The following is a 57,671-nucleotide window of genomic DNA, read 5'->3' on the forward strand; positions in this document are numbered from 1 at the left end:
TCGAATGTGGGTCGTGCGATCTCGATGACGTGAGTGGCTGGATCGACTTCATCAATTTCTGCGACCGGCATCGTGATGCGACTGTCGTGGTGAACACCGCAGCGAGGAGCCAGACTGGCGTCGCGCATTATGGTGGGACGCTTGCTGGTACGCTAGATGAGCTGGCACGGCAGTTGGTTGTGCTGTGGGTGATCAATCGGCAACGCGACAGTCTGGAACTGCTGCTCAGGTTCGGTGCCACGTTCCCGAATGCAGTGACGCATGTGGTGCGTAACGGCTATTTTGGCTCGCCCGAGAAATTCACCCTGTACCGGGATTCGCAACTGAGGAGAGCGGTCGAGGAGCGGGGCCAGTCGCTGGATTTTCCAGATCTCGCGGATCGCGTCGCCGATGAACTGCGCAGCCAGCGCCTGTCGATACGCAAGGCAGCGGAAACGATGCATATCGGCGAACGGGCCGAACTGCTGCGCTGGCGCGCATTGTGCGGATCGATGTTTGCCAGGGTGACAGTCGATGGGTAAGAGTCGAGGCGGGCCGCGTGACACGCTCGCCCGCCTGTTTCTCGACGTCACGGGTGAATTACCGGACGATGCCAGTGTCCTGCGAATGCGGCGGGTGTCAGGTGCGCTGAACCTGCGCGATAACGATGCACTGTGGTCTGTGCTGGTTATGCTCGAATACTACGGGCGGCTCTACGAGGTCATGCCGGAACGCATCCGGCGGGCGGGGCGGGCAGTCTCGATGTCGTGCGGACAGAGGCGCGCGCAGCCACTGACGTGCTGATGGCACAGCATCGTGATGCGCTTGCGCGCTGCAAGGCGACGATTGAACTGGCCGAGCGGATGACCGGTGAGCACGAGGCGCGTTACAGGGCCGCACTCGCGGAACTCGACAGGCAGGCATTGTCTGTTCTGGTTGAACGGGCAAGCGGCCGGCTTGCGCGTATGGTGGGAAACCGGCTCGTGGCTGTGACGGCGATGGCGGCGCGTGAACAGCGGCAACGGCTTGATGCGGCGGCGGCCTCATGTGAGCGAGGCGTGATGCGGCGGGTAGTCAGGGCGTGCTACGGGCTGATGGTCTGCGCGCTGGTTGTGTTGCTGCTGGCGGCGGGGGCTGGCTGGTGAGCTGAAAGTCATCTGATGCGGTAGGCTGTGTGACGTCTACTTGTGCGAGTCGCAGTTCGTCGGTGTCGCCGGCCATGAACGCGGCGGCATCGCGAAGCATGCGCGAAGGCGGGTCGTTCTGGTCGACCCTGATCACCGGTACCCTGTAACCATTATCCTCTGCGGGGGCGAGTGCCACGTCGTAGTACTTGCCTCTGTTTTACTGCAGGTCATTGACCGTTTCGACAGTTTGGGCTTGCGTGATTGACTCCAGAGTGGGAAACAAGGTGGCGGCCCAGCACTGTGTGACCGCGCCGGGACGTGACCCGGAGGGCGTCGTAGCGAAAAGACTGAGAACGGGGCGGCGTGGGTGCGCCGCCACCGGATCGTTATGCCTTCAGCTGGCGCATGGCATCCGCGAGCATCCAGAGCGCTCGGTTGAGCTTCACGTTCTGATCGATGCCCGTGACGGGGCGCGTGGACATTGCGCGGCCCGATCGCGAGCGGCCGTGCAGTCCACCCTTCGTCAGGTTTTCCTGCACACGGTTAAACACGGTCCAGAGGTCATCGCGGCGATCCTCGAAACGGCGGGGCACCAGTAGCTGGCTTTCAGTGACGGGGGGCGGTGCCTCGGCGTCGGTGGGGTCGTAGCGCAGGGCAAGGGCGGAGCGGGCGAATGCATGCTGCTCATCGCGGTTCAGCTCGACGTTGCGCATGCCGTCCTTCTGCTCGCGGATCAGGTCGATGCCGTCGAGCACGTCGAATGCGCCATTGATGACGTTCTGGATGACGTTGCCTTTGTGTGGCACGCGGATATCGGCGATGTTCTCGCCCGCGATCATGCCGTTCTGGCAGACAAACCGGAATGTGCCCGCCAGCATCTGGTAACTGCTGGTGCCGTCGTGCGAGTTCAGCAGCACGATTTCGTTGGCTTCCTCGCCGGTGATCTGGTCGGCATGGCGAAGCCGCAGCATGTGTTTGGTGAATTCGCGCTTGCCCTGATCGCGCACGCGGGTCTGGCAGATCATGAACGGCTGAAACCCTTCGTTGCGCAGACCGCGCAGGACGTCGATGGTGGGAATGTAGGTGTAGCGTTCGGAACGGCTTTCGTGCTTGCCGTCCGCGAAGATGGAGGGAGCAACCCGGCGAATCTGGTCGTCTGAGAGCGGCGAGTCAGCGCGCAGCATCGGGGAGCCGTAATGGAAAGAGGAAGCGAGTTGCATGGCAATCTCCACAGTCAAGGTTGAGGACCTGAACCGGGCGAGGGGAGGTGCCTTGCCATTGCGGCTGGACACTTCCCGGTGGAACTCGGGGTTGGCGTTGCTGCCGCCAGGCTCCCGGGTTCCCGCCCGTGCGACTTGAGGAGCCGATCGCGGGCGGGCGTCAAGGAAAAAGGCGAGGGAGGGGAGCGGGCAACACGGTCCCTCGCCCCTTGATGCGCGCCCGTTATCGGCTACGGTCGCGGGTCAAGGGCGGGAACCCGGGAGCCGGGTGTAATGCCATGCTTCGGGTTGACCGGGCATGCAGGCGTGGACCTACAGGCGCCACCGCGTAGGGCACTCCTCGATAGAATGCGACGGGATTGACTGATGTGGCTGGAGTTGATGACCGACGATCGGCGCCATCAGGTGATTTACAACCGTGCGCGGCGGCAGGCCAGGATGCGCCTCGAGTAGCTGTATTGATGGCAGTCGTGCGGCCCGCGACTCCACGGCTGCGTGGCCACGGTCTCTCATAGCGGCGGGATCGGGACCTTGCCGACACCGCGACACGGGGCAGATTTCGGCCAAAGCCGACAGTGGCCGATCAGGAACGTGTGACCGTTCTAGATCGCTTCACCGACATTCGCGACCCGGTGCCGGCGTATGTCAGCTTTCCTTATTGGCGAACGAATCCTCTCGACCCACTCCGGTCAGATGACCTTCTCGGAACCGGTCAGTCAGCTGAACCCAGTTTTTGCGAACCGGAGTGCGCATAAGCGGCCGTTGGCGACTTCACCCAATCGACCCTCAAGAGCCCTTCAATCCCCCGCACCCTGTATGGCTACTTTCGAAGTCGAACCGTCATTCGTAGGATATCGGTCGGAAGTGTCGGGGGTTGGAACGGATCGGAATAGCCGCACGCGCCCAATATTCAAGAACACGCTTCGATCGACGAAGCTCCGGTCTTTCGAGACCGATCGGTCCACCGCAAATGCTGAAATGTGGATTGCATCAGGGCGGCGGGCTAACACCTGTGCAGTTTCACGCAGCGTCATGACGCCGCCCAAGGCAGGCTCGGGGCTAACCGGCACAAAGTGGTGCAGGAATAGCAATTTCTTGTAGACGCGGACCACCAGGTTCTCAGGCACTTCGAGCATCTTTGCCTCATTCGCGAGGTCCCTGATGCACGTCGTCCGATGTCAACGGGCACGTCGATGCCGTCCGCCTGTGAGCATCCGTTGCGGACATCTCGCCCGATCGACGAAATTCACGCGTCTGGCCGGTCGCCGCGCTGAGGCAGCGCCTATTACGAAAGGTATATGGGCGACGGTGCGTCCACACACCATACTCGGTTCATCAAAATTTGCCACGCAGGAGCCGGGCACAAAGCGGACGACCAGAAAGCACCGCGTACGGCACCAATCAAGAAGCACAGTCCACGGTAGTCGAATCGAATCGTCATGCAACTTTATGATGCGTTCCTGTCGAGCGTGGCGAGACTCTCGCCCGGTCCGACGCAACCGAGACTGCGCCGATACTTTCCCAAGGAGATTCACATGAAGACAGCACTGCTACTTATCGGTGGAGTGATCTGTATGTCCGCCTGGCAGGCGAACGCTGCAGATACCATCTCGAATCCGTCGCCGGCAACGTCGGAGACTGTGATTACTTCGCAAGGTCCGGACTTTTCTGGTCACTCCGAGTCGGGCGGCGTTGCCGTTCCCCATGAAAAAAGCCGGGGCGCAGTTTATCAAGACCTCGTGGACTCGAAGAATGACGGTCAAGCCGCGCGCATCCAGCAACTTTACAGAGGAAGGAAATGAACTGCACCGCTACCCTCGGCTGGGCGACTCAACTTGAGGGCCGAAGGCCGACCGCTAACTGGCCTTGCGCAGCGTGATATTCAGCGCCCGATTCGCTAGTAAGGAGATGACCATGAAGATCAAGCATTTAAGCATGGCGTCGGCAACAGCCATCGCACTTCTCACGCTCAGTGGTGCCGCCCAGGCTGACGGCCACGGCGGCCACGGCGGCCTTTGCTCGAACGCAACGCTAAAGGGACCGTTTGGGTTCATCGGTCACGGAGAGATTCTTGGATTAATAGGTGCCGATGCTAAGGTGCATCCGTACGCCGCCCCGTCGATCCTCGATGACGTCGCCCTTGTGACGTTCGACGGCGCAGGCAATTTTTCACGCACCGACTTCGGCGTTATTGGCGGGTTACCGAAAGGTGGGCAGATTACCTTCAACCCGAACCAGACCGGCACATATACGGTGAACTCCGATTGCACCGGCACCATGAAAATCTTTTATACGGCCGGCGGAGCCGTGCCGGCCGGCGTCGAGACTGATCTAAACATCGTCGTCGCTGCCGACGGGACGCTCGTCCAATCCGTTGTCTACAGGGCGGTCACCGCGTCAGGCCAGACCCCGGACGGCATAACGTGTCCACCGCAGTGCGAGCAAGGTGTGCAAGAAAGCTTTGAGGGGAAAAAGGTTCTGGTCTACGGCTTCCGTTAGTCGAGTCCCGGATGAACTCACGCTCGCAAATGGGCTAACCATGAGTCGGGCGGTGCCCCACCCTGGCCGCGGGTTTCGGAGCCTTTAATGCGGGCGCCTTTTGCCCGACGACCGGGGCACTTCACCGAACTTTCGCAACATGGAGGGCGCCGGTGCCCGTGATGCTGGCAGACACCGATGCCACCAACATGATCGTGGCGACCCACGGAGGCGGGCGTATTTCGACATGATGGCGAGCGTAACTCAGTTGTTGGGGGGGCGGACGTTCCAACGTCCCACGTGAAGGTTGAACGTCTACGGCCGACCGATCAGTGCCTCACGCCACCGCCTGTGATCTACCCCTCAAGAGCCCTTCAATCCCCGGCAACCCGTACGGCTGCTTTCGAAGGATGGTGTTTGAAAAACTCGCAGAGCGGCGGTCGCGACCTGCCCGGAGAAAAATCGACATCCCAGATCGGCCGGCGAGCCGCTCGCGAACCTCGGTCAAGGGTAAGACCACCCACCAAAACCTGCTACCTGGCCTTGCGCGCCAAGTCGCTAGCTCCCAGTCGGCGGGCGAGAAGATGAATCAGGTACATTGCGAACTCCGGGTCTTGGTAGTAGAGTCGTATTGCGTCGGCCGCAGAGGCCGAAAGGAGGTCGCAGTCGCTCTGGCAGCGAGCCGTGCAGGTGCGCCGATGGTCGGGAGAAAACAGGCCGATCTCCCCCAGCATCGTGCCGGGCCCTACCTCAACTCCGAACTCCAGCAGTCTGACCGTCCCGCGCACGACATAGTAGAGCGCATCGCTACTGGCATTCTTGTGGAACAGGGTTTCTCCGGCTTTAGTGCGAGCTGGCGTCATATGGGCGAGCAGTCGTGGCACTGAAAGCTGGTCTTCCAGCGCCTGATGAATCTGTACGTCGCTCACTTCCTGCAATCGCGCCGCCGTCATACTCGCCTGGCCGCGGCTGGACACCTTCAGCGCCTTGTAGACCGAGTGCAAGTGCACCTTTACCGTCCCTTCCGTGATGTTGAGTCGCCGTGCGATTAATTTGTTGGGCTCTCCTCGTGCCGCCAGCGCCAACACCTCAACCTGACGTTTTGTCAGTGCGCCGGGGGTGGCGTGGGGCGTCGCATCGGGCGGGCGCCGTGCCTGATCGGGTGGTGAAGCAGCGTCCGGTATGAAAGTGCGCAAGGCTGGTGGCAGATGAGCATGGCCTGCGAGCACGTGACGCAGTGCATCCAGCAGCACATCGGCACATTCCGCTTTGCCGACGCAGCCGCCCACGCCAGCTGCAAGGAAACTGTCGACACTGCGCGAATCGATCGCCGTCAGTAGCACGGCGACCGGCAAATCTGGCTGGATACGTCGCACCACATTGACTGCATTAAGCGCTTCGCGAATGTTGTCGCCATCCAGCACGAGCAGATCAGGGATAGATCCGCGCTCAAGAAGAGCAGTCGCGGCGTAGTCGGTACATCGCACCTCGACGCGGGTGGCCAGTTCAGCGAGAAGGCGCGCGACGCCATCCCGAAACAATCCAGTCGGAGCGACGAAAAGGACAAGCATAAGCCAAGGTCTCTTCCGTTGCGACATCGACGCGCGGCTAGGTCACCCGTCTATCGTTCTACCGCGAAGAGCCGGCAATCACCCGCCCGCCCTTCAGCGAATGAATTCTGCGGCCCCGGAACGACCATGCTGATCTGGGGTCTATCGCTAGATCCAACGACGTCCACAATTAGAACCGCAGCTTGTGCAGAAATTCTAAGCCCCGGAATTAGCGATGCCAAGGCAAATTGGCCGGTCGCAGGTCAAAAACCCTCTGCCCACTGGAGCGGCGCAGCCGGCTAAGTCCGATGGTCACGCACTCTCTCACCTGAGCCTTCGGACACAAGCTGTTAAATGCTCGGTGGAAAGCGAGTTCAACACGCTGGGATGCTTCCCCTGGCCGCGTTCCGATATCAAACCCAAAGATAGGAACCAGAACCGCCTGGTATCGACTCTCGAATCGGCGCAATATCTGGAAGAGATATCGCGGCTGCAATCAAGACGCCGTATGTTCCGCACCAACGATCAACGGAGATCAGGTTTTCCATCGCAAGGCGCGACCGATACGAAAAGTAGTGCTACGCAGGCGTGCGTTGTTCGATGACTCATGCCGATGGAAAGGCGGTTCAAGCACGAGGAAAGGCCAGTGTCAGAGTTCTCACACGAGACAAAAGCATCGCGCGGCCGGCGATCGCAACTGCCCCGTAGGAGATCGAAGATGTCATTGCAGGTACGTGCCTCCTTCGCGCTGGGCATGATTGCGGTAGCGCTTTCGTTTGCAGGTATCGCAGTAGCGGCACACGCCGACACGGTCCGAATCACCGTCTCGCACTATAGTGACGCGACTGGCCCATACTTCAACAAGATGGCTCAGGAGTTCGAGAAAGCTAACCCTGGTACGACAATCAAGATCGAAGAAGTAAACTGGGACTCGCTGCAGCAGAAGCTCCGCACGGACATCATGGGTGGCGCGAACTCGGATCTCGCGATTGTCGGTACCCGCTGGTTGCTGGACTTCGTTGAGGACGACGTCGCTGAGCCGCTTGATAACTACATGGACGCGGGCTTCAGGGACCGCTTCATTGGCCAGATTCTTGCGCCGGGTGAAATCAAAGGCAAGGTGTATGGCTTGCCGATCGCTGCTTCAACACGCGCGCTGTACTACAACAAGGACCTGCTTGCGAAAGCGGGTTATCCGAACGGACCGAAGACCTGGAACGATGTAATCGATGCGTCGAAAAAGCTGAAAACGATGGGAATCGCCGGCTTTGGTCTCCAAGGTAAAGAGATCGAGACGGATGTCTATTTCTATTATGGACTCTGGAGTTACGGCGGAGACGTGATCGGCAAGGACGGCAAGGCTGCGTTCAATTCGCAGGCTGGCGTGAAGGCGGCAACGCTGTACAAATCGATGATAGACGAAGGTCTGACCGAACCGGGGGTCACCGGGTATAACCGTGAAGGCGTACAGAACCTGTTCAAGCAGGGGCGTGTGGCGATGATTATCTCCTTGCCTTTGCTGTCGAAGCAGATCGCGAAGGAGGCGCCGAATCTGAAGTACGGTATCGATCCCATTCCGTCTGGAACGACGCAGGCCACCTATGCGGTGACCGATTCAATCTTGATGTTCAAGAACTCCAAGGTCAAGAAGAGTGCCTGGAAGTTTCTCGACTTCCTCTTTACAAAGGGCCCGCGCATCGAATTCTCGAAGACCGAAGGCTTCCTGCCCACGACGAAGGCCGAAGCCAGCGATCCGGCGCTCAATAGTCCGGACACCAAGGCGTTCATCGCATTGTTGCCGAACGCCCGCTTCGCACCGACTGTCACAGGGTGGGAAGACACCGGGAAGGCCGTGTCGGATGCCTTGCAATCCGTCTACCTGGGAACGGCTCAACCCGCCGCGGCACTGAACGCGGCAGCCAAAAAGGCAAACCGGTCGCTAGGCAAGTAATGCGACTGCGGTAATCGGGATTTGATGCAGCCCAGCGCGCGAACGGTGCGAGGTGAAATGACTTTCTACCTGGCGATGGTTTTTATGCCCATCGCCCGGCAAAGCGAGGTGGCGTCTGCTGCATGTTGCTCGGCCAATGCTTCATTTCCTACCATCTTTTGCAGCCGAGAAAGTCCATTCAGGCACTGTGCTTGCACCGGACGCATTCCAAGCTCGTGGGCGATCATCAACGCCGCGCGATAGTGACTGTGAGCTTCCTCAATCTTTGCTGCGGTAGCGCTGCCATCCCAGACAAGATCCCCCAACAGCTGCCAGGCATAGGCTTCATTGCCTCGTTCGCCGGAGGCTTGAGCAAGGTCGATGGCGTCATGGGCATGAGTGAGGGCTTCATCTCGTTGACCAGCTAGCTGCCATACTCGACCGAAAAGTGCGAGCACTAGCGACTGTCCGAACATTAAATTACTCGCCGCTGCTTGGCGAACTGCCTCTTTCAGAAGAACCAATGCCTCATCGGTCCGGCCTAGTGATGCATACGCCGCCCCCAGACAGGAGGCTATCCGGGGAATGAAGATCGGAAACTCAGCGCTCTTGCACATGGCCAGTGCCGGCTCAAGTGCCTCGACAGCAACGTCGAAATTGCCTTGAATAAGGTGCATCCGTCCGACACCGTGGCGAGCAAAGATCAGTTCCTCGGGCTCATTCATTCCTCGGGCCATGTCGGTCGCCTCCTGTCCACGGACGGCCGCTTCGTCGAATCGGCCTAGTTCGGCAAGACAAAGCACCAACCAGATACGACCGTTGACACGCGTGAATTTTACGTAAGACTCGTGGGGACCAATGCCGTGGCCAATGCCTTCATGGAGGAGATCTAGTGCCTGTCGAGCATGTACCATCGCGCGTTCATACTCTCCGCGGCCATACCGCGACCTTGCTAGCATCATTGAAGCCCACGCTTTCGCATCGCTGTCGCCTCGCCGCTCCGCCAACGCCAGGGCGCGTTCGCCTGCCTCGACGGCGCCGACCAAATCGCCTAACGAACAGAGCGTGAAAGCCAACCTTGATAGAACGCGCGATAGGCGTACCTCGTCGCCAAGGCCTTCGGCAAGATGTTTCGCGTTCTCCAGATTCGCTCGGTCCCGTATTAATTCTCCCAGCGGATATAGCGAGTGGTTAAGTTCCCATCGGGTGTCGATGATTTCACCAAGTATCTCGGCTGAGGACGGCATTGCCGCATAGGCAGTCAGGGCTTTCTCGAACAAAGCCGACGCCTCGCGATGAGCGGCGCGTTCTGCCGTATTGTGACCGGCACGCCGCCACAGCCGGGCCGCCTTTTCCGTCAATCCGGCCTGGGCGCAGTGTTCGGCCAGGATTTCCGGTTGTTGCTCCACTAGGTCAGAAAAATGATGCTCGAGCTCCATTGCGATGCGGGCATGCAGTTGCTGTCGCCTGTCCCGCAGCAGGGAGCTGTACGCGGCGTCTTGCACCAGGGCGTGCTTGAAGGTGTATTCAGCATCCGGCGGTGCGCCGTGCCGGAACAACAGCTCGGCACCGACGAGATGGTCCAATGCGTCGTCGAGGCGCTCCGCGGGCATCGACGCGACCGCGCTGATGAGCTCATAGGAAAATCGCCGGCCAATTGCAGCGCCGATTTGTGCTACATCCCGCACCGGGGCCAGGCGATCGAGCCGCGCCATCAGCGAAGCGTGCAGCGTCATCGGGATCGCCAGTGGTGGCAGCGGACGATCGAGGACGTAGCGTCCGTTCTGCTCGCGCAGTACGCCGCTCTCGAGCACTGACTTGGTCAGTTCTTCGACAAATAGCGGTATTCCATCCGTATGCTCGATGATCCGGTCTGTAATCTCTTTCGGCAGTGCCTTGCCAAGGGATATCCGCTCGATCATCTCGGCTTGCTGGCGAGGGTGCAGACGATTGAGAGTAAGGAGCATCACCTCTGAGCGGCCGATCCACCGCGGTACGAACTCAGGCCGGAAGGTGACAATCACCAGCACAGGCAAGGTTGCGATACGATCGACAAGCCGGTCTAGCGCTTCGAGCGAGCTGGGGTCGGCCCAATGCACATCTTCGAACGAAATCAGCAGCGGCTGGCGCATTGCCAGCCCCGTGATTTGCGCAATTATCGTGCTAAGCGTCTTATCCTTGTACTGTTGCGGCGTCAGGTTAAGTGCTGGGTATCGACCTTCCGTCGAGATTGATAGCAACGTCGCCACCAGCGAAGCAGCTGCGCCCAGATCGTCGGCGGCGAACGCGAGCACCGCTTCCAGTTTGTCGAGACGTTGTTCAGCGGTATCGCCCCGCCGCAAACCGGCCGCACGCTCGAGCTGGGAAATGAACGGATAGAAGGCACTGTCCTGATAGTGGCGCGAGCAGAAATACCGTACTCGGACGTGCGGCTCGAACTCGAGCCGCTCTTCAAGGGCGGCGGTCAGCCGCGATTTTCCGATGCCCGGCTCGCCCAAAAGGAGCACAACCTGCCCCTCACAGTTCTTCGCCCGCTGCCATCGGCCGAGCAACAGCTCGATTTCTTCGTCGCGCCCGACAATCGGCGTCAACGTGGGCGTGCGCAGCGCCTCGAAGCGGCTTTCGATCCCGCTGGGGCCGAGCACTTGCCAAACCCGCACTGCTTTGTCAAAACCCTTCACTGTCGCCAGACCCATGTCGCGGTAGTCAAACAGCCCGGCCGTAAGCCGCTGCGTGCTCGCAGAAATCACCACTGTTCCGGCCTCTGCCAATGTCTGCAGCCGGGCAGCGAGATTGGGTGTCTCGCCGACGACGCGGCGCTCCTGCACTTCGCCCTCACCGGTCAAATCACCGACTATCACTACGCCGGTAGCAATCCCGATCCGCACCCGCAAACTTGGATTGGTCCCGGCATCGCGCTTGCCGATGGCTTCGACCAGCGTCAGCCCAGCTCGCACAGCCCGCTCGGCATCGTCCTCGTGCGCCCGGGGATATCCGAAATAGGCCAGTACACCATCGCCCATGTACTGGGCAACGAAACCGCCGGCCGCGGTAATTACATCTGCAGAAAGCCGGTGATAGGCTCGAATAATCTTCCGCAGGTCCTCCGGATCGAGCCGCGCCGAGAGGGCAGTCGAGCCGACGAGATCGCAAAACATGACAGTGATCTGGCGCCGGTCCGCGTCATCACGTGGCACGGGCGCGGCCGCAACAGATATTGCAATGGCGCTGTCGCCAAGCTGCGCAATCGCACGCAGCATTTTGCGGCGATGTCCAAGCAAGACGCCAAGATCCTTGAGATCCCGGTCCGTGAGATCGCGAAGGACCGATAGATCGATACCATTCTCGGCAAAAAGCCGAACATACTCGGACAAGCCGAGTGATTCCAACCACTCTGCAATGCTTCCCACCGCCTGTCTCCTGAAGGAGGCTGCCTCAATGGTAGGAAAAATATTTCGTCCGCGCCTGTCGACAATCAGGCCGGGGCCGGCTGCAACCAAAAGCGATTGAGCCACCTCGTTGTGCGGTGCGGTTAACGTATGTTGTATTTCACCTCCTTTGTTGCTTGCCAGTGGGTCCGGGTCAAAACGTGCGTGTCAGGATCTCTCGCAGAGGCTGAGGTGCGGGCCGTCCTGCCTGGGTCGCAAGTCCGCGTCCGCTTGTGGACGCTCGACCGTCTCCCAGCGCGAGGGTCCGTTATTAGCGTAAGTCCGACAGGAGATTCACGCGTTGCATCGCGGATGTTCAATGCCAGGTCACGGCGTCGGTTCGCGTCTCAACGCGAACCGACGCCATGTGTTTCTGCCATCACGCGTCGACAATCACTTCGAAACCGCCATAGATTAGCCGCTGGCCGTCAAAAGGCATCGGGTCTTTATCCGGTTGCAGCCGGGGATCGGCCATTACCGCTTTCATTCCTTCGTCTCGCGACTGACGCGACCGCCAGACAACCCAGGAGAACACCACCGTCTCATCATCCTTGCGCTTGATCGCCATTGGAAACGACGTCACCTTGCCCTCCGGCACGTCATCTCCCCAGCATTCGACCACCTTCAACGCGCCGTGCTCCTTGAAGACGGCCGCCGCTCTTTCGGCGAACTGCCTGTAAACTTCGCGGTTGGCGGTAGGCACGGGGACAACAAATCCATCGACGTAAGTCATTCGCAATCTCCTTTTTCCCGTACGGACTATAGGTGCGGTCGGCAGCGCATCGCGACGCGACCGCCCATCCGCACGCCAAGCGGGGAGTCAAGAAATCGACAATAGTCGATTCCCTTGTACCGATAGCCCGCTTTGACCCTACCAACGTACCGCGCCACTGACGGTCGCTGTCGGAAGCGAAGGCCATGATAGCGGGATCTGTCCGCCTTTATAGAGCCACGTCACGATGTTGCGAACTGAAATTGACAATGCGAATTGGCGCGATCGGTCACTGTCGAGGCTAGTGGTGGCTTAGGCGGTTGCTTGTCGAATGCAACGTCGAAGCGGATCTCGTCGAACCGACCACCGTGCCCTGACTGTCCACTCAGGACTGGCCTGCGCCATGACGGTGTGTCATGTAGTCACCGCAAACAGCTACTATCTTTTTCACATTGGCATTGCGATAGTCAAGACGTGTCAGGGCCAAAATCATTTGAATTAGGCTGGCTTCATCATCGAACGGCGGTAATCCGAGAAACCGTTCAGCCATGTCGACCGAAAGCCGCGACAAGTCAGAGCGTTCCCGGGCACCGCAATTGCCACCGTTAGCGCAGAGCCAAAGCAGTACAGATTCGCAGATATGCGCTGGTTCAAGCCATTGCCCTGTTCTTGCACGCGCGATGAGTTGAACGACCACCAGATACGCTAGCAGTTCAGCTCGAGCTTCATCGTCCAGATTGTAGTGCAGGTCCTGCATTTCCATCGCTCCGTTTCCTGTCGCGCCCCTTCGATGAAGCCGTCCGATAGACGGGCGGAGTTATCGAGCCGATAATTTAGCGCGCTTTTGCCCTACACGGCGCAACACTGTGTTGCTGATCTGTCCGACAGCGAGCTGGCGAAGGAACAACGAAGCCGTGCGTTCACCTGGACGTAGCTTCGTTTATTTAACTGACTACGCGACTCGCGCTCTTAGGGCTCAAACGCAACAAAAAATTCATCTACGTGCCTCGCGGAGAATCCACGGGTCACGCAGCAGGTTGGCTGGCTGAAGGACCTGAAGTTTGACGTTTGCACTCCTTGACTTGCCTGTTGACCGGACTATCACTAATTACCGCGGAAGACAGGAGATGGAGATGTCCCAATGGGCTGGTACATCGCCCTCCCTCGCCGGCAGGTTCGCAGCACAGTATGTGCGCATGTCCACCGATTTCCAGCAGTACTCGACCGAGAACCAGAAACGGGTCATCGCAGAGTTCGCGCTCGCGCAGGGACTCACTGTCGTCGCAACTTACGAAGACGCCGGCAAAAGCGGGGTGTCGTTGAAGGGGCGGCAGGCTCTCGCCCAGTTGCTTCAGGATGTACAGTCGCCCAACTGTGCGTTCAGCGTTGTACTCGTGTACGACGTTAGCCGATGGGGACGCTTTCAGGATGTCGACGAGAGTGCGCACTACGAGTACGTCTGCCGAAAGGCAGGGGTGCAGGTCGTTTACTGCGCAGAACTGTTCGGCTGGGACGGCAGTCCGACAGCGGCGTTAATGAAAGCGCTCAAGCGAGCGATGGCGGGCGAATACAGCCGTGAACTTTCCCGAAAGGTTTTCATCGGTCAATGCCGGCTCGCCGAGCTTGGCTTCTGGCAGGGAGCACCGCCCGGATATGGACTGCAACGGCTATTGGTCGCGTCCAACGGAACCGTTAAGGGTATTCTGCGTCCGAAAGAACACAAGAACATCAAGACGGACAGAGTCATCGTAACGCCCGGTGAGGCTCATGAAGTGGCGCTCGTCCGGCGCATCTACGACTGGTACGTACATCAAGGACTCGGATGCACAAGAATCTCGGAGAGACTGAATTCGTTCGGGATCTGCAACGCGCACGGACGCCCATGGAATCCCCAGCTCATTACCAACATTCTGAGCGGAGAAAAATATATCGGAAATAATGTCTATGCCCGGACGTCACATAAACTCGATACCAACTGGCAGAGGAATCCCGCGTCGGAATGGACCCGTTCGGAGGGCGCCTTTCCCCCTCTCGTCGACCGCGGTACGTTCGAAGCAGCCGAACAAATCCGGACGCAAAGAACAAAGAATCTCAGCGATGAGGAGGTGCTGAACAAGCTGCGCGAATTTGTGCGGTCCGCCGAAGTCGTCAATTCGAGAGAAATCGACCGGACGCCGTCGATGCCAGCGGAAAACACCTATCGAAGGCGATTCGGCAGCTTGAATGTTGCCTATGAGCAGGTCGGCTACGAGCCACGTTACTATCGCCGGGGCCCTGAGGACTTTCATGCATCTCGAACCGCCCTGAAGCGCTGCATTGCAAGGACGACTGACGCGTTGGCCGCGCAAGGCCATCGTGTCGAAAAATCGATGGACGGAACCATGATCCGGGTCGATGACGAACTGGTTATCAGATTCTCCGTTCGCCTGCTACTTCAGTGCGACGGTCGCATCCCGCGCTGGCGGGCGCGGTGGCCGACCTACCGCTCCCCGGACCTTCTAGTCGTACTGCGGCTGGACTCCGTACTTGAAACCCCGCTCGACTTCTATGTTTTCCCGCGGGGCAGTCTGCCGCCCGGCTACGACTTTGCAATGTCAATCCGAAGCGGACGGAGCGGGCCGTTCGAGATGTTCCGGTATCCGGACGAAAGCATCCTGCTTGAACTGGCAGCGCGGACTCGCATGGAGGCATACGATGGAAGGCTATTCCCTTGTTTCAATCTCGGATATTCCGGTCAAGCAGATCCGGGTGCTGAATCCGCGGACCCGCAGCAAGCGCCAAAAGCAGGCGATGATGGAGAGCATCGCGGCGGTGGGATTGAAAAAGCCGATTACCGTGTGCCGTAGGGTGTGCTCCGAAGGTGCCGCCCAGTTCGATCTGGTTTGCGGTCAGGGACGACTCGAGGCGGTACAGGCCCTCGGCCATGACACCATCCCCGCACATGTTGTGGACCGGGCTCAGGATGAGTGTCTCGTCATGTCGCTGGTTGAAAACGTTGCGAGACGAAACCATAGTACTCTGGAGCTACTCAGAGACATTCAGAGCCTACAGAAGGCAGGATACTCGAACAGCATTGTCGCGGACAAAGTGGGCCTGTCCGTTGCCTATCTGGAAAACCTGATGTTTCTCCTGGACCACAGCGAAGAACGACTCATAAACGCTGTTGAAGCCGGGACCATGCCTATTGCTATCGCCATGCACATTGCACGGTCCAACGACACCGAGGTCCAGTCTGCGTTGCTGGAGGCGTACGAGAACGGAACATTAAAGGGCCCCCAGCTCGCAGTTGTCCGCAGGCTGTTGAGTCGACGCATGAAGTCGGGTGGAAAGATTTCGCCTGGGCTCCCAGGCCCGGCCGCTCCCCGTCCGCGCGAACTGGCTCCGGACCAACTGCGTCGTCTGTACATGCGCGAAAGTGACCGTCAGAGGGTCCTCGCAAAAAAGGTGGAGTTGACGCATGCACGGCTGCTATTCATTGTTCACGCGATGCGACAGTTGATGCGCGACGAAGGGTTCATCCGGCTGCTTGAGGAAGAGCGCCTCACGAGTCTTCCCCGAGTTCTGGACCAACGAATCCGCGCCGAGGGTCAGTCATGAACAAGCTGTCAGCGAATTCACTGAAGGTCGCCTTTGAAAGCCAGCCTGTCGTACTGGACCTGAACGCGCTCGAGTCACCACGGCCGCTCCCGACCACCGCTACGTCGAGCACAAAATTCCTGCAGATTCTCGCGTCCGTCGCGACTATTGGTCTCGTGGAACCCGTGATTGTGGTGCGCGTCGAAGGGAACGGCGACAGATTTCGCGTCCTCGATGGGAGACTGCGGATCGAGGCTCTGCGTCGCCTGGGGGTGAACGAAGCCTTGTGCCTGATTGCGACAGACGATGAGGCGTACACATACAACAAACACATCAGCCGGCTGACATCGGCGCAGGACGCACGCATGATTGCAAAGGCAATCGAGCACGGTGTACCCCGCGAACGGATAGCTTCAGTGCTAGGCATTGAGGTCACGACCGTAAAGCGCAGGGCGAGCCTTCTTGATGGAATTTCAGACGAGGCCGCTGCGCTACTTGCGGACAAGGCCTGTCCGGCAACAACTTTTAAAGCGCTGAAGTTGATGAAACCGCCCAGGCAGATTGAGGCTGTCGAACTCATGTGCGGGCAGGGAAACTTCACATCGGCTTTTGCGCGGGCGATTGTCGCGGCCACTCCGCCGGAGCAGCTTGTGGGTGGTGCTGGCGTTCGCGGGAAACGGGGCAAAGAAGTCTCAGAGCAGCTCTCCCATCTTGAGCGTGAACTGGCGATGCTTCAGACAACGGTCGCCCAGACAGACGAACGATATGGCATCGAGCATCTGCATCTCACGGTTTCCGCTGCTTACATTGCAGCGCTCCTTAGGAATGAGCGTGTTGCCCGTTGGTTAAACGACCATTATCCTGACTTTGCGACGCAATTCCAGACCCTTAGCCAGGAAGCGAGGGATGCACGGTCCGCATCTGATTCCAGCGGGCCAAGGTCAAAAAATTTTCGTCGGATCGGAGAAAAGCCGCCCAGCACTGCCGCACCTGGATAGCTTGCATCGCGGAGCAACGTTGTCGTCGGCATTTGCTTGTCGATGTCGATGTCGATGCCGATGTCGTCGTCGGCGGCATTTGCGGGGCGATGCGTCCACTGAATGCTGCATCGCAAAGCCCCGCCATCGTCAACCGCAAATCGCGGGCTCAATGTACCCGCCAGGCGCCGGTCGCGAAGTCGAGCATCCAACGGCATCTAACAGACCGGTCGTCTCCTCTGAGCCGCCTTTTTGGGGGAAGAATTCGGCCAAAGCGGTCATTAGTCCCCCAAGTGTCAGCGGCCGGTGTAGGGTCCGCCACCGGACAGAACATTCATCTGCCGTGATGCACGTTGAATATTGGCGAACGCGCATTCGGACGGTACTGGTGCTTCCTCATGTGCCTCGTCGCCCTGCTGGTCTTGTGTGCCCGAGCCTACATGAAAGGCCGAGAAAGACGAACCGGTCGCTTTGTCGAGTGGGTTCGCACGATGCTGACGCGTCGGCGTTCGAACGTAGTTGCGTGTGCGCTGGTCAACAAGCTGGCCCGAACCGCGTGGGCGATTGTTGTGCGCCACACCACGTTCAATCCCGAGCTCGCAGGCCTTCCGGTCTGAGTGAACACAGCATCTCCTATTTACGAAACACCTCATTGGTTTTGCGACGACTGAGAATGGATGACGTGAACGGCACACCGGCCTGTGGAACACCCTGGCAAGCAAAGAGGCTTTCTGAAGCCGCACGACTTTGTAGGAGCCACAGGCGCGAACTTCATCGTGGCGCGGGGAGCAGTTCCCACAACGACGCCGGATAGATTTAGGCAAGCCAATACGACATCAAGATCAGGGGTTGCAAAACTGGGGTGGACATAGATTGCTTTCATGAGCGCGAGATGCTTTCGCCGACTTGAAGGCAATCGTTGCTGGCCGCGATGAGCGACGTCGCACCCGATGAATCGGGCCTGGCCTCCGCGCTGGCCGAGGCACTCGTGCGGACGCGCACGCATGCGCAAGGTCCCGTGCAAGAGGAAGCTTTCGGCATTCTCGGCTCTTGATCCGGCTGGACTCTGGTTTCACGAGAAATTATTGTATGATTTCGTATGACAACGGATCGTTTTCAAAGAGATAGTTCCAGACGAAGTCGATCCATATCGAATAATATTTTGTGAGAAAGTCGAGATCAGGGACCTCTGGAATCCGCTGGCTAGCGTGACTGTCGCGCATCGTGCGCCGCTCGGATCTCTGGCCACTGGCTTGACCACGCGCCGAGGAATAAATGAATGGCCAAGACAAATTCGTCCGCAGTGAAAGCCGCCAAGGCCGCTCCTTTGCCTGTGGAGGTGCCGGTAGAGCGATCGTCGGATGTGTTTGATGATCGAGGCAGGACCGTTCCATGGATGGCGCGAACGATTCACCGGCTCTACGACGCGAAGTCGCAAAAGGTTCTCGATAGGGAAGGGCTCCCAATCGCCTACTGGTACTATCTTCGCGTGTTGGCCGAGCGCGGTGAGGTGAATCAGCTTGAGCTCAGCAAGCGCGTGGGTATTGCATCAACGACCGCGGTTCCGGCGCTCGACAATCTGGAAAAGCGCGGTCTCGTGCAAAGAGTGCGCGATCCACATGACAGGCGAAAGCATCTCATCAAGCTGCAGCCCGAAGGCAAGCGCCTGGTCGACGAATTGCTTCCTGAACTCACGGAAATGATCGCGGCGTCACTCGACGGCATTTCGCAAAGAGACATGACGGTGTTCTGGAAGGTCATGCATCAGATCGAAGCGAATCTGTTCCAGATGGCCCAGGGCGACACGGTCGTCGACTGATTCGCTCGCTCGCCGAAGCGGTCGGCATCACGGCGGAATGCAACTTCGGCGAGGTTGGGTCCGCCGGGGTCATTCCGATTCCGGAAGAGTTGGCCTACTGCCTGAAGACACACAGGTTCGATCCTCGAAATTTCTCAATAACCTGATCGAACAGGATCATCGCAACGTCAAGTCGAGGACAAATGTTATCCTCGGCTTCAAACGTTTCAGGAGCGCAACGATTACGTTGGCTGGCATCGAGTTGATGCGATGCATTCGCAAAGGGCGGTTCACCTCGCGAGACTCGACCTCAAGAATTCCTCTTCGCCTGCAATCTGGAATGCGGTCCTGTCAATTAAATAAGACATCCTTACCTATGCAAAATGATCGACCTGTACCGCCTATTTGCACCACATCCGATGATGGCAAGCACGCTGTTAAAGATGGCTTATTTCGGCGGCGCATACAGTCTGGACGGCGTTTGGCATGGGGAAGACTTGGATTGGCGAGTGCGAGCTAGCGACGGCCGGGCGAATTGGCCGAACCGGACACGCGGCAACGCGTGCCCAGTTGCGAATTGGTCTTCTTCGATCATGCGAACCCGATATCCTGGACGGACGACGAAGCGGACACCGAAGTAGAGGCGGCGGTCTGTCGAGGATCTGGCCGCGCCAGCGCCATCGCTGCCAGATATCCGAACGTGATGGCCGGCCCCAGCGTAATTCCCGCGCCGATGTAGTGGCCGCCGACCGGCGAGTTCATATCGTTGCCACACGCGAAGAGTCCGCGGATCGGGCGGTCGTCCTGGTCCAGCACTTCGCCCCGAGGCCCCGTGACGAGGCCCCGGCTGGTGCCGAAATCCCCCGGGACCAGCGTGACGGCATAAAACGGGCCCTGGGCGATGGAGCCGAGGCAAGGGTTCGGCTGGTGCGACGGATCGCCCTTGTAGGTGTTATAGGCCGATGTGCCCTTGCCGAAGTCCTCGTCGACGCCGGTTTGCGCGAAACGATTGTTGCGTTCGACGCTGCGCGCAAGCGCATTTGCATCGATGCCGAGCCTCGCGGCGAGTTCGGCGAGCGTCCGGCCGCTATGGAGATACCCGGCCTTCTCGTAGCGACGCAGCGACATGCCCGGAAGGATCACGCCGATTCCATATTTTTTCACTGCCGCCGCGTCGGCGACGAGAAACGCGGGGATCGCACCCGCGTCGAACATGCCTTGCGTGAACGCGTGGTACGACGTGGCTTCATTGGTGAACCGGTTGCCGTCTTTGCCCACGGCGATGAAGCCGGGCTTCGGGCGGTCGAGCATGAAGTGCCCCCACACCTGGCTGTTGCCTTTTTCATTGCGGTACACCGAAACGGGAACGTAGTAGCCGGTGTCGCGCGCGTTGTGGTCCAGCCGGCCGCCGGCCGAGACGCCGAGCCGGATGCCGTCGCCGACGTTGGTCGGCAGGCCGAGTCCGACTTCGACGGTCGGTTGACGCGAATGCTCGCGCCGCATCTCGAGGTTGCCGCTGTAGCCGCCGGTTGCAATGACCACGCCCTGGCGTGCGCATACGCGCATCGAACGGCCATCCCGAATTACTTCGGCGCCGACGACGACGCCGTCTTCGACGATCACGCGCGTGGCATGTGCGCGCAGCCAGAGCGGGATCTTTTTGTCGAGGATGGTCTTGTACAGACGGGCGATGAGTGCATTGCCACCGACGAGCCGGGTACCGCGGTGATGGCTCAGGCGGTCGACGCCATAGCGCAGAAAGCGCTTCATCACGTGGCGGAACGACTTCGCCGAACGCGTGAATGACAGGAAGTGATTCAGGTCGACGAGGTCGAGCATCATGCCGCCAAATGGCGCAAAGGCCGGCAGCGGTGCACGCAGATCCTTGAAATGCGAGCCGAGCTTGCGGCCGTCGAAATCCAGCGGCGCGTGCGCGCGTCCGAACATACCCCCGTCCGCTTCCGGATAGTAGTCCGGATAGTCCACCGCGACCACCTCCAGCTCGGAATGGCGCAACAGATAGTCGAGCGCGACGCGGCCTTGCGAGATATAGCTTTCCTGGAGCGAGCCGCCAACGGTGTCGCCGACCGTGGCGGCAAAATACCGTCGGGCTTTCTCGAACGAGTCCTTAAAGCCAGCGGCCTGCATCGGAGCGCTATCGACGAACCACATCATGCCGACCGACCACGCCGAAGTCCCGCCGACCTGGTCCGTTTTCTCGAGAACGAGCGGTGTAAGTCCTTCGTGATGCGAAACGATCGCGGCCGACATGCCGGCCGCACCCGATCCCATGATGATCACATCGACCTCGATATCCCATCTTTGCGTGCTGGCCGTACTCATGGCGTTTTTCCTTCCAGGAGTTGCAGGGAAACTGCTTGAAATTGCTATGCCAGATAGTATGATCTCAAATACGATCGATCTATATCGAATGATGCGATGGAGAATTGAAGATGTCAAGGAGCAGGGTGTTTCCGAGGTTTTCCCTGCCACGCCGTATTGTTCCGATGTATCCCGCTGCTTCCCGCCTTGAACTACCGCAGTAATCAGGAGAAAACATGAGCAAGCTTCAACTATCCGTGGCCGTGGGCAACTATGACCGCATCCGCCCTCTCGTCGACGGCGAGGTTCAGATCGAGGGCGTGGACCCTGTGTTCATGCTGCAGGATCCCGAAGAAATTTTCTTTCGCGCTTTCCGGCACGCCGACTATGACGTCTGCGAGCTGTCGCTCAGCAGCTATTCGGTGAAGACCGCTGCGGGCACGTCGCCGTATATCGCCGTGCCGGTCTTTCCGTCGAGGGCCTTTCGGCATACGTCGATCTACGTGCGCGCCGATCGGGGAATCGAGCGACCGGAAGATCTCAAGGGAAAGCGCATCGGCGTCCCCGAGTACCAGCTCACCGCCAATGTCTGGGTGCGTCTGTTCCTTGAGGAAGAGTACGGCGTCAAGGCTTCTGACGTAACCTGGGTGCGCGGCGGCTACGAAGACGCGTCTCGGGTCGAGAAGATCAGGCTGAACCTGCCGCTGGATGTCAGGCTCGAAAACGCGCCGGAAGGCAAGACGATTTCGGGCCTGCTGGCCGATGGGGATATCGATGCCGTGATTGGTCCGCGTGCGCCGTCCTGCTTCGACCGGGGACATCCGCAGGTCAAGTACCTGTTCGACGACCCGCACAAAACCGCCGCCGAGTGGTACTCGCGGACCAGACTGTTTCCGATCATGCACACGCTCGGTGTGCGCAGGACGCTCGCGGAGCAGCATCCGTGGTTGCCCGGCGCGTTGCTGAAGGCGTTCGAAAAGTCCAAGGCTCTCGCATTGTCCCGGCTTGGCGACACGTCGGCGACGAAAGTGACGTTGCCGTTCGTCGAGGACCAGCTTCGCGCCGCGCGCAATCTGATGGGAGCGGATTTCTGGCCTTACGGCTTCGCCAGCAACGAACACGTCGTCAACCGGTTTCTCGAACGGCACCATGCAGAGGGCTTGTCGAGTCGCCGGCTCGAAGCGCGCGATCTGTTCCATCCGGCCACGCTCGAAAGTTTCGCGATTTGACGCCCGCGCCTGCCCGCGTGCCTGCCCGTGCGCGGGCCGGCTCGTTCTCTCCAGAACGTTCCGGTCCGCGCGTGTGCATCAATACGTCAGCGTGCCGAGGTTAATGCTGCCTGTGCGTTGCCGCGTCGCGACGAGTTTCTCGCTACCGTCCTTGCGGACTCGCAGCTCGATTAGCGAGGTGGGCGCGGTGAGGCCGGAGAATCGGAAGTCACCGAAGTGGTCGGTCGTCGTCGCGCGAGTTTCGTCACTCGCGGAATCACGCAGCAGGACCTCGACATCCGCCAGATTGCGCATCCGTCCGTCGCTCAGGATTTCGCAGACGTTGCCGGCCACCAGATGGCTCAACGCGTCGTCGAGATGCCGGTAGAAGACGCGCGGCTGAGTGCCGAACTCGGGGTGCAAGACCGAAAGCTGCTCGTCCTTCACGAGTTGCGCGAGTTCACCGGCCGGCACGTTCAGCGCGCGAATCGCTCTCGTCGGGCAGGCCTGCGCGCAGCGCGGCTCTTTCCATCCGGCGTCGAGCAGGTGCGCATCGAAATTCCAGTTCTGCGGCACCTGTTCCTGCTCGTTCCATTCGATCATCCCGTACGGGCAGCTTTTCACCAGATCACGCCTGCCGCGCGATTTCTCCGGGTCGATCACGACGATACCGTCCGCACGCTTGTAGATCGCGCCGTCCGAAGCTTTCACGCACGGCGCGTTATCGCAATGATTGCATGCCTTCGGAATATATGTGACGTCGACGAGCGCGCCTTCACCCCGCACCTGACGCTCGACGCGGATCGTGTCGAGTCCATCCGGGGGATGGGGGGCCGAATAGCCCGGGAAGGTATTGCCCGAGTACTCGTCCTTGGTTGCGATGACGCAGTTTCGACAGTTGATACAGAGTGAAACGTCGATCAATAGTGCCCAGTTGTTCATGCTGCGTTCTCCCATGCCGAGTCCCATTTCTCCACCTCCACCCAGCAGCTGTTGGGCATGATTCCGTCCGCGGTCGCCGACATCTTGCGGCCGGGCGTCAGCAGATTCAGACATCCACCACGATCGACGAGGCCGATGGAGGTTTTGATGAGGTCGAGCTCGGCGCACGATTCGTTGCCGCGCGCAACACCATCCCTGATCAGTTGCGACACATCGAGCGCGCAGATGACCGACGCCTGCGCGTTGTGGACACGCACCAGATCGCCCGAGCGCAGCCCGCGTGCCGCCGCATCGGTCACGCTCATGCGCAGGACCCAGTATCGATATCCGCCGACCTCGAGCCGGTGCTCGTTGATCGTGCTGATATGGCTGTTCTTGCCGTCCGCCTGCGTATGGAAGCTATACACAGGATGGTTGGTGACGAGCTGCAGCGGATAGCGCCGTTTGATCGCACTGTCGCGGTTCATATACCGGTTGATGGCCGGACGCGCGGGGTCTGTCATCTCGATGCGGCGCAGACTCGACGGAACGAACTCGAACTTGCCGGACTGCGTCGGCAGACCCTCGCCGAATTTTGTCGCGTACACACCCGGTAGCGGATTCGCCTCGGGCAGATCCTTCGCGCGGCCTTCAGCAAACCAGCGCATGTCGACGGGCGGACGGTCGTCGTCCGCGGGCGGCGGCACGACGTGATAACCCTTCTTCAGGAATTTCTTCCACGTGGTCTGCTTCGGCAGGTCGGTGGAGTTGAACATCCGCTCGCACCACGTCAGTTCCGAGCCGCCGCCTTCCGAGTACATCCCGCCGTAGCCAAGCCGCGTCGCGATGTCCAGAAAGATCTGGTAGTCCGAACGTGATTCGCCAAGCGGCTCGATGCATTTGTGCTGCATGATCATCATCCGGTGATTGAGCTGAGTCTGCGCGTGCTGGATGTAGCCGCCGCAGTTGGCCCATTCGGAGATGTCGTCGCGTTCGAGCGCCGTGCAGGCCGGCAGGATGATGTCGGCGAACTGCGCTTCGTTCTCCATCCAGACCGACTGGTTGACGACGAACTCCAGCGAGGCATGGCGATACGCATCGACGAGCCGGTTCGATCCCGGGACCGTGCCGAACGACGAGGAGCCGTAGCGGTACAGCATGTGCACCGGCGAATAGCCCGGACGCGGATACGAGTAGTAACCGAACTGGCCTTCCGTCGAGAAACCCTCCCACAGGTAGCCGTCCGCATGGCCCTCGGTGATGGCTTCGGCGAACCGCTGGCGCGGAATCGACTGCTTGACCGGATTGATCGTGATGATGTGGGGCATCCGGCAATAGTTGTGCGCCGCGCTCGCGGTGTAATTCAGGTCGCCCGAGATGCCGCCCTCGGCGTAACCGGGGAAATAGAAGTTCAAATCCTGAGGCGCGCCGATCTGCAGGTTGCCGAAGTTGATGCCGGGCTTTCCCCAGCCCTGCATCGCCATCATCATGACGACGTTGCGCGCCCACTGGGCGCCGGTCTCCGTTCGGCATGCACCGCCGAAGCCCGCGCCGAGGCCGCCTGCCGCGAGGTAGGTCTTCTTCGATGCCCACAACTGGGCAAGGCTGCGCACGTCCTTCGCCGGAATACCGGTTTCGGCTTCCTGCCATTCGGGCGTTTTCGGCGTGCCGTCTTCTTCGCCGAGCACATAAGCGCGCCACTCGTCGAAGCCGGTCGTTTTCGAGGCCACGTATTGCTTGTCGTACGTTTCGTTCACCATCCATTCGTGCATGATGGCGATCGAGAAAGCAGAGTCGGTGCCGGGGCGGATCGGCAGCCACTTGCCGCCCAGCAACTGGGCCGATTGCGTCAGGTACGGGTCGATGTGGACGAAATCGATACCGAGCTGCTTCGCCCACAGCCGCCGCTGCGTGCCTTCGAAACCGGCATAGACGCCGTTGGTGGATTCGGGGTCGCTCGACCAGAAGACGATCGCCTCCGCATGTTCGAGGCAATCCTCGGTCGTTCCGTAAAAGCTCGGTGTGCCGAGACGAAGACTGTTGCCATAGTGATGCATGGCGCCCCAGTACCAGCCTTCCCAGCTGATCGGACTCATCTCGACGCGCGTGTAGCCGATCAGGTTGCCGAAGCGCTGCATCGCGCTCAGGTAGTAGTTAATGTTGCCCCACTGATGATGAGCGCCCGTGGCCATTGCGATCGCGCCGGGCCCATGCTGCTGCTTCATGCGGCTGATCTCGCCCGCGACGATATCGAGCGCTTCATCCCAGCTGATACGCTCGTAGCCAGAGATGCCGCGGTTCTGGATATTGCGCGCGCCGTTCGGATCGAAATCGACCCGCTTCATCGGGTAGAGGATGCGCTTGTCGGAGTACACCAGCGATTTCAGCGAAAGCGCATGCGGACTCACGGTTGCGCGGCGCGCCGGCGAAAACTGGCGCCCGCGCGCGCTGATGGTCCAGCTGGGCCCGTCTTCGTCGACGAGGTCGATCGGCGTGGTGCGGACGATCTTGTCGTCCTTCACGAAGACGAACACGGGGCCGCCGTTGGTAAGGGTCACGTAGCGGGTCGTGCCGTCCTTCATCACGGTGCCCTTGCGCCAGGAAGCCGTCTTCATCGTATTGACCAGCTGGCCAAACCAGACGAGCGCCTCATCGCTGCCACCCTGCGTGATCTTGAAGTTCTTCAGTGCATCGATAAGGAACGCGTGATCCGTCGTCGGCGCGAGCATCCGGCGCGCGGTGGGCACGTCCATGAAGACCAGCTCCGCGTCTGGCGCGGCATACGGTCCCCAGCTTCCGGACACGCTGCCGTCCTTGAAATGAAGTTGACGCGCGAGGCTGTTGTCGCGCAGCCGCAGCTGGATCACCCAATGCCCCGAGGCGAGGTGCTTGCGCATCTGCGCGGACCTGCGTGCCGCCATCCGGAGAACGAATGGCATCAGCCAGAGTATCAGTAGAAGGAGTTGTCGTTGCATGCCAGTCTCGAATCTGAAATTGCTTGTGACGAGCGATATCGCCGCTAGCGGGAGGGAAGGGGAGGCGTCGCCAGCCTGAATTCGCACCTCGTTTCCATGCCGCGCATGTTGTATGATCTCCATCAAGGCGGATCATCTCCGAAAAGATAATTCCGTTTAAGATCGATTCATATCGAATGATGTGATTCGGGATTAACAAAGTCAAGGACGCCAGGGAATGCCCTGGTGCGTTGGCTCGACGATCGTTCCACCCGAGCAACGCGTTGCTCGGGCGACCGGCCGGCCCCCTCTTGAAGTCGAGGAATGAGCGAATGTCAAAGAGTCATTCGAATGCAGTCAAGGCGGAGCTGGAGGGCGGCGGCGCGTCGGCCGTGCAGGCGGTAGCGCAGCCATCCGGCGTCTTCGACGACCGCGGCAGAACCGTTCCGTGGATGACGAGGACGCTGTACCGGCTCTACGATGCCGAGGCGCAAAAGGTGCTGGACAAGGAAAACGTCTCGCTGTCGCATTGGTTTTACCTGCGGGTACTCGCCGAGCGCGGCGAGATCAACCAGCTGGAGTTGAGCAAGCGGGTCGGCATGGCCTCCACCACGGCAGTGCCCGCGCTCGACAATATGGAAAAGCGCGGTCTCGTGCGACGCACGCGCGATCCCAAAGACCGGCGCAAGTACTACGTCAGTCTGCAGGATAAAGGCCGGCGCCTCGTTGAAGCGTTGCTGCCCGAACTGACCGACATGATTGCCGCGTCGCGCGAAGGCATTTCGCAGAAAGACATGCGTACCGTCTGGAAAGTGATGCACCAGATCGAGAGGAACCTGAACCGAGCGTCCGAAGACGATTCCGTCGTCGACTGATCGTGCGGCCAACGCCACACCTGCGCGAGTACGCGGCGAAGCGCTGCATGAGCCTGCCGGACGCACCGCTCCGGCAGGCCACCACTTGCCTCACTCACCTCACCCGCACCCGCTGACCCGTTTCGCTCGATCGCCCGATCGCGTGGAGCACTTCGTGAAGTGCGCGGGCATGATCGAAGCTGGGTGCGCTACGGGTGCCATTGCGCAAGTCGTCGCCCATCAACCGGTAAATGCCTGCGACGTTTCGCGCGGCAACCGCCTCCGCTGAAACGGAAGACGCGGGCATCGGGATCTCCAGTTCCTCATACCCGTCCTGGCCCTTGCGGCCCAGCTCGACGCGCAATGGCGAGATGTTCACGACCGGAACGAAGTCGTTCGTTGCGGTGACCCGCAGGTCTGCCTCGGTGCCGTAGATTTCCCAGAGGAACTTCGTGCCGCGCGGCACACCGCCGCGCAGCTCGAACGACAGCGGGGCGCCGGACTGCAACACGGCGTTGGCCATCACGTGGTCGGGCGTTTTCATCTGCACGGGCTCGCCCGATTCGATGGTGCGCACTGTCTGGCGGCGTTGTGAAAGCACGGCGTCGATGCGCTCGACGGGGCCGAGTACCGCCTGAATCGCGGCAAGCGCATGGCCGCCGATCACCGACAGCAGCGTTGCGCCGTTGCGGTCGTCCATCGCGTAGGTGTCGCCTTTCAGGATCTCGTCACCCCAGCTGACCCCAGCGCTGATGTATGTCGACGACAGGACGTCGCCGATCTGACCGTCGGCGACGAGCTTGCGGATGAACTGCACTTCGGGCGACGCGAGCGCCTGTGTGCCCACAACAGCCAACGCGTTCTCTTCGTTCGCGAGCCAGGCTAGCGCGGCGGTCTCTTCGAGCCCATTGCCGAGCGGCCATTCGCAATACACGCTTTTGCCGGCCTGCAGGGCCGCCGTGACCACCTCCCGGTGATACGGAACCTTGACAGTGACGACGACGACGTCGATGTCCGGCGACGCGACCAGCGCCGCAACGCTTTCGAACGCGCGCGGTACGCCGTATGCGGCAGCGGCGCCCTTCGCGCTGTCGAGCGTCGTATTGGCCACGCCGACGAGCTCGAACACATCGCCTAACGCCCGCAGCGCGGGAAGATGGGCAATCGCGGCCCAACCGCGTTCGGCGCTCAGACCGATGATGCCCAGACGAAACGGCTTTTTCATTGAATCCTCTGACCTATGGGTACAACTCAGTGACTGATGAATTCTCTTTGCCTTCGATCGCGATTTCGGCTCGCGTTGCATCAGACGATCCGATATCCGTAGGAAGGGTCTTCCTTGCCACGGCGGCCCACATTGGAATTCTCGAGTGGCGCCTGACCATCTGGAACCGGGTCCGAGCGCTGCGAATCGAGCACGACCATCCGGTCGGCGATGCGCCATTCGCCGTGTCTTCGCTCCATACGGTCGACGTAGCGAATGAACACGACCCAGTCCATCGCGGGCCGCTCGCCATCGGGCCTGGTTCTGTGTCTTGCTTGCGCATAGTGTTCGGCGAACCCAACGTCACCTTGCACCTCGACATACTGGTTGCCGGTGAAGTGCTGGGTGGATTCGAACTGCGGCAGCAACTCGGCCGCCCATTCGATGAAGCCTTCGACGCCACCGTTATAGGCGCCATGCCGGTCAATCGCATCCGGGTGGTAGCACGAGCGCACGAGATCCCAGTCCATGCGGTCGATGCCGCGGCAGTAGCGGATGTGGACGCGGCGGATGTCCGCTTCGTCGAGCAATGCCTGAAGTTTCGCTTCCAATGTCGTTCTCCTCGTTCAGGGCGTCGGTGGGGAAACGCAAGCAGCTGTTCCTAGAATGCCGTGACTCATTCGTTTGCCGTATAAATCAGAATTCATTGGCCCGCGCCCGGATGCGGCTCGTAGTTGCCGGTTTCCATCAGTTGCGAGACGGCAAGCGCCTTCGGCGTCCAGCGCAGCGTCGCGCGCGTCTCCAGCAGCCATGCCTCGTAGCCTTGCGGAACGTCCTCGGAAGGACCGTGGTGAATCACGCCCTTTGGCACCCAGGTCAAGGTTCCCGGCTCTTTGCATCCACCCCAGGCGCCGGGTCCGCGCACGTAGCAAACGACCTCGTCGAAATCGGCGTTGATGTGAATCGGCGGCCGATTCCCGAGGCGAGCGCTGAGGTTGAACATCAACAACTCGCCCGTGTTCGACGACAGAAAGTGACTCGGCGGCCCCCCCTCCGGCAAATAAGAGTGCGTTTGGATCTTCGTCAGATTCAGTTTCCAGACCGGCACGCTGTCGGAAAGGCGAACGCCGAGAGACAGCGGATCGTGTGGCATGACGAAGACTGTGTTCTCGCCGTCGAGCGTTCTCAGGATCAAACGGGTCTGGCCGCCAGCCGGGATATCCGGGTCGATCTGCGCATACTTCACGTCCCTTGCGGTGTTGATCATGCCGGACGGGGCAGGGGGCGTGAGTTTGACCGCCGCGGGACTCTCCACGATTACGCTGCGCATCGCATCGCCCTGCGGCGCGTATCGATAGGCGATCGCGCGCGGTATGCAGACGAAGTCGCCTTCTTCGGCGATCAGGCTGCCAACGTCGGTCTCGAACTTGACCGTGCCTGACTGTATGAAATGAATCTCATCCGCCTCGACGTTGCGGACCACGAACGGCATCGGTTGCCGACGGCCCGAGACGTGCAGCTTCACGCCGAGACGCGAGGTCGCCACGGTGGTCGGGAGGGCTTGCGGGTCGCTCGCGTCGTCGGGCGTCAGCCGTTCGAGGACCGCTCTGCGCGGCGCGTGCGGCCCCTCGACGGAAAGGTAGTCGGGCGCATATGTCGACCGCGTCACGACCGACAGTGCTCCGAGAAATCCGTCCCGTGTCCACAACTGCACGGGGGGCGCCGCGGCCCCAGTCTCATCGTTCATTTGTCACTCTCCTTTTGCTCTGGAATGCTCATCTTCGATGCGAACCATGAACCTGATGGACCTGGCCAGTCGCATCCTGGCCAGGTGCCCGAGCCGCTGCATCGTCCGTTGTCGCGGGCAATCCGCGAGTTGGTGAGCCGCGCGGATCGTTCAGTTGCGCGCCGGCTTGCCGACCAGCTGCCGGTAGTCGTTGGCCGAGGCCGGCTTGCGCCCGAGAAGCCCCGCGATATCGCGTGCCATGTTGAACATCTCCAGGTTGTCTTTCAGGCGCTCGTCACTGTTCGGGTACTTCCACGGCGTATCTTCGGTGCCGATCCGGATATGCAGGCCCATCATCGTGGCCAGCGTCGTCATATAGAGCGATGCGCGGCCCGCTGCGCAAACGCTGATGACTGAGGTCGGATCGATCTTGCGAATCTGGTCGACCATCAGGAACATGTGTTGCGTCATGTCCTGGGCGTCGCTAACCCAGGTGCCCGATACCAGCGTACGACCGACGTTGAACGGCAGGCCATAGAGAATCAGCCAGTTATACGGCTTTTTCAGAATGCCAGTATCGATCAGTTTGCGCTTCGCGAGCTCGATTTCGCCAGAGCTGTGCACGGCCAGTTCAGGCTTGACGCCGGTTGCCTCGAGTTCCGTGACGGCGGGCACCATGAATGCTTGCGGGTGGCCGGGCGCGCACGGTGCGACCTCGCACTGACCTGCGCGGGCGGGGCTCACGCACATGTCGAACGACGAGCCGTTGAGGACGTTCAGATTCGGCACGAAGTCGTTGCCGAAGCGCGCTCGCAGCGGTTCGAGGACCGCGCCATACGCTTCGACCGGCGGGATGTCGCGGTCGAGTCGCCGCCCTTTTTCGTCCGTCATGAACGAGAAGTCGATGTGCACGCCGCAGGCGCCCGCTTCGATCACGCTCGACGCCGCGTCCACGTACTCGGCAAGCGACGTGGTGCTCTCGAAGCGCCCGGAAACGGCCGCGTTGATGGCGATCTTTTCCGGCACGTCCCATTTTGGCTGCAACTCGGCCCCGGCAATGAACTGGTACTCCTCCATTTCACGCTTGGCGGCTTCCCACAGTGACAGTTTTTCGCTCATGACAATCCTCGACTCAGGGTAGTAAAGGTTGGAAGTCCATATATTTCGAAGTCCTTCTGACTTGCGAGCCCCGTCTTGCTCATGCTTGCGCCGGGGCAAACTCGAATGCAAGGGCTCGTCGTCGCTTTCGCAATCAAATCAACTTGATTAAAATGGTTTTTCATCAAATCGATTTATATCGAATGATGTGTCTTGGGATTAATTAAGTCAAGCGATGCAGGGTATTCCCCAAGGCTGGGCCGGATATGCCGCGTTTTGCGACCGCCTGCCAGCATCCATTCGTCGAGGAGTGAGCGATGGCCAAGCTGTGCCCAGCTGTAAACGACGCTTATGAGGACGTCCGGGAACCCGCTGGCGGTTCGGGGCGGGGTGATCCGTCGAAGGTTCTCGACGAGCGGGGCAGAACGGTGCCGTGGATGATGCGCACGCTCAACCGTTTCTACGACGTCGAGGTGCAGAAAATTCTCGGCAAGGAAAAGGTCTCGATTGCGCATTGGTACTACCTGAGGGTGCTGGTCCAGCGCGGCGAGCTCAACCAGCTGGAACTCAGCAAGCGTGTCGGGATTGCGTCGACCACCGCTGTCCCCGCGCTCGATAGTCTGGAAAAGCGCGGTTTGCTGAAGCGCCGGCGCGACCCGAAAGATCGGCGCAAGTACTACGTCGGTCTGACGGAAGAAGGCAGAGGACTGGTCGACGAACTGATGCCCGCGATCATCGCGATGATCGCAAGGTCGCTCGACGGCGTCGCCGAGGATGAGCTGGATGTCTTCTGGGAGGCGTTGCATCGGATCGCGCAAAACCTGGCTGCGCGAACCAATGACGATGCAATCGTCGATTAGCCTTCGCGCGCGCGTTCGCCGAAGCGGCATTCGTGGACGCCGGCGGGGGGGGGATGGGGACTTTTCGCCCCGATAAATCAGGGCTAGGGACATTCCCCAGGAGCCTTGACTTTGCAAATTCCGAAACACATCATTCGATGTAAATCGATTTGCTATCGCATGATTTTAACTCAAATCATGCGATAAAACGGTTGAGACGGGTCCGGTGCCGGCCGTGGCAATCGTCACCGCCAGTATGCCGGATTGACAGGATTGCACTACGTCACGATTCGCGGACCTCATTGCAATCCTGCATGTAGTTAGTAGAGCGATGTATCTGGAAGTCCGCCATCGGTGCACGGTCATACCGTACACGGCAGGCATGGGTCCGATGGGACTTCGGGCTGCAATTCAACCACGACATTGAGGATCATCATGTTCGACCTGCTGCTGAAATGGACCACCACGGGCCTCGCGCGAGGCTTTCGCGCCGGGGAAAGGCCCCGCTCGCCGCGAGAGTCTCGCCGCATGCTGAAAAAACTCGGCGCATTGTTCGTCACCTGCCTGGTCTGCATGGGCGCCCACGCCAATGACTCCGTGACGAACCATCAGGGCGACATCGCACCGCTGTGCGGGACCAAGCCGATGACCATCGGCGTGTCGGACGGCTACGGCGGTAATACCTGGCGCAAGACCGGCTTCGCCGAAGTCAAGGACGAACTGAGCCGCTGCAAGAACGTCAAGCGGATCATCTACAGCAACGCGAACGGCGACCCGCAGAAAGCGAACTCGGATATCAACAGCATGGTTGCTCAGGGCGTCAACGTGCTGATCCTGCTGCCGGATTTCGGCGCCGTGCAACTTCCCGCGATGCGCGCGGCAATGAAGGCGGGTGTCGCTGTCGTGCCGTATTCCGCGCAGATCGCGGGAGTGCCTGGGCGCGACTATGTCGTCAACGTGGTGGGAGATACGAAGCAGATCGGGATCCTCTGGGCCGACTGGCTCGGCGCGAACGTGAAAAAGGGCAACGTGGTATTCCTCGGCGGCGGTCCGGGCGCGGCCCCTTCGCAGAACTTCATGGATGGGCTGAGGGACGGCCTCAAGCGGTATCCGGACCTCAAGCTGTTGAATGAGCAGTTCGTCGTCACGAACTGGAACCCCGTCGACGCGCAAAAGGCGACGGCCGGCCTCATCGCGAAGTACCCGAAGATCGATGCAATCGTCACGGACTACGGCGTGACCGCGCTCGCGGCGACCAAGGCGTTCGAGCAGGCGCATCTGCCGGTGCCAGCCGTCGCGACGATTGCGAGCGACAACGACCTCAATTGCCACTACCTGTCCGCGAAAAAAGGCGGCACGGCATTTCCCTACTACACGCTGGACGGCACGACCTCCTACGTGCGCTTTGCAGTGCGGCAAGGCGTAGCGGCCTACCAGGGCACGGCCGACAAGGAGTCGCCGTCGATTCTCCCGTTCGCCTACGCGGACAGCGCACGGGGTCTCGATCCGAAGTGCGACCCCAGCGCGCCGCCTGACGCGGACCTGTCCTCGTCCCTTCCGGGCGAGAAGCTGAAGGAAGTCTTCGCGCAGTAATCGTTCAGGAAGAGTCATGAAAGACCACACAATGCTGCTGCAAATCGACGGCGTCACCAAGATCTTCCCCGGCGTGAGGGCCCTCGACAACGTGACCTTCTCGGTGCTCGCAGGCGAGGTGCACGGCCTCGTCGGTGAGAACGGGGCAGGCAAGTCTACCCTGATGGCTGTGGCATCGGGCGCGCTGGTTCCAGAAATGGGGCGCGTCGTGATCGACGGCGTAGAGACGCGAGGCGATACCGACGAGGCCCGCCGCCTCGGATTGGCAATCGTTCGCCAGGAGCCCGCGCTGATGCCCGATCTGAGCGTCGCGGAGAATCTCTATCTCGGCGTGCCGGCCGGGCAGCGGCCTTCGTTGATGAACGTCGGGATATGGGCGCAAGGACTCCTGGAGCGCTGGAGCAAGGATGTCGCAATCGATGCGAGCGAGCGCGTCGTGAGCCTGAATCCGGAGCAACGCTTCATCGTCGAAATCGTGAAGGCGCTCGCGGCCGAGCCGAAGGTGCTGGTGCTCGACGAGCCGACCGAGCATCTGCTCGCGGAAGATGTCGAGCGTCTGTTCGAGCGCATCCGCCAGGTGACGGCGTCGGGTTGCGCTGTCGTCTACATTTCGCACCGGATCCGCGAGGTGCAGAAGATCGCCGACCGCCTGACGGTTCTTCGCGATGGGCAAGGGCAGGGCACCTATGACGCCGCAGGACTCAGCGAGCAGCAGATCGTCGAGCTGATCGTCGGCGGCGCGCTCGACCACGACTTTCCCGCGAAGGCCGGCAATGACCATGCGGGCGTGATCCTCGACGTTCAAGCGCTGCGCGGCGCTGGTTTCTCCGACATCATGATCCAGCTCAGGCAAGGCGAAATCGTCGGGCTTGCTGGCATCGACGGCAACGGGCAGCGCGAGTTCATGCGCGCTCTGGCGGGGCAGACACGAAGCCGGGGCAACGTCACGGTGGGCGGCGTTGTCGCCAGACTGCACCATTCGCAGGCAGCTGCCGCATCGGGCATTCGCTACATTCCGGGCGACCGCCATCGCGAAGGCATCTTCGGCGATTTGTCGGTGCGCGAAAACTTCTCGATCCGCAGCCTCCAGTTCGATTCGCTCAACGGCTGGGTGCGACAGCGCAGCGAAGCGAAGCGCGCGAGGGACGCCGTGGCCCGTTTTGCGGTCAAGACGCCGTCCATCGACACGCCGGTGCGTTCCCTCTCGGGCGGCAATCAGCAAAAGCTGGTGCTGGCCAGCGTTCTCGCGAGCCGCCCGAAGGTGCTGCTGGTCGACGAGCCGACACAAGGGGTCGATATCGGCGCGCGCATGGAGATCTACAAGGTGCTTCGCGAGGCGGCGGCCGCCGGAACGGCGGTGCTCGTCGTCTCGTCGGACGCGCACGAAGTGGCGGGACTGTGCGACCGCGTGCTGATTTTCTCGCGCGGCCATGTCGTCAAGGAACTGAATGACGGCGATGTCAGCGAGAACAACATCACTGCTGCGGTGTTGACCGTGACCACTGAACGGGAGAGGGGAGCGGCGCGCATCGCCGGATTCTGGAAGTGGGCCGCGGGAGACTGGGCGCCGCTCGTGATGCTCGCCGTCGCGGTGTGCGCGCTCGGGCTCTACGCGGCGCATGTCAACGATGCCTATTTTTCCGCGCGTAATCTCAGCGGGATGCTCGCGCTCGTCGCGACTCTCGCGATCGTGGCCTACGGGCAGCAGGTGCTGATGCTGGTGGGCGGGATCGACCTGTCCGTCGGGCCGCTGATGGGACTCGTCGTGGTCATCCAGTCGTTCTTCCTGAATGATGGCGCGCCGTCGAGTCACCAGATCGCGGGATGGGCGATCGTCCTCGTCGTCGCGTTCGCGGTCGGACTCGTGAACTGGGTGCTGGTCGGGCCGTTCCGCTTGCATCCGATGGTCGCGACACTCGCGACCTACATGGCGCTGCAAGCGGTGTCGCTGCTGCTTCGGCCGGTTCCCGGCGGTCTCATCGCGGACTCCGTGACGGAGACGATCAGCGCGCAGATCGGCGCGGTGCCGGTCGTGGCGATCGCGGCCGTCGCGATTGCGCTCGTGCTCGAATATGCGTTGTTCAAGACGCGCTCCGGTCTCACGTTTCGTGGCGTGGGATCACGCGCCGAGGCGGCGCGTATGGCAGGCGTGCGTCCGCAACTGACGTCGCTCGCGGCCTACCTCGGCTGTTCGTTGCTCGCGGCCGTGGCGGCCGTGCCGATGATGACGCAAGTCGGGTCGGGCGATCCGAGCGCGGGCATTTCCTACACGCTCGGCAGCATTGCCGCGGTGGTCATCGGCGGCGCGAGCCTGTTCGGCGGCCGGGGCTCGTTCGTCGGTGCGCTGCTCGGCGCGCTCCTCATTATCCAGGTCAACGTGGTGAACTCGTTTCTGGACATCGGTGACTCATGGCAATCGTACCTGCTGGGAGGAATGATCCTCGCATCGGTTGCGCTCTATTCGAGGAGCCGTGAAATGGTGGTGGCGAAATGAAAAAGGCAACCCTCAATCAGGCACATGTCATGTCGGATCTTCTCGAACCCTCACCGCCGAAGCCGAAATTGAAGCAGCTGCGACTTCCCGCAATGGACGAATTCTCATGGATCTGGGTGGGGCTCGTCCTGCTCTTCGGGATCAGCGCCGTGGTTGCGCCAGGCACGATGACGCGCGGCTCGATCCTGGCTATGCTGCCGTTCGCGGGTATCCTCGCGATCGTCGCGACCGGCCAGACCCTCGTCATCCAGCAACGCGGGCTCGACATGTCGGCAATCGGCATGGTTTCGCTGGCGGGCGTGATCATGGCCCGCAGCGGGTTAGCGTTCAACTCGATCTTGCTGGCCGTCGTCTTCACCGTTTTTGTGGGCGGTATCGTCGGCATCATCAACGGAGCGCTGATCTCGCGGGTCGCCATTACGCCACTCGTCGCGACCATGGCCGTCAACGCACTGCTGATCGGCTGCGTGCGCTCGTTGACCGGGAGTGTGCCGGTCGATGTCCCAACCGTCATGCAAACCATCTCGCACGCTCAATTGCTGGGTCTTCCGGCCAACGTCTGGTTCGCTTTCGTATTCGTAGCGTCCGCGTGGGTCATCACGCGCAAGACCACGGTGGGACGCAGGTTCGTCGCGGTGGGTGTCAATCCTCGGGCGGCCGAAGCGGCAGGCATCCACGTGCTGAAGTACCGGATCGGCGCTTACCTTGCTTCGGCCGTGTGTTTTTCCGCGGCGGGGATGTTGCTTGCGGGGTTCATCGGCAGCGCGTCCGGGACGTCGGGCAATGACTATCTGCTGCCCGCGATCGCGGCCGTGGTCGTCGGCGGCACACCCTTTACCGGAGGCAAAGGCAGTGTCATTGCGAGCGCCATGGCTGCGCTGTTCATGGCCCAACTGGGCCAGCTCGTGATGGCGCTCGGCGCGGGTGAAGCGGTTCAGTTGCTGGTCCAGGCCGGGGCGATCCTGCTGGCGACGACGACCCGCTATTCGCCGACCCTCCTGCGCACACTCAAAAGCACGCGCAGATAAGCAATGGCGGCGCCGCGCCGGAGGTCACGCTGGTGATGGTGCCGAGCGCGTAGAGGGCCACGGCCGTTGACTGACGGCGAGTGGCGTGCCGATAAAAAGACACGTCCTATAGTTAGGACTGCAGATTCAAATAAGACGCATCAAATGTTGATGAAAATCGATGTAGATGATTGACCGGCCCCACGGCCTTTCCGTTGCAGCGAGCGGAATGACCTTGGGTGTGGGCCTCGAAAACTGCATGAAGTGGCCCGGCGGAGGCATTCAAACACCTCTGCAGATATCTTTGTTGAGGGATAACAAAATGAAAAGGTTAGCTTGTTTGGCTGCATTGACGACGCTTGGCATCGGAAGTGCGTACGCGCAAAGCACGGTGACGCTGTACGGACGAATCGCGGGCGGACTCGACTACGTCACCAACGTCGCGACGCCGGAGGGCTCCAAGAATAATTTGCGCTTCGGCAGCAATCAGTACGGATACAGCTGGTTCGGCCTGAAGGGCGACGAAGACCTGGGTGCCGGCCTGCACGTGGTGTTCAAACTCGAGAGTCTGTTCACCTCCGGGACAGGTGAAATCCCGCCGGACACCATCTTCACCCGCGACGCGTACGTCGGCCTCGCGAGCGACAAGCTGGGCAGCGTCTGGTTCGGTCGCGCGATGTCCCTCACGGACGAGACGGGTTGGTACATCGATCCGTTCGGCGAACAGGCGACGGGGATCGGCAACTTCGCGTTCGGCCGGGCGTGGGGGCCGCGCTCGAACGTCGTCACCTATAACTCGCCGAACTGGTCGGGGCTGTCGTTTCGCGTGCAGAACGGCTTTGGCGGCCAGGCCGGAAACTTCCCTGCCAATCGCCAGTTCAGCACAAGCGCTCAATATACGCTCGCGAACCTTGCGGTTTACGGCGTCTATGAAGAGATACGCGACGCCAACGGCAAGTTCTCCGACCTCTACTCGGCATCGCGTGAGTATATGGCCGGCGTCACGTATCAGCTAAGCGCGGTCAAGTTCTATACCGGCTATCAGGCGCTCGTTTCATCCGGTGCCGATACGGTCGCAACGACGTTCAACCCGTACGCCGCGACACGTAGCGAGCAGGTGTGGCTCGGTGCGTCGTATCAGGCGACCCCCGCTCTCGCTTTCCAGGCCGGCTGGTTTCACGGCAACGTGAATCATGGCGGGGGCACGGGCAATCTCGGCGTCCTCGGCACGACCTACAACCTGTCGAAGCGAACCTTCATGTATCTGACAGTCGGGGCGATGTTCAACGGCAAGAACGCGGCCTTCCCGGTGGAGACGGCCGAGTCCCAGCCGCTGCCGGGACACAACCAGCAAGGTGGCTACTTCGGCATCATGCACTACTTCTGAGCACCTCGCGTGACGCGCAGCCCGCATCGGCAGCGCGTCGATCCGCAACATGTTTACAATGGGAACGTGTCTGACAAGCAGGGAACACTCTGACAGGCAGGAGGCTCGGACGATTTTTTCAGTACACGTGCGGTGACGGTATACCTGACGGTATCGGCTTGACGGACCTCAGAAAAAGCCCATGGGGCTTTCTTCGTTTCGATCTGTATTGCCCGGAAATGCCAGCGGGCGCAATTTGACGGTATTTCTGACGGTATACGCAGGCAGCTTGCACAGAGGCCCGCCAGATACCGTCAGAGGTGTTGACGGTATACGTGACGGTATCTGGAAATGGCGCGACAGGCGCGTCGTTATCGCCACGTATTGCCTGTGGGCTCAGATTGCGGTGGTGGTTTGGAATTTTATTCAGGAATCCAGAGTGTCAATCTGTGGGTAATCTGGAGTGAAATGTTCATCTGAATGCTATCGATTCAATCGGGCTGAAGCCGGTCCAGTTGTTGCCACTTGCCCATCCAACAAATCCCCACTCTTACGACCGGTTCGCTCGGGAACCTGCCCGATATCTTATGAGTACATCTCGGCCAGAGCCGACATTGGAGCGGGCTGGATTTTAGGTCAGCAATGTGGCGGATTGCCGACGGCGGAGCTCTCGAGCGGCCGGACGCCTGCTACCTGCATCGCCGAACTCACACTCTCAACCATCAACTGCGTTTGGAGCCGGCACCGCAGGCTTGTTATTGTTCACATTGAGTGGGACGATCTCGGCGCGGCCGCCTGGCAGGATATCGGCGAGATCGGGGCTTGTACCGAGCACACCGCAGAAACGAGCGAATTTCTGTGAACCGGAGGCTGTGGCTCTGGATGCTAATTTGGCGGGTCCGTTACTTCGCGATTACATCCTTCGCCTGAACATCAATCGTCGGCTGGGCCGCGGCTGCATTAGTGGTCGACGGTGACCCACCACCCATGCCTTCCTTGAATGCTTTGAAGGCACAGCCCAGGTCGGAACCGGCGGTACGTAATTTCTTGGTGCCGAAAACAAGCGCAATAATGGCCAGAACGATTAGCCAATGACCGATGCTGAGACTTCCCATATCGAACCTCTAGAACTGGAAAAACGTTGAACGATGACGCGCAGCTTTTCCGCACGTTCCGGAAATTAGTAGCGGGTTCCGGTGTAGCCCCCATTGTCAAACTCCGAAGCGATCCCGTCTCATTGAGCCATTTGCGGAATCGAAACCGTGATTGCCGCCACCAATGCGTGTCACCCGCAGACTCAAGAAAGCTCCGGTCGTCCCAGCCGTGATTTGCGTTCGCAGCGTTCGAAGCGTTCGCTGCCGACGCAATTGCGGACCTTCTCAAACGCAGAAGCCAGGTGCGAAAACGCTAGCGTTTACGCACATTCGGCATATCGAGACATGCTAGTGCCGTGACGATCGCGAATACCGACTCTGGCGTCCGCATCAGCTCAGGTGTCAGGATTCGCTGCGACGAAGCTCTGGAACGCACCGTAAGTCGGCTGGATCGGTACCAGACTGTTCGAGACGATGCCGAACGTCTGGTCACCACTCGTCAAGTCGTAGTACATCACCGACTGAACCGCAGACGTCTTGCGCGCCGCATAGAATTCGCCGAGTTGCTGACTGACGTAGGTCGCGCGGAACGCTTCGGTATCTTCGGGGGCGGCGTTCCATTCGGAGATGATGAACGGCACTCCATAGCGCGCCTTGCAGTAGATCGGCAGGTTGAAGCCTGGACCGGCACCGTCCGAGCCTACGTCGAAGATATCGCCATAAGGCTGGTAGTTGTGCCACGTCGTGATGTCCCAGCGAACCTTAGGGTAACCGCTCGTTCCATTCGGCTGCAAGCCATCCCATAGCATGTCGGAGGCGGCGATATCCGCCACGCAGAAGTTGATACCGCACTTGGCGTTCGGCTGCACGGATTTGATGCCATCGATCATGCCGCGCATCGCGCCGCGCATGATCGGCCAGTTCGCGTTGTTGAAGTCGCCCCTGCCTGTTCCGGCCGTTGCCGAATTCAGGATGATCGCCCCGTCGCGGGTCAGTTCATTGCCACATTCGTACATCGTGACGCCATACGGCGCCAGGGCCGTGGCAATCGCCGCAGCCCCTGAGAATGAAGCCTGATAGGCCGCCGATTCACTCGTGTACAGGTTGTTGTTTGTGTCACGGAGCCCGTATTCGACGAGCGGGAAAAGCGTCAGTCCGGCGGACTTGAAAGCGCTTGCCAGGGCTACCAACGCGTTTATCTGGGTCGGCGTGTTGAAAACGCCGACGCGATACGTCGTGCATCCTAGCGCACGCAGCGCGCCGACGACCTGCGCGGGCGTAAACGGATAATCGTAGTGCCCGTTGATGCCGTAGAACGCGCCCGGCGTCGCCGCCGCGGCGATACGCGGGTCCGTACACGGTAACCAGTTGCCGTTCCATGTCAGGACAGAGAACTGCCCGCCCGTCCCCGACTGGTAGATCATGCCGCCATACCACAACAGCAGGCTCACGTTGGAGGAGGACGGATCCTTGACCTTGTTCTTGTAGATATAGCCGTTCGAAAGCGTCCAGATGTTGCTGGACTTGTCGATGATGTAGGCGGCGGACGGAATCGTCGTGCCGTCTGCCGAAGTGCCGCCAAGGCGCGGATCGATACACGACGTCCATCCCGACCCAAGCCACTGATAGAAATTGCCGCTCGTGTTTTCCTGGTACACGCTGCCGTTGTACCACAGCAGCATTGTGACGTTGTACGAGTAGGGGTCTTTGGTCCCGTTCCTGTAGATATACCCGTTGGAGGTCGTCCACACGATGCGGGAGGCGTCGATAATGGACGTCGCCGGCGGGGTTGTCGTGCCGTTGGCCGAAATATTACTCCCGACGCGCGGATCGACAGAGGGTGTCCAGCCCGTCCCAAGCCATTTGTAGAAATCCCCGCCCGTGTTCTGCTGGTAGACGCTGCCGTTGTACCACAGCAGCAACGCGACGTTGTACGAGTACGGGTCTTTGATCCCGTTCCTGTAGATATACCCGTTGGAGGTCATCCACACGATGCCGCTGGCGTCGACAATGGACGCCGCAGGCGGGGTTGTCGTGCCGTTGGCCGAAGTGCCCCCGAGGCAGGGATTGGAAGCCGGTGTCCATCCCGACCCAATCCACTGATAGAAATCTCCGCTCGTGTTCTGCTGATAGACGCTGCCGTTGTACCACAGCAGCATCACGACATTGTACGAGTAGGGGTCTTTGGTCCCGTTCCTGTAGATATACCCGTTGGCGGTCATCCACACACTGCCGCTGGCGTCGACAATGGCGGACGCCGGCGGGGTTGTCGTGCCGTTGGCAGAAGTCGTACCGTTGGCCGCAATGAGGCGCGGATCGACAGAGTTTGTCCACCCCGTCCCAAGCCACACATAGTAATCCCCGCTCGTGTTCTGCTGGAAGACGCTGCCGTTGTACCACAGCAGCATTGTGACGTTGTACGAGTAGGGGTCTTTGGTCCCGTTCCTGTAGATATACCCGTTCGAGGTCGTCCACACGATGCCGGAGGCGTCGACAATGGACGCTGCCGGCGGGGTTGTCGTGCCGTTAGGTGAGGCGGATACGCTGGCGTTTGCCTTGGCCGCACTGCTGTTGCTGCCAGGCGCAGTGGCGTCGCCGTTGCTCCCGCCACCGCACGCCACCAGTACATAGCTGCTTGCAGCTGCCGTCAGGCAGCCGAGAAATCGTCGTCGATTGATCACAGAAATAATCCGCAGCCGGAAGACCCGGCCAAATTCAGTTGGTAAGCACTCGAGTCACACGGGTCTGACGTGCGCCAGAAAGTGGTTGCACTTTTTAATTCGGTATGCTTATCAAACCGCTGCAATACGATCGGACGACGGCTCCCAGGCGTTCATCAAGGCGCCGCGTTTTCTATCGAACTGCTTGTCGGAGGGATTTCGATTACCGGAGCGATCCTCACTTGACCTGCCTTTGCGCAGCCAGCGAGCGAATTCGCAAAAAGGGAATAAGCGATAGTGATTCGGTAGTAATTACCTTTTCGAGCCTCTCGTCAGGTAAGAGATACTACTGGATGTCGGCAGGAAGTGGGCCGGAGGTTAGAGCACGGCGGAAAATAGGCTTATTCTTGCGATAAAAAGGCGCCCGCAGGTTACTTTTTTCGCGGTCTGCGAACCGGAAGCGACGAACGTCCAGAGGGTGTGGACGATGAGCACTTTTCCACGGGGTATCTTTCCAATGATCTTGGGGAGCGTTCAGGGCCGGAAAGTGACCTTGCCCCTGTTTCACGAATCCCATAGCTGAAGTGTGTTAGCTGGAACTCGATCTGACAGGTAGTCTGGGCCGACAGAGAAGACGCGATCAATGGGAATGAGTTTCTCCCTGACGAGCTGTAGTGAATCGAGAAAGGTGCGCATCGGGGCCTTGCCGTAACACCATCGTCCCTGATGTTCACGTTCATTGTTGTACTGGTCGACCGCGGCCCCATTGACGGATGTTCGCTACGCTGATCGCGCACCCGGGGCGCGTCTTGCTCCGGGACTTCCAGGGAAAACTTCGGTACTTTCCTGTTCACGGCTCCATTCTCTCGAGAGCTGGAGTCTGCACGGAATCCGCGGCGGTTGCACTTGTTGTCGGACGCCGCGGAGTGGCCCCGATCGACAGCGATGGGCTCCGCAGCAGCTGGTCGAACTCGATTCGCCCTCGTCAAATATCACGACGATAGGTTTGTCTCGGCAAACCCTCGGCGAATCATATTGGCAATTAGTTCAGCGCAACTTTCTGCCGCGACCACGAGAACGGCATCGAGCCCGTTCGGTGCGTTCTTCGTCGGATCAAACGTGAACTTCGTCCATTCCATCGGCGTGGTCTGTCCGTGAACGATAATGCGGTGGAAGTTCGGCACGTTGTAATTCGTTCCCGCGGGGTTCAACACGTAGGGATCAAACGAGCACGGGGTAGCCTCACTGAACGGAGTCGATGCGTCATAGACTTGCGTAGCGGGCTTGGCGTTTTCGTGAAGGTGGTCATGCGGGACATGACTGTCCAGGTTAAATGAATAGAAGAGCCTATCCTGACCGCCAGCCTGTTGAATGAAATGAACGCGTCCCGCCCACGCGTCGGTTCAGAAGACGTCGTGACTTCGAGACCAATAGAAACAACGTTCGGGGCACAAAATCTACGGGTGTACCGGCGCCTGGAGGAACCCAAAATGAGCTGTACGACGGTGGGTGTGTATATCGCGAAGAATGTGTTTCAGGTGCATTACATCGACGAAGAGACAGGCGAGATCGTGAATAAGCCGATCAGACGCGCGAGATTTTTGGAGCACTTTGCGAACCGTGCTCAATGCATGATCGGGATGGAGGCGTCTAGCGGAGCGCATCACTGGGCGAGACAGTTTACGAAGATGGGCCATCAGGTAAAGCTGATACCGGCGGCCTTCGTGAAGGCGTTCAATACACGTAACAAGAATGACGCAGCTGACGCACGAGCGATCTGGCTGGCTGCACAGCAGCCCAGCAAGCCGATCGCAGTGAAGACCGAAATGCAGCAGGCAATGTTGGCTCTGCACCGGATGCGGACCAGCTAGTGAAATTCCGCACGATGCAAATCAACAGTCTGCGGGGACTGCTCACCGAATATGGTGAAGTGATGGGCAAAGGCCGGGTGGCATTGGATAAGGCTATACCGGACGTGCTGGCAAGGGTTGCCGAGCGTCTCCCAGCAGCGCTAATCGATACGCTACGTGAGCAGTGGAATGGGCTCACAAAACTGGATGAGCAGGTCGCGGCAATCGAGCGACGGATGCGCGCATGGGTCAAGGAAGACCGAGCTGTAAAAGCGATCAGTGATATAGACCTATCATGACGATGCACTCCCGTCGATCGATGTCTTCCAGGATAGCCAAAATCTCGCTTCTTGGGCGGGTTTTTCAACAGAATCAACCCGAATGCGACGTTTGCTGTTGCGTTTCAACTGCCACTTACACTACTTACATATGGAAAGTGGCGCTTCACTCGGCTTCTGCGTTAAATTGGCTTCGACCTGTTTTGCATATGTTGGGGCCGCGCCAGGACGGTCAGATTTCATCTGACCTGCGTGTAAAACCGCCGTGGTGTTGGCAGGATCTCACAGGATTCCTCGGCCTGTTCATTGCCATCGGCAGTGCTGAATACGTCGCACACCTATCCAGGACAAACCCGCACCATTCGATCGTTATATGTGGGGGCGCGCACCGAGACCACCAAATATCTGTCGACTCAGCGGGGCTTTGCCTCTATTACTTGGGTAGTCCGACTGCGAGGGCATCGTCGCAGGCAACCCGTCGATCTGGAAAATCTCCACCCTCGCTTTGGGGGTGCGATACGGCATCGCCCGCGCTATTTCCGCCTATCCCGTCTTTAGCAGAACGCAGTCCGACAATCTTTGCAAACTTGCGTCAGAACCATGACTATGAGCGTAAAGGGCAAAAATCTCGCATCGGCGGCACTTCAAAGCGGTTTCGACGACAAGGAGCCAGCCACCGCGAATCGTACGAGCATTTCCGCGTTGGCCCCTTCTGTCACTGTCGTGATGGCCAACTTCAATGGAGAGAACTGGATCGGAGAGGCGATCAGGTCGGTCCAGAGACAGAGCCTCGCGGATTGGGAACTGATCGTTGTTGATGATGCGTCAACCGACGCCAGCACTGAGATTGTCCGCGCCGCTGCTGCTAACGACCCACGTATCGTTCTCCTCACATCTTCTTCCAACGCGGGGCCCTCGGTCGCGCGCAACCGTGCGCTGGCATGTGCGCGAGGACGCTGGATCACGATCCTCGACAGTGATGATGTGTTTGCGGACGGACGCCTTCAGTCGATGCTCGCAAGGGCCGAATCGGACGGCGCGGGCATTGTAGCGGACGACTTGCTCATCATGAGCGAAAGCGGCTCGCTGACCGGGTATTCGCTGCTTGGCCTGCGGACCGCGAGGACTGTCGATGCCGTTGCGCTTGTCAAAGCGCCGCAACTCGGCTATCTGCAGCCCATGATCAGAACCGAACTGCTGTCCGAGCTTCGGTATGACGAGCGGGTTCGCTCCGCCGAAGACTTCGATCTCTTGTTGCGCGTGTTGGTCAGGCACGAAGGGGAAATGGTCGTCTATCCGGCTATGGGTTACCACTATCGCAGACGTGATGATTCGCTTTCCACAGACAAGTCAGCGGATCGACGGGCGCTTCGAGGCATGCTCGAAGCAAACGCGCGTTTCCGCGAATCGCACGCGCTGTCAGGAAGGTTAGCCCACGCGTGTGCGCATCGGCAGCGAACCCTCGAAACCCAGCTTCGCTGGGTCGATGTCACCGAGGCAGTTCGTGAAAGGCGTTTCGCACAAGCCTTTCGGCACACATTGCATCACCCTTGGGTCCTCAGTTGCGCCGCGCGATTCCTTGCGAAGCATTTTCACTTTCTCGTACTCAGAAACAAACGCCGCGCCGTGACTTTGGGACTTTGAGCTGAGACGCGACGGATGCCGGCACGTCCGCAACGGAGGGTGCGGGCGCCCTTTGGGGCGCGGGCGATGCCTGCGATTTTCCAGAACAGCGTGGCTCGAGGCGGCCGCTCAGGGGCGGCATTTGATCAGATGCATGCGCGCAAAATTTACCGCAACTTCAGCACGGCCACGTCCCATTTGAATCGCGTCGACGCGTGTGTGATACGGACACGATCGAGTTCGTCGAAGGCCGCCTTCAACCTGTTCCACGTCCGTATTCCGTCGTCGTGATACCAGATACTGACGATCAATATCCCACCGGGCGCGAGACAGCGCGCGAGTCGACGAATCTGTTCCTCCGGTTCTCCAGGTAATAAAGCATCTCGTTGAAGACGATGACGTCGAATACCTGCGAAGGCTCGAAGGTAGTGGCATCGGCGACGGCGAACTCCGCTCCATCGATATTCGCCTGGCGGGCCTGCTCAATGGCGACTTCGGAAAGATCGACGCCGAAATAGCTAGAAGTCGAGGCGCCCGAAAGCCAACTTGCAAGAACGCCAGCGCCGCATCCAACGTCGAGCACTCGCGCGGCGGGTTTCAGGTGCTTGCAATACCCGGCGATCACGCTATAGCGGGCAATCTCCTGCGTCGTCCCCAGATAATCCCAGGTGCCCGAGCCGTACGCCTGATTCCACGTCGCATCCGAGATTGAGACGCTGTGAGCCGGCAGTATCCTGGCCTTGATCGCTGGGGGGACAAACCTTTTAACAGGCCACTTTATGGCTTTACCGAGGAGTCCGTACACTCCTCTTCTATCTGTCGGATTAAGCATGGTCGGCTCTCATGTCAAACCAACTGACGCTACGTGGCTTCTTCAGGCCAGCACCCGATATCCCCGCGCGACTTTAGGTGCGCGGCAGAATCGTCAATAAGCCTTTGCTGTAACGGACTGTCTGTCGCGATTGCTCGGATAGGCCAGCAAGCGTTCGAAGACGTTGCTGGTGATACGGTCGACGACAGCATGACTTTCGGCGTGCGGATCCATGAGGACGCGAGCCCAATCTGTCGTGCCTGCGTTGAAGACGATGCCCGGCTGAACTCCTCGTCCAGCCGCCCGCTGCAGCACGCCAAATACGCCGCGTCCGCCGACGTCCCATCCATTCAGCGCGCTTGTCATGCCAAGCACGTGGAAACCATTGGGGTTCGGCGGCAAGCCGTCTACTTCGTAGCCCACCAGACGATCTTCGGCACCAAAAATGTCCCCGTTGTTCAACTCCGTACCGGCCAGCGCCCAGTGACTCGCGTCCTCGACCCGGAATCCGGTTGCTGGGCGCTCGCGCCGGATCCAGCCACCATGCAGTAGACGCCATTCTCCCCACCAGCCGCCGCCATAACCATAACTGAGCCCTATCAGGTCGCTTTCGTCGTGACCGGGCCAGTTTTCCGCGAGGCGAGTCACGCGCAGATCGGGAGCATGAGGGCTGCCGCGCGAAAATTCGATTGGCCGATAGCAGGTGTTTCCACTAAAGATCGCGTAGTGTCCGCCGTTTGCAATGAAGCCGGCCATCCTGTCACGCATGCGCCTGCTCCAGTATTCATGATGACCCACGCTAAGCACGCAGCGATACTGGGTTAGATCAAGCCGGTCACCATCATCGAGATCCAGGTCGGAGTAGAAGTCGCAAGCAATGTTCTTCGCCTGCAGCCAGCGCACGAACTTCGCGTCCCAGTGTGGGAACTGTTGGCGCGGGGACCGAGGTTCATAGGGGTCGGCAGGCTCGCCGAACTGCGCCCCGAAGCCCCCACCTGGTCTTAGCAGGGTCACGGTCGTGACAGGTTTCTTACGTCGAACGGGATCGTGATAAAACCCGCCGCCGCCGATCGAGTTGTACGCTTGATACGTCGCGACAGGCACGATGTAAGCGACCGACGCCGATGGTCGCGGAGGGCGCGCGACCAACATTGCCATACTTCTGCTGTCCGGCGGCAGCCCGTGTAGAGGCTCATGCGCGGCGCAGTTGCGCCCCAGCGGGCGCACGGGCTCGCCGTTGGCGCGCACCTCGTAAGCCACCGCGACATACACCCCCGACGTCGCATCGGCTCGATCGAAGCGAAACCGGAAGCTCGGCCACCGCCATGCAGCGTCGCAACGCGTTGCGGTTCGTCCGCGCGGCGAAGTCAGCACCCATTGGCCACTCACGCTGTCGCAATCCATCGCGCCGCGGTCCTCTACAAGGATGCCGCAGTGGAACTCGAGCGCTTCTCCGATGCCCTGCCGGTAGATTGCAACAGAAAAGCGGCGCCCTGGCTCGACGGCGAGTTCGAAAATGCCGCCGGCATCGTAGGCGGGCGCGAGCGGATATAACCTCATCGATCACTTTCTCCGATCCTTGACGAAGCTGCACGTGGACGAGATGGCGGGTCATAGTGGCAACCATGTCCGCACCGGGGCAATTTGACGCGGGGTTACTCACTGCGACGTGAATGCTTTGGGCGCCCTTTGGGTCTGTTCGGAATTGGCAAAATGATACCTCCCGCGCTCTGCTTTCAATTACACGGTATGCGACATAAGATACGCGGTATGCGCCGAGTGACATCGAAATGCTTGATCACCGGGCTGTTCAACGAGTCGGACTATCCGACGCTTGCCAGCATGTCGGAGAAATTCGCCGTCAGGCTCGCGGTGTTGCTATATTCTGACGCGTCGGGCTGCTCTCGGCCCGATGTGATGCGTTCGCCGTTCGCCCGGCGCCCACCTCCGCACACCTAATTGCTGGGCAGCGAATGTCCGAACGGACACAAATTCCTTTTCAATGAGCCACGGCATCCGGGCTAAGTGCAATCTGTCTGAGCAGATTCAACAGCAGATCAGGAGCGGCACCTTTCTGGCCGTGCGCTGCCGTTCGACGACCGACAAAGCTGTCGTCCGCCCGGACCGGACATCACTGCAAGGTTAAGCTCGCCGTGAGCGTTACGAGGATATGGGGAAGGCTGCTTGCAATTGCGCTGCCGGTTCGGGCAGCCCGGCCACATAAACCCACGGAAAGATGCCACGCTCATGTTTGTCGCTGAACACCAGTTGCATGCCGTAAGCGGCCGGGCGAATCTCCCGAATGACGATATCGGGCGACACGTCGAGCGCCGTTCCATCGAGCCGTCGCCGCCGGCATTCGGCGCAAGGGCACCCCATGCGCAGCGCGCGGGACGTAAGCCGTTGTGCCGGTCCATCATCCCAATGCAGGGTTAGCGTCTCAGCGTCGAATTCGATCTGCCGCGGACTCTTCATGGTGTCACTGGCTCGAGCTGTTGCAGCGCAATTCTGGCCGCCTTGCGCACTTCGGGATCGCTGTCGCCCGACGCTTCGCGCAGTGCCGCAGCTGTCGATGGGTCGCGCAGTTCCCCGAGCGCGAGCGCCGCTTCCTTGCGCAGATTGCTGATCGCGTGCGCCAGCAGTGCTACGAGCGGCGGTGCCGCGGCACGGTCGCCCAACTGTCCCAACGCGCGCGCTGCACGCAGGCGCACCTGCCAGTAGTCGTCATCGAGCGCGGCGATCAACGCGTCGCGCGCCGATGCGACGCGCAGCTTGCCTAGTGTTGTCGCGGCCTCCTCACGGACTTGCCACACCGGGTCACGCAGCGCTTGCAGCAACGCAAGCGGGATGGCGCGATCGTCTCCCTGTGCGTAACCCAACGCACCGATCGCCGCGCGCCGAATTTCGGCGCTGGAATCGGAGGTGGCGAGATCGGCCAGCGGCGCGAGCGCGCGCGCATCCTTCAGCCATCCGAGCACGCCGACGGCTTCGATTCGCACACTGGGATCGTCGTCAGCAAGGGCTTGCAACGCAGGTGCGAACGCATTGGCGACACGGAGCTCGCGCAACGCGCGCAGTACCGCGGCCTTCACGAACGGTTCGGGTCGATCGACCCACGCGCAAAGCACCGCGCCCGAAGATGGATCCTTCAGTTCCGACAGACTCGTTGCGGCGGCCTCACGCACTTGGCCATCGACGTCGATCAACGCATGACAAAGCGCTTCCACGATTTGCGGGTCTTCCCACGCGCCGAGCACGCGTGCGGCTTCACTGCGCACCGTGGCAGAATCGTCGTGTATCAGCGCCGCGACAATGGGCTGCAGCGCGTCGGGGTCTTCCAGGTCGGCAAGTTCGATCAGTGCAATGCGCCGGACCGCAGCGTCGGCATCCGACAGGCGCGGCAAGAATGCAACGGCTTCCGGTGCAAGCGTTTCGGGATCGTAGGTCAACAAGTTCGGGGCGGACATGAACGGTCGAATAATGGAATCGCGCGGCGTCACTTGGCGTCGCGCAACAGTGAAAGGCATTGGCGCTTGATGTCGACGAACACTGGATCGAATGTCGTATCGTCCGACCGGGGTCGAGCAAGCGGCACCGGAATATCCGCGACCACGCGGGCGGGCCGCTTCGATAGCATCAGGATGCGATCCGCGAGAAACAGCGCTTCTTCGATATCGTGCGTGACGAAGACAACCGTCGTGCGTACCTTTGTCCAGATATCGAGCAGCAGCGTCTGCATCATCCGGCGCGTTTGCGCGTCGAGCGCGCCGAACGGTTCGTCCATCAGCATCACGCGTGGCCGGTTGATCAGCACGCGCGCTATTTCGACGCGCTGCTGCATGCCGCCGGACAGTTGCGCGGGGTAGTGCGAGTCGAACCCGCCAAGTCCAACGAGTTCGAGCAGTTCTGCGGCTTGCCTGCGCCGCTCATTCGCGCCGACGCCCTTCATCTTGAGGCCGAACGCGACGTTGTCGATCACGCGCTTCCATGGAAACAGCGTGTGTTGCTGAAAGACGAGACCGCGCTCGGGATGCGGGCGTTCGACCGTTTCGTCATCGACGGCGATCGTGCCTTGTGTCGCTGCGATATGCCCCGCGATCGCGGCGAGCAAGGTCGACTTGCCGCAACCGGAAGGACCGAGCACGCAGACGAACTGGCCGGGCGCGATGTCGACGTCGAGTCCGTCGAGTGTCGCGATGCGCGCTTGCGGCGGTCCTACTTCGACAGAAAGCGCGCGCACGTTGACGCGGGCGGGCGCGTTCGCGATTTCGATAGCAACGCTGCTCATCGTTGCTTCTCCTGCAATCGGTACCACGGGGTGAGCGCAAAGCCCAGACGCTTGACGAGCGCGCTGCTGCCCATGCCGAGCGCTCCGATCAACGCCATGCCGACGACGATGTCGGGGTAGTTCTGCAACGTGTACGACTCCCACGTGAAATATCCGATGCCATACTGGCCCGCGATCATCTCCGCCGTCACCAGACAGAACCACGCGGTGCCCATGCCGATCGCAAGGCCCGTGAATATAGCCGGCGCAGCGCCTGGCAGCACCACTTCCTTATAAAGCGCGAGCGATTTTGTGCCGAGACTGCGGGCAGTCGCGACGAGCCTCGGATCGACGGCTTCCACGCCATGCACCGTGTTGAGCAGAATCGGAAACAACGCACCGATGAACGTGATGAACATCATGCTGAGTTCCGACGACGGAAACATCAGGATCGCAAGCGGTATCCACGCGACGGCTGGGATCGGGCGCAGCATTTCGAGCGCAGGCAGCGCCGTATCTTCGACCGCGCGATAACGGCCAATCGCGAGGCCCAAACCGACACCCACGACCGCCGCCGCGCAAAAACCCGCGAGCACGCGCCAGATGCTCGCGGCCAGATGCATCGGCAGCTTCGGCGAATGCAGCAGCGACCACAGCGCGGGCAGCGCATCGGACGGCGCGGGCACGTTGGCAAACGTGATGAAGCCCGTCGATAGCTGGAAGTGCACGGCAAGCTGCCAGAGCGCGACGCATACCGCCAGCGATGTCACGCGCCGCGTGCGCCGCAGGGTCGTAAGCGCGAGGAAAGAAGGGCGCCGGCGCGTCGATGTGCGGTTGCCCTGAAGTTCGAAGGTGGCGGCCATAGTTTGTCCCGATGTTGCGCGACGATGGAATGAGCCTAGCGCGACGCGAGGGCTTGTGCAGCGCCCGATTGCGCCGCGGCGTAATCGACCACCGATCCCGACACCTGTTGCGCGTAACGGTCGGCGCCCGCTCTTAGCAGGAATGCGGTGTTCGCGCCGTGCGAATCCATCACGTACCACGCCTGGTTTGCAAACAGCTTCAGGCCGCTTGCGTGGTCATGGACGAACACGGCGCGTGGCTTTGCGCCCGACTGTGCGATCTTGCCGAGCGCCGCGAATGCTTCTTTCGGCGACGCGTAATTGCGGACCTTGTCTTCGTTGTCCAGCCACACCTGGGCCACGTCGTTGAAATCGCGGATCGGCTTTCCTGTGACGGCGTCGTTGGCGATGAGCGGCTGCCTCGCATAGTTCTTCAGCGCAGCGTCGTAGTCGAGGCCGGATTCCTTGAACGCTTCGCGAATGTAGCGGTCATCGATGAACGTGTTCGCGTTCAGATCGACATCCGTTTTCTTCAAAAGCTTGAGCGTTTCTATTGCGGTTGCAGTCGCCTGGCGATATTCGGGCTTCCATGTGAGGTCGCGGGTCTGGATACCGAGCGGACCATGATAGAGATAGTCGACGGGCGCTTCGATACCCGTCGTCTTCTGGATCAGCAGGCTGTACTTCTCCGGGTCCTGCGCGATGAGCCGGTTGGCGTCGATGGCGGCGCGCAGATACGCGACGACCACTTCGGGGTACTTCTGCGAAAAGGCCGCATCGACCAGTGCGCCATGATAGGTTGGCGCGTGACTCTGCGCGCCGTCGTAGATCTTGCGCGCAAAACCGCGATAGGGGAAAAGATCCGCGAACGGCACGAAGTCGGCGTGCGCGTCGATCTTTTTCGCCTTCAGCGCGCTGCCCGCCACTTCCGGTGCCTGCGTGATGATGTTCACGTCCGTGTCCGGGTTCCAGCCTTGCGCCTTGATCGCGCGCAATAGCATGCCATGCGATGTCGAGGCGAACGGCACGGAAATCGTTTTGCCCTTCAGGTCGGCGATGGAATGCAACGGCGAGCCTTCGGGCACGACGATGCCGTTGCCGCTTCCGTCGACGCTGCCCGACAGCACGGCGATGAAGATGCTCTTGCGGCCAGTCTTCTGGAACGCCGCGCCATTGAGCGCACCGGGGAAATCGGCCATCGCGCCGAAATCGAGCTTGCCCGCGACCATTTCGTTCGTCATGGGTGCGCCGGATGTGAAGTCTTTCCATTGCACGTCGTATGTCACGTCCTTGTACTTGCCCGCGTGCGGAAGATACCTGTCGAGCAGATGGAGTTCGCGAATCAATAGACCGCCAGTCGCGCAGTTGATGGTCGTGTCCTGCGTGCCGATGGCGACGCGGATCGTTTCTGCCTCGACGGTGCCCGCGGCAAGGGCGAGCATGGCAGCGGCAAGGAAGCGGGGCAGGGCATGGCGGATGGTCATGAGGCGGCTCTTCGTTGGTCTCGGAAGGAACAGGCTGGATGCTCGCGGCGGCGCGCTAGCGCAGCAGATACGGAATATCGACTTTTACAGCGCCGGTCGGGCAGTCCTGCTCACACGGCATGCAGTACCAGCATTCGTCGAACTGCATGTAGGCCTTGCCTTTACTGATGTCGATCGCGAGCAGATCGAGCGGGCACACGTCGACGCAGACAGTGCAGCCCTTGTCGGCAATGCATCTGCTTTCGTCGATCGTGACGGGGGCTGAGCTTCGATGAAGAATGTCGTGCGGGGTATAAGACATCGCGGGTGCTCCTGTCAGGCGGTGACATCGGCGAGCGGCCGGGGTGCCGCGTGCGTGATGTCGTTGGCGTCGTGAATGCGCAGCTTGCTGTAGGAACCGCGTTGCTGGTCGTCGAGCGGCACGATGTACGGCTCCACGGCGCGCTTTTCGCTGACCATGCGGCCCGTTGCGTCCTTGCGCAGATGGGTATGGCAGAACCAATCGGTGTCGTTGCGCTGCGGATAGTCGACCCGATGGTGATACAGACCCCAGCGGCTTTCCGTACGGAACAGCGATGCACGTGCAGCCATCTCGGCGCAATCGCGTATCGCGCGTACTTCGGCGGCGCGCATCAGTTCGTGCGGATGCGACGCCTTGATCGCGGCAATGTCTTCGGCGATTTCATCAAAGCGTTGCAGGCCGATCTCCATCTTGCGTGTCACCTTGGGCGGCTGCAGATAATCGTTGACCATGCGGCGCAGCTTGTATTCGACCTGTGCGGGCGCAAGGCCATGTTCGCGATCAAGAGGTGCGTAGACGCGCGCGCGCTCTGCGTCGATCTGCTCCTGATCGAGCGGCGCATGCTCGCGTCCCGCGACATACGCGGCCGCATTCTGTCCGGCGAACCAGCCGTACGTGAAGGCCCCCAGCATGTAGTTATGGGGCACGGCGGCCATATCGCCAGCGGCATAGAGCCCGCGCACGGTGGTTTCCGCCCGCTCGTTCACGAACACGCCCGAAGCGCTGTGTCCGCTGCAAAAGCCGATCTCGGAGATATGCATCTCGATCATCTGTTGCCGGTAGTCGGTACCGCGTCCCGCATGAAAGCGCCCACGGCTCGGTCGCTCGTTCGTATGCAGGATCTGCTCGATGGTCTGGATCGTTTCCTCGGCGAGATGATCGAGCTTGAGAAACACCGGGCCATTACCGCTCTGGAGTTCCTGATAGAACTCCCACATCATCTGCCCGCTCCAGTAATCGCATTCGATGAAGCGTTCGCCCTTGCCGTTCGCCGTGAAGCCGCCGAGCGGTCCGGTCACGTACGCGCATGCGGGGCCGTTGTAGTCCTTGATCAGCGGATTGATCTGGAAGCATTCGAGGTTCGCGAGCGCGGCCCCGGCGTGATAGGCCATCGCGTAGCCATCGCCCGCGTTGGTCGGATTCTCGTACGTGCCCATCAGATAGCCGGATGCGGGCAAGCCGAGCCTTCCGGCTGCGCCACACGACAGGATCACGGCCTTGGCTCGTACCACGTAGAAGTCGGCTGTGCGGCAATCGAAGCCCAGTACGCCGTTGACGTTGCCCTGTGCGTCGGTGAGAAGACGCGTCGCCACGATGCGATTGGTGATCGCGATCCGTGCACGTTTCAACTGCCGGTACAGCACTTTCTTGATGTCGTGGCCCTCGGGCATCGGCAATACGTATGAACCCATGTGATGCACTTTCTTCACGGCATAGTCTCCCGTGCCGTCCTTTTCGAACTTGACGCCCCAGCGGTCGAGTTCTTCGATCGTCTTGAAGCTGTGCTTCGCATACGCATAGACGGCGGACTGATCGACGATGCCGTCGTTAGCGATCGTGATTTCGCGCGTGTATTGCTCGGGTGTCGCGTGGCCCGGGATGACGGCGTTGTTCAGTCCATCCATGCCCATGGAAATCGCGCCGCTGCGTTTGACGTTGGCCTTTTCGAGCAGCAGCACCTTGAGGTGCGGGTCGCTTTCCTTAGCCTTGACGGCGGCCATCGGGCCCGCTGTTCCGCCGCCAACCACGACGATGTCGTATTCGAGTACGTGTGTATTCATCATGCTTTCCTTGTGGCCTGGCTTGTTGCGCCTTTGCCCTGCTTTTCACGGTCGATCCGGAAGCGGTACTGGAACGCATCACCGCGGAAGTACAGATGTTCATAATCGATGGGCGTACCGTTGGCGTCGTGCGTCAGGCGGTCGATGCGTAACGCCGGACTGCCTTCTTCCACACGCAGCGCGTCGACCATCTCATCGTCGGCGAGAATTGCGTCGATCGCGATGTCGGCGTGGCCGAGCGGCACGCCGCAGTCGTTTTCCAGAATCAGGAAGATGTCGCGCGCGACGAGGTCGGCATTGGCGAGCCGTTGGCCGAGCGCTTCGGGAAGCCAGGTCAGCTCGAGCGAGATCGGCTCGCGATTGAGCAGACGCACGCGATGAATTTCGATGACGGGCGCGCCTTCTTCGATGCGAAGCCGGTCAGCCACTTGCCGATTCGCGCTGACGTTGCGGAAACTGCGCAACTGGTTGACGATTTCGTAGCCCATCGAAGACATGGCTTCAGCGAAACCCTGCAACGAGCTGATGTTCTGAAAAGCTTTCGGCTTCGATACGAACGTGCCTTTGCCGTGCAGCTTGAAGAGCAGGCCTTCTTTCTGCAGATCGCCCAACGCCTGGCGCACAGTGATGCGACTCACGCCGAACATCGCGCAGAGTTCGTGCTCGGAAGGCATCTGGCTGTGAGGCGCATAGGTGCCATCGAGGATGCGTGCGCGCAGGTTTTCCTTGATCTGCGCGTAGAGCGGCACCGATGTGACGGGGACTAGATTACCTGCGGCTTTCAACATGACTCAGCTTGTTATGACAAGATGAGTCGCAGTCTAGTGAGTGCCTGTTCGCAGTCCAACCAACAAATTCTGCTTTGCTTTTTCGACGGCGATGAACTGCATCCATGCCCGCATTGCATGCGCGCGGATAAACGCGATCGTGGCGTATTTGAGCACGGCGCTGGACGAACGTCGCTGGACCGCGGTCGTCTTCAAGGAAGCGAAGATGCCGAAAAACCTCGATGTGCCCGCGTTCGCGATGCCGGGCCGGCGAATCGCAATTTCGGACTGGAAGGTATCGGTGTCGACAGACAACTCGCTGGCGCTCATGCTCGCGCACGAAATGGGCATGTCGACCTCGATCACTGGAGCCTGGTGTGGCAGTCGATCCCGCGGCAGACGGGGGTGCGTCCGCACAAGTGGACAGGCCTCGCTGCGCACGCGAGGGTTGCGCTACCGCTCGGGGCGCGCGTTTGTTATTCGACTCATCCAGCGAAAGACACAGCGCCCCGTCCAGTTTGAACTGACCGAGTCCACCCGGAAGGCGGTCGGCGCGTGGCTTGAGAAGGCTGGCATGAGGTCGGAACAGTACCTGTTCCCAAGTCGGCTATCGGCGTCCCCACATCTTTCAACCCGACAATACGCCCGGATGATACGTCGATGGGCGGATGCAGCGGGGCTTGAACCGACAGCGTACGGCACGCATTCGATGCGCCGTACGAAGGCGACGCTGATTTACAAACGCACCAAGAACCTCAGGGCAGTGCAGCTGCTTCTCGGCCATAGCAAGATAGAAAGCACAATCAGATACCGGGGTATCGAAGTCGACGACGCGCTTGAGATTTCGGAGCAGACTGGAATCTAGCGCAGCTGGTGCTGGCCGCGCGAAACGATGCGACATCGGGATTCGTGCGGCCGCGGTCGGCGCGGTTCTCGTGGGACAAAACCGGCGGACTTGAGACTGCTGCTGATGCAGGACAACCATCCTCGAGACCGCTTCGGCCCGGAAAGCTGCCGGACCGCCTATGCGCTCGACTCGGCCATAGGAGACGCTCGCAAATAGGAGCGGTGCGTCGGCTGCAGGTTGGTTTGCTGCCATTCGCGACCCGGCGTCGGCGAACGGCACTTCTCGCGTTAACGAACGGATCTTCCCCGACCCATCACTATCGCACCCACCGGCAAAAAGTGAACGACTGCATGTGAAGGCGCAGCGCCATCCCGACAGCTCCGCATACCGGCGGATTCCGACAACAGGGCTGCTCGCATCCAATTACATATTCGTCGCCTGGCGGTGCTTTATAGCCTCGTCCTCATGAAGCGCCGCGCGTGCGGCGTTTAACCCTGTCCGGCGGGACCAGCAATCACGACGCATTCGCAGTAGCGACAAACTCGTTGGTGTACGTCCGCTGCAGATCGATATGCTTACCCTTGATCGCCGGGTTGATCGTCGACAGGACCTTGAGAACATTCTCCGGACCGCCCGCAGGCATCTTTCCATCGGGCGTGTACATCGCCATGGTCGACTTCAGCGCCTGTACATAGAGGGCCTTGT

The 57,671-nt window shown here is 60.3% G+C and carries 45 protein-coding genes and 5 pseudogenes (1 of these 50 running past the window's edge); 22 read left to right on the plus strand and 28 right to left on the minus strand.

The window, feature by feature from the left end:
* Both GCT19_RS23670 and GCT19_RS23675 read left to right on the plus strand, forming a co-directional pair.
* On the plus strand, positions 1 to 521 hold a 521-nt coding region (locus tag GCT19_RS23670; RefSeq protein WP_152853262.1), incomplete at its 5' end, for a protein mobD.
* Positions 514 to 1,273: pseudogene (locus GCT19_RS23675) on the plus strand (hypothetical protein). The gene GCT19_RS23670 and the pseudogene GCT19_RS23675, both read left to right, overlap by 8 nt.
* Positions 1,274 to 1,492: 219 nt before the next feature.
* Here GCT19_RS23675 and GCT19_RS23680 read toward each other — a convergent pair.
* Entirely contained in the window at positions 1,493 to 2,326 is an 834-nt protein-coding gene (locus GCT19_RS23680) for a DUF932 domain-containing protein (protein WP_026228251.1), read from the minus strand.
* A gap of 797 nt (positions 2,327 to 3,123) precedes the next feature.
* Positions 3,124 to 3,462 carry an RNA-binding protein gene (locus tag GCT19_RS23685; RefSeq protein WP_018433276.1) on the minus strand — a complete coding sequence of 113 codons (339 nt, stop codon included), beginning with the start codon at positions 3,460 to 3,462 and terminating at the stop codon, positions 3,124 to 3,126.
* 399 nt (positions 3,463 to 3,861) lie between these two features.
* Between GCT19_RS23685 and GCT19_RS23690 the strand changes: the two genes are divergently transcribed.
* Both GCT19_RS23690 and GCT19_RS23695 read left to right on the plus strand, forming a co-directional pair.
* Positions 3,862 to 4,128 (plus strand): hypothetical protein, encoded by a 267-nt coding sequence (locus tag GCT19_RS23690; protein ID WP_084598314.1) that lies wholly within the window; start codon positions 3,862 to 3,864, stop codon positions 4,126 to 4,128.
* A 112-nt stretch (positions 4,129 to 4,240) separates the two neighbouring features.
* Positions 4,241 to 4,825 carry a hypothetical protein gene (locus GCT19_RS23695; RefSeq protein WP_018433274.1) on the plus strand — a complete coding sequence of 195 codons (585 nt, stop codon included), beginning with the start codon at positions 4,241 to 4,243 and terminating at the stop codon, positions 4,823 to 4,825.
* A gap of 512 nt (positions 4,826 to 5,337) precedes the next feature.
* On the opposite strand, the gene GCT19_RS23700 is transcribed toward GCT19_RS23695, so the two are convergent.
* Positions 5,338 to 6,375 carry a LuxR C-terminal-related transcriptional regulator gene (locus tag GCT19_RS23700; protein WP_152853263.1) on the minus strand — a complete coding sequence of 346 codons (1,038 nt, stop codon included), beginning with the start codon at positions 6,373 to 6,375 and terminating at the stop codon, positions 5,338 to 5,340.
* Positions 6,376 to 7,072: 697 nt separating this feature from the next.
* On the opposite strand from GCT19_RS23700, the gene GCT19_RS23705 reads away from it, so the two are divergent.
* Complete coding sequence (locus GCT19_RS23705) at positions 7,073 to 8,305, plus strand: ABC transporter substrate-binding protein (protein ID WP_018433272.1); 1,233 nt, start codon at positions 7,073 to 7,075, stop codon at positions 8,303 to 8,305.
* 65 nt (positions 8,306 to 8,370) lie between these two features.
* On the opposite strand, the gene GCT19_RS23710 is transcribed toward GCT19_RS23705, so the two are convergent.
* From GCT19_RS23710 to GCT19_RS23720, 3 genes are all read right to left on the minus strand, one after another.
* Positions 8,371 to 11,694 (minus strand): tetratricopeptide repeat protein, encoded by a 3,324-nt coding sequence (locus GCT19_RS23710; RefSeq protein WP_321576858.1) that lies wholly within the window; start codon positions 11,692 to 11,694, stop codon positions 8,371 to 8,373.
* A gap of 397 nt (positions 11,695 to 12,091) precedes the next feature.
* A complete protein-coding gene (locus GCT19_RS23715) occupies positions 12,092 to 12,445 on the minus strand; it encodes a DUF1428 domain-containing protein (protein ID WP_018433270.1) in 354 nt (117 codons plus the stop codon).
* Positions 12,446 to 12,809: 364 nt separating this feature from the next.
* Positions 12,810 to 13,187, minus strand: a complete 378-nt coding sequence (locus tag GCT19_RS23720; protein WP_152853264.1) for a hypothetical protein — start codon at positions 13,185 to 13,187, stop codon at positions 12,810 to 12,812.
* A 370-nt stretch (positions 13,188 to 13,557) separates the two neighbouring features.
* Here GCT19_RS23720 and GCT19_RS23725 point away from each other — a divergent pair, with 370 nt between their 5' ends.
* The 7 genes and pseudogenes from GCT19_RS23725 to GCT19_RS43495 all read left to right on the plus strand — a co-directional run.
* Positions 13,558 to 15,270: a recombinase family protein gene (locus GCT19_RS23725; RefSeq protein WP_184128969.1), complete on the plus strand. Its 1,713-nt coding sequence runs from the start codon at positions 13,558 to 13,560 to the stop codon at positions 15,268 to 15,270.
* Positions 15,173 to 16,021 carry a ParB/RepB/Spo0J family partition protein gene (locus GCT19_RS43490; RefSeq protein ID WP_265102375.1) on the plus strand — a complete coding sequence of 283 codons (849 nt, stop codon included), beginning with the start codon at positions 15,173 to 15,175 and terminating at the stop codon, positions 16,019 to 16,021. Before GCT19_RS23725 ends, GCT19_RS43490 begins: the two co-directional genes overlap by 98 nt.
* A complete protein-coding gene (locus GCT19_RS23735) occupies positions 16,018 to 16,998 on the plus strand; it encodes a plasmid partitioning protein RepB C-terminal domain-containing protein (protein WP_152853266.1) in 981 nt (326 codons plus the stop codon). The genes GCT19_RS43490 and GCT19_RS23735 overlap by 4 nt, the downstream gene beginning before the upstream one ends.
* A gap of 392 nt (positions 16,999 to 17,390) precedes the next feature.
* Positions 17,391 to 17,594: pseudogene (locus GCT19_RS23740) on the plus strand (IS110 family transposase); the annotation flags it as partial.
* Between the two features lie 314 nt (positions 17,595 to 17,908).
* A complete protein-coding gene (locus tag GCT19_RS44420; protein ID WP_260185328.1) occupies positions 17,909 to 18,031 on the plus strand; it encodes a hypothetical protein in 123 nt (40 codons plus the stop codon).
* A gap of 225 nt (positions 18,032 to 18,256) precedes the next feature.
* Entirely contained in the window at positions 18,257 to 18,796 is a 540-nt protein-coding gene (locus GCT19_RS23750; RefSeq protein ID WP_026228249.1) for a MarR family winged helix-turn-helix transcriptional regulator, read from the plus strand.
* A gap of 127 nt (positions 18,797 to 18,923) precedes the next feature.
* Positions 18,924 to 19,138: pseudogene (locus GCT19_RS43495) on the plus strand (DDE-type integrase/transposase/recombinase); the annotation flags it as partial.
* Positions 19,139 to 19,366: 228 nt separating this feature from the next.
* Here the strand turns inward: GCT19_RS43495 and GCT19_RS23760 are convergent.
* Positions 19,367 to 21,118 carry an FAD-binding protein gene (locus GCT19_RS23760; protein WP_018433261.1) on the minus strand — a complete coding sequence of 584 codons (1,752 nt, stop codon included), beginning with the start codon at positions 21,116 to 21,118 and terminating at the stop codon, positions 19,367 to 19,369.
* Positions 21,119 to 21,333: 215 nt separating this feature from the next.
* Between GCT19_RS23760 and GCT19_RS23765 the strand changes: the two genes are divergently transcribed.
* Complete coding sequence (locus GCT19_RS23765) at positions 21,334 to 22,326, plus strand: ABC transporter substrate-binding protein (protein WP_018433260.1); 993 nt, start codon at positions 21,334 to 21,336, stop codon at positions 22,324 to 22,326.
* A gap of 78 nt (positions 22,327 to 22,404) precedes the next feature.
* Here the strand turns inward: GCT19_RS23765 and GCT19_RS23770 are convergent, their stop codons facing one another.
* Together GCT19_RS23770 and GCT19_RS23775 are read right to left on the minus strand one after the other, a co-directional pair.
* On the minus strand, positions 22,405 to 23,247 hold the full coding sequence (locus GCT19_RS23770) for a 4Fe-4S dicluster domain-containing protein (RefSeq protein WP_035490562.1): 843 nt from the start codon (positions 23,245 to 23,247) through the stop codon (positions 22,405 to 22,407).
* Positions 23,244 to 26,201: a molybdopterin-dependent oxidoreductase gene (locus GCT19_RS23775; protein ID WP_152853267.1), complete on the minus strand. Its 2,958-nt coding sequence runs from the start codon at positions 26,199 to 26,201 to the stop codon at positions 23,244 to 23,246. Before GCT19_RS23775 ends, GCT19_RS23770 begins: the two co-directional genes overlap by 4 nt.
* A gap of 311 nt (positions 26,202 to 26,512) precedes the next feature.
* Between GCT19_RS23775 and GCT19_RS23780 the strand changes: the two genes are divergently transcribed.
* Positions 26,513 to 27,055 (plus strand): MarR family winged helix-turn-helix transcriptional regulator, encoded by a 543-nt coding sequence (locus GCT19_RS23780; protein WP_018433257.1) that lies wholly within the window; start codon positions 26,513 to 26,515, stop codon positions 27,053 to 27,055.
* A gap of 94 nt (positions 27,056 to 27,149) precedes the next feature.
* On the opposite strand, the gene GCT19_RS23785 is transcribed toward GCT19_RS23780, so the two are convergent.
* From GCT19_RS23785 to GCT19_RS23800, 4 genes are all read right to left on the minus strand, one after another.
* On the minus strand, positions 27,150 to 28,259 hold the full coding sequence (locus GCT19_RS23785; RefSeq protein ID WP_018433256.1) for a Gfo/Idh/MocA family protein: 1,110 nt from the start codon (positions 28,257 to 28,259) through the stop codon (positions 27,150 to 27,152).
* Positions 28,260 to 28,339: 80 nt separating this feature from the next.
* Positions 28,340 to 28,849: a nuclear transport factor 2 family protein gene (locus tag GCT19_RS23790; protein ID WP_018433255.1), complete on the minus strand. Its 510-nt coding sequence runs from the start codon at positions 28,847 to 28,849 to the stop codon at positions 28,340 to 28,342.
* Positions 28,850 to 28,941: 92 nt separating this feature from the next.
* The gene (locus GCT19_RS23795) at positions 28,942 to 29,985 is read right to left on the minus strand and encodes a homogentisate 1,2-dioxygenase (protein ID WP_018433254.1); all 1,044 of its coding nucleotides are present in this window, start codon (positions 29,983 to 29,985) and stop codon (positions 28,942 to 28,944) included.
* Positions 29,986 to 30,135: 150 nt separating this feature from the next.
* A complete protein-coding gene (locus GCT19_RS23800; RefSeq protein WP_018433253.1) occupies positions 30,136 to 31,083 on the minus strand; it encodes a 3-keto-5-aminohexanoate cleavage protein in 948 nt (315 codons plus the stop codon).
* Positions 31,084 to 31,379: 296 nt separating this feature from the next.
* On the opposite strand from GCT19_RS23800, the gene GCT19_RS23805 reads away from it, so the two are divergent.
* The 5 genes from GCT19_RS23805 to GCT19_RS23825 all read left to right on the plus strand — a co-directional run bounded on the left by GCT19_RS23805 (position 31,380) and on the right by GCT19_RS23825 (position 38,382).
* On the plus strand, positions 31,380 to 31,922 hold the full coding sequence (locus GCT19_RS23805; RefSeq protein WP_026228247.1) for a MarR family winged helix-turn-helix transcriptional regulator: 543 nt from the start codon (positions 31,380 to 31,382) through the stop codon (positions 31,920 to 31,922).
* A 414-nt stretch (positions 31,923 to 32,336) separates the two neighbouring features.
* The gene (locus GCT19_RS23810; RefSeq protein ID WP_018433251.1) at positions 32,337 to 33,494 is read left to right on the plus strand and encodes a substrate-binding domain-containing protein; all 1,158 of its coding nucleotides are present in this window, start codon (positions 32,337 to 32,339) and stop codon (positions 33,492 to 33,494) included.
* 16 nt (positions 33,495 to 33,510) lie between these two features.
* Positions 33,511 to 35,988 (plus strand): ATP-binding cassette domain-containing protein, encoded by a 2,478-nt coding sequence (locus tag GCT19_RS23815; RefSeq protein ID WP_152853268.1) that lies wholly within the window; start codon positions 33,511 to 33,513, stop codon positions 35,986 to 35,988.
* A 92-nt stretch (positions 35,989 to 36,080) separates the two neighbouring features.
* Positions 36,081 to 37,016, plus strand: a complete 936-nt coding sequence (locus tag GCT19_RS23820; RefSeq protein ID WP_227717633.1) for an ABC transporter permease — start codon at positions 36,081 to 36,083, stop codon at positions 37,014 to 37,016.
* A 301-nt stretch (positions 37,017 to 37,317) separates the two neighbouring features.
* Complete coding sequence (locus GCT19_RS23825) at positions 37,318 to 38,382, plus strand: porin (protein ID WP_026228246.1); 1,065 nt, start codon at positions 37,318 to 37,320, stop codon at positions 38,380 to 38,382.
* Between the two features lie 881 nt (positions 38,383 to 39,263).
* On the opposite strand, the gene tatA is transcribed toward GCT19_RS23825, so the two are convergent.
* The 4 genes and pseudogenes from tatA to GCT19_RS23840 all read right to left on the minus strand — a co-directional run bounded on the left by tatA (position 39,264) and on the right by GCT19_RS23840 (position 43,329).
* Entirely contained in the window at positions 39,264 to 39,476 is a 213-nt protein-coding gene (tatA, locus tag GCT19_RS23830; RefSeq protein ID WP_018433246.1) for a Sec-independent protein translocase subunit TatA, read from the minus strand.
* A gap of 374 nt (positions 39,477 to 39,850) precedes the next feature.
* Positions 39,851 to 42,136, minus strand: a complete 2,286-nt coding sequence (locus GCT19_RS42865) for a hypothetical protein (protein WP_193727443.1) — start codon at positions 42,134 to 42,136, stop codon at positions 39,851 to 39,853.
* A gap of 624 nt (positions 42,137 to 42,760) precedes the next feature.
* Positions 42,761 to 42,877, minus strand: a pseudogene (locus GCT19_RS45085) (IS481 family transposase); the annotation flags it as partial.
* A gap of 230 nt (positions 42,878 to 43,107) precedes the next feature.
* Positions 43,108 to 43,329 (minus strand): hypothetical protein, encoded by a 222-nt coding sequence (locus tag GCT19_RS23840; RefSeq protein ID WP_152853270.1) that lies wholly within the window; start codon positions 43,327 to 43,329, stop codon positions 43,108 to 43,110.
* A 276-nt stretch (positions 43,330 to 43,605) separates the two neighbouring features.
* Between GCT19_RS23840 and GCT19_RS23845 the strand changes: the two are divergent.
* A pseudogene (locus GCT19_RS23845) lies at positions 43,606 to 44,252 on the plus strand (IS110 family RNA-guided transposase); the annotation flags it as partial.
* Between the two features lie 597 nt (positions 44,253 to 44,849).
* A complete protein-coding gene (locus GCT19_RS23850; protein ID WP_152853271.1) occupies positions 44,850 to 45,887 on the plus strand; it encodes a glycosyltransferase family 2 protein in 1,038 nt (345 codons plus the stop codon).
* A 286-nt stretch (positions 45,888 to 46,173) separates the two neighbouring features.
* On the opposite strand, the gene GCT19_RS23855 is transcribed toward GCT19_RS23850, so the two are convergent.
* From GCT19_RS23855 to GCT19_RS23900, 10 genes are all read right to left on the minus strand, one after another.
* On the minus strand, positions 46,174 to 46,698 hold the full coding sequence (locus GCT19_RS23855) for a class I SAM-dependent methyltransferase (RefSeq protein ID WP_227749319.1): 525 nt from the start codon (positions 46,696 to 46,698) through the stop codon (positions 46,174 to 46,176).
* A gap of 93 nt (positions 46,699 to 46,791) precedes the next feature.
* Entirely contained in the window at positions 46,792 to 48,237 is a 1,446-nt protein-coding gene (locus GCT19_RS23860) for a N,N-dimethylformamidase beta subunit family domain-containing protein (RefSeq protein ID WP_152853272.1), read from the minus strand.
* A 600-nt stretch (positions 48,238 to 48,837) separates the two neighbouring features.
* Complete coding sequence (locus tag GCT19_RS23865; RefSeq protein ID WP_152853273.1) at positions 48,838 to 49,152, minus strand: DUF971 domain-containing protein; 315 nt, start codon at positions 49,150 to 49,152, stop codon at positions 48,838 to 48,840.
* The gene (locus GCT19_RS23870) at positions 49,149 to 50,144 is read right to left on the minus strand and encodes a HEAT repeat domain-containing protein (RefSeq protein WP_018433240.1); all 996 of its coding nucleotides are present in this window, start codon (positions 50,142 to 50,144) and stop codon (positions 49,149 to 49,151) included. Before GCT19_RS23870 ends, GCT19_RS23865 begins: the two co-directional genes overlap by 4 nt.
* A 29-nt stretch (positions 50,145 to 50,173) precedes the next feature.
* Positions 50,174 to 50,965 (minus strand): ABC transporter ATP-binding protein, encoded by a 792-nt coding sequence (locus tag GCT19_RS23875; protein WP_018433239.1) that lies wholly within the window; start codon positions 50,963 to 50,965, stop codon positions 50,174 to 50,176.
* Positions 50,962 to 51,807: an ABC transporter permease gene (locus tag GCT19_RS23880; protein ID WP_152853274.1), complete on the minus strand. Its 846-nt coding sequence runs from the start codon at positions 51,805 to 51,807 to the stop codon at positions 50,962 to 50,964. Before GCT19_RS23880 ends, GCT19_RS23875 begins: the two co-directional genes overlap by 4 nt.
* A gap of 35 nt (positions 51,808 to 51,842) precedes the next feature.
* The gene (locus GCT19_RS23885) at positions 51,843 to 53,270 is read right to left on the minus strand and encodes an ABC transporter substrate-binding protein (RefSeq protein WP_152853275.1); all 1,428 of its coding nucleotides are present in this window, start codon (positions 53,268 to 53,270) and stop codon (positions 51,843 to 51,845) included.
* A 55-nt stretch (positions 53,271 to 53,325) separates the two neighbouring features.
* Positions 53,326 to 53,571, minus strand: coding sequence for a 4Fe-4S dicluster domain-containing protein (locus GCT19_RS23890; protein WP_018433236.1), 246 nt, complete (start codon positions 53,569 to 53,571; stop codon positions 53,326 to 53,328).
* Between the two features lie 14 nt (positions 53,572 to 53,585).
* Positions 53,586 to 55,352, minus strand: a complete 1,767-nt coding sequence (locus GCT19_RS23895) for a fumarate reductase/succinate dehydrogenase flavoprotein subunit (RefSeq protein WP_020565948.1) — start codon at positions 55,350 to 55,352, stop codon at positions 53,586 to 53,588.
* Positions 55,352 to 56,140, minus strand: coding sequence for a GntR family transcriptional regulator (locus GCT19_RS23900; RefSeq protein ID WP_018433233.1), 789 nt, complete (start codon positions 56,138 to 56,140; stop codon positions 55,352 to 55,354). The genes GCT19_RS23895 and GCT19_RS23900 overlap by 1 nt, the downstream gene beginning before the upstream one ends.
* A 40-nt stretch (positions 56,141 to 56,180) precedes the next feature.
* Here GCT19_RS23900 and GCT19_RS43505 point away from each other — a divergent pair, with 40 nt between their 5' ends.
* A complete protein-coding gene (locus GCT19_RS43505; RefSeq protein WP_321576859.1) occupies positions 56,181 to 56,984 on the plus strand; it encodes a tyrosine-type recombinase/integrase in 804 nt (267 codons plus the stop codon).
* 496 nt (positions 56,985 to 57,480) lie between these two features.
* Here GCT19_RS43505 and GCT19_RS23910 read toward each other — a convergent pair whose 3' ends face one another.
* On the minus strand, positions 57,481 to 57,671 hold the final stretch of the coding sequence (locus GCT19_RS23910; RefSeq protein ID WP_051106704.1) for an ABC transporter substrate-binding protein. It continues 826 nt past the right edge of the window; only the last 191 of its 1,017 coding nucleotides appear in the window; the start codon falls outside the window, past its right edge — the gene reads right to left on this strand; its stop codon occupies positions 57,481 to 57,483.

This window comes from Paraburkholderia atlantica, assembly GCF_009362785.1.
GTDB lineage: Bacteria > Pseudomonadota > Gammaproteobacteria > Burkholderiales > Burkholderiaceae > Paraburkholderia > Paraburkholderia atlantica.

Excerpts from the sequence above, each read along its gene's own strand:
- GCT19_RS23795 (WP_018433254.1), bottom strand. The coding sequence starts at position 29,985 with ATGAACGATGAGACTGGGGCCGCGGCGCCCCCCGTGCAGTTGTGGACA.
- GCT19_RS23780 (WP_018433257.1), top strand. The coding sequence starts at position 26,513 with ATGTCAAAGAGTCATTCGAATGCAGTCAAGGCGGAGCTGGAGGGCGGC.
- GCT19_RS23900 (WP_018433233.1), bottom strand. The coding sequence starts at position 56,140 with ATGTTGAAAGCCGCAGGTAATCTAGTCCCCGTCACATCGGTGCCGCTC.
- GCT19_RS23735 (WP_152853266.1), top strand. The coding sequence starts at position 16,018 with ATGAACAAGCTGTCAGCGAATTCACTGAAGGTCGCCTTTGAAAGCCAG.
- GCT19_RS23750 (WP_026228249.1), top strand. The coding sequence starts at position 18,257 with ATGGCCAAGACAAATTCGTCCGCAGTGAAAGCCGCCAAGGCCGCTCCT.
- GCT19_RS23870 (WP_018433240.1), bottom strand. The coding sequence starts at position 50,144 with ATGTCCGCCCCGAACTTGTTGACCTACGATCCCGAAACGCTTGCACCG.
- GCT19_RS23880 (WP_152853274.1), bottom strand. The coding sequence starts at position 51,807 with ATGGCCGCCACCTTCGAACTTCAGGGCAACCGCACATCGACGCGCCGG.
- GCT19_RS23715 (WP_018433270.1), bottom strand. The coding sequence starts at position 12,445 with ATGACTTACGTCGATGGATTTGTTGTCCCCGTGCCTACCGCCAACCGC.
- GCT19_RS23815 (WP_152853268.1), top strand. The coding sequence starts at position 33,511 with ATGAAAGACCACACAATGCTGCTGCAAATCGACGGCGTCACCAAGATC.
- GCT19_RS23820 (WP_227717633.1), top strand. The coding sequence starts at position 36,081 with ATGGACGAATTCTCATGGATCTGGGTGGGGCTCGTCCTGCTCTTCGGG.
- GCT19_RS23680 (WP_026228251.1), bottom strand. The coding sequence starts at position 2,326 with ATGCAACTCGCTTCCTCTTTCCATTACGGCTCCCCGATGCTGCGCGCT.
- tatA (WP_018433246.1), bottom strand. The coding sequence starts at position 39,476 with ATGGGAAGTCTCAGCATCGGTCATTGGCTAATCGTTCTGGCCATTATT.
- GCT19_RS23895 (WP_020565948.1), bottom strand. The coding sequence starts at position 55,352 with ATGAATACACACGTACTCGAATACGACATCGTCGTGGTTGGCGGCGGA.
- GCT19_RS23855 (WP_227749319.1), bottom strand. The coding sequence starts at position 46,698 with ATGCTTAATCCGACAGATAGAAGAGGAGTGTACGGACTCCTCGGTAAA.
- GCT19_RS23765 (WP_018433260.1), top strand. The coding sequence starts at position 21,334 with ATGAGCAAGCTTCAACTATCCGTGGCCGTGGGCAACTATGACCGCATC.
- GCT19_RS23770 (WP_035490562.1), bottom strand. The coding sequence starts at position 23,247 with ATGAACAACTGGGCACTATTGATCGACGTTTCACTCTGTATCAACTGT.
- GCT19_RS23850 (WP_152853271.1), top strand. The coding sequence starts at position 44,850 with ATGAGCGTAAAGGGCAAAAATCTCGCATCGGCGGCACTTCAAAGCGGT.
- GCT19_RS23705 (WP_018433272.1), top strand. The coding sequence starts at position 7,073 with ATGTCATTGCAGGTACGTGCCTCCTTCGCGCTGGGCATGATTGCGGTA.
- GCT19_RS23700 (WP_152853263.1), bottom strand. The coding sequence starts at position 6,375 with ATGCTTGTCCTTTTCGTCGCTCCGACTGGATTGTTTCGGGATGGCGTC.
- GCT19_RS23760 (WP_018433261.1), bottom strand. The coding sequence starts at position 21,118 with ATGAGTACGGCCAGCACGCAAAGATGGGATATCGAGGTCGATGTGATC.
- GCT19_RS23825 (WP_026228246.1), top strand. The coding sequence starts at position 37,318 with ATGAAAAGGTTAGCTTGTTTGGCTGCATTGACGACGCTTGGCATCGGA.
- GCT19_RS23695 (WP_018433274.1), top strand. The coding sequence starts at position 4,241 with ATGAAGATCAAGCATTTAAGCATGGCGTCGGCAACAGCCATCGCACTT.
- GCT19_RS23805 (WP_026228247.1), top strand. The coding sequence starts at position 31,380 with ATGGCCAAGCTGTGCCCAGCTGTAAACGACGCTTATGAGGACGTCCGG.
- GCT19_RS23725 (WP_184128969.1), top strand. The coding sequence starts at position 13,558 with ATGTCCCAATGGGCTGGTACATCGCCCTCCCTCGCCGGCAGGTTCGCA.
- GCT19_RS23800 (WP_018433253.1), bottom strand. The coding sequence starts at position 31,083 with ATGAGCGAAAAACTGTCACTGTGGGAAGCCGCCAAGCGTGAAATGGAG.
- GCT19_RS23720 (WP_152853264.1), bottom strand. The coding sequence starts at position 13,187 with ATGGAAATGCAGGACCTGCACTACAATCTGGACGATGAAGCTCGAGCT.
- GCT19_RS23775 (WP_152853267.1), bottom strand. The coding sequence starts at position 26,201 with ATGCAACGACAACTCCTTCTACTGATACTCTGGCTGATGCCATTCGTT.
- GCT19_RS23875 (WP_018433239.1), bottom strand. The coding sequence starts at position 50,965 with ATGAGCAGCGTTGCTATCGAAATCGCGAACGCGCCCGCCCGCGTCAAC.
- GCT19_RS44420 (WP_260185328.1), top strand. The coding sequence starts at position 17,909 with ATGAGCGACGTCGCACCCGATGAATCGGGCCTGGCCTCCGCGCTGGCC.
- GCT19_RS23690 (WP_084598314.1), top strand. The coding sequence starts at position 3,862 with ATGAAGACAGCACTGCTACTTATCGGTGGAGTGATCTGTATGTCCGCC.
- GCT19_RS23810 (WP_018433251.1), top strand. The coding sequence starts at position 32,337 with ATGTTCGACCTGCTGCTGAAATGGACCACCACGGGCCTCGCGCGAGGC.
- GCT19_RS23785 (WP_018433256.1), bottom strand. The coding sequence starts at position 28,259 with ATGAAAAAGCCGTTTCGTCTGGGCATCATCGGTCTGAGCGCCGAACGC.
- GCT19_RS23865 (WP_152853273.1), bottom strand. The coding sequence starts at position 49,152 with ATGAAGAGTCCGCGGCAGATCGAATTCGACGCTGAGACGCTAACCCTG.
- GCT19_RS23890 (WP_018433236.1), bottom strand. The coding sequence starts at position 53,571 with ATGTCTTATACCCCGCACGACATTCTTCATCGAAGCTCAGCCCCCGTC.
- GCT19_RS23860 (WP_152853272.1), bottom strand. The coding sequence starts at position 48,237 with ATGAGGTTATATCCGCTCGCGCCCGCCTACGATGCCGGCGGCATTTTC.
- GCT19_RS23685 (WP_018433276.1), bottom strand. The coding sequence starts at position 3,462 with ATGCTCGAAGTGCCTGAGAACCTGGTGGTCCGCGTCTACAAGAAATTG.
- GCT19_RS23885 (WP_152853275.1), bottom strand. The coding sequence starts at position 53,270 with ATGACCATCCGCCATGCCCTGCCCCGCTTCCTTGCCGCTGCCATGCTC.